Annotated in this window: 57 protein-coding genes (1 of these 57 cut by a window edge); 25 read left to right on the top strand and 32 right to left on the bottom strand. The window is 67.5% G+C overall.

Going from position 1 to position 56247, the window contains the following annotated elements:
• The first annotated feature begins 100 nt into the window (after positions 1-100).
• Entirely contained in the window at positions 101-781 is a 681-nt protein-coding gene (locus tag V1Y59_RS03460; RefSeq protein ID WP_330503438.1) for a TetR/AcrR family transcriptional regulator, read from the top strand.
• A 49-nt stretch (positions 782-830) separates the two neighbouring features.
• On the opposite strand, the gene mnhG is transcribed toward V1Y59_RS03460, so the two are convergent.
• From mnhG to V1Y59_RS03430, 6 genes are read right to left on the bottom strand one after another with little or no spacing between them, the layout of a single operon-like run.
• Positions 831-1163, bottom strand: coding sequence for a monovalent cation/H(+) antiporter subunit G (gene mnhG, locus V1Y59_RS03455; RefSeq protein WP_330503437.1), 333 nt, complete (start codon positions 1161-1163; stop codon positions 831-833).
• Positions 1160-1423 carry a monovalent cation/H+ antiporter complex subunit F gene (locus tag V1Y59_RS03450; protein ID WP_330503436.1) on the bottom strand — a complete coding sequence of 88 codons (264 nt, stop codon included), beginning with the start codon at positions 1421-1423 and terminating at the stop codon, positions 1160-1162. Before V1Y59_RS03450 ends, mnhG begins: the two co-directional genes overlap by 4 nt.
• Positions 1420-2208, bottom strand: coding sequence for a Na+/H+ antiporter subunit E (locus V1Y59_RS03445; RefSeq protein WP_330503435.1), 789 nt, complete (start codon positions 2206-2208; stop codon positions 1420-1422). The genes V1Y59_RS03450 and V1Y59_RS03445 overlap by 4 nt, the downstream gene beginning before the upstream one ends.
• Positions 2205-3812, bottom strand: a complete 1608-nt coding sequence (locus tag V1Y59_RS03440; RefSeq protein WP_330503434.1) for a Na+/H+ antiporter subunit D — start codon at positions 3810-3812, stop codon at positions 2205-2207. Before V1Y59_RS03440 ends, V1Y59_RS03445 begins: the two co-directional genes overlap by 4 nt.
• Positions 3809-4408 carry a Na(+)/H(+) antiporter subunit C gene (locus V1Y59_RS03435; RefSeq protein ID WP_330503433.1) on the bottom strand — a complete coding sequence of 200 codons (600 nt, stop codon included), beginning with the start codon at positions 4406-4408 and terminating at the stop codon, positions 3809-3811. Before V1Y59_RS03435 ends, V1Y59_RS03440 begins: the two co-directional genes overlap by 4 nt.
• Positions 4405-7317 carry a Na+/H+ antiporter subunit A gene (locus V1Y59_RS03430; protein ID WP_330503432.1) on the bottom strand — a complete coding sequence of 971 codons (2913 nt, stop codon included), beginning with the start codon at positions 7315-7317 and terminating at the stop codon, positions 4405-4407. The genes V1Y59_RS03435 and V1Y59_RS03430 overlap by 4 nt, the downstream gene beginning before the upstream one ends.
• Before the next feature lie 76 nt (positions 7318-7393).
• Between V1Y59_RS03430 and V1Y59_RS03425 the strand changes: the two genes are divergently transcribed.
• The 3 genes from V1Y59_RS03425 to V1Y59_RS03415 all read left to right on the top strand — a co-directional run bounded on the left by V1Y59_RS03425 (position 7394) and on the right by V1Y59_RS03415 (position 9553).
• Complete coding sequence (locus V1Y59_RS03425; protein WP_330503431.1) at positions 7394-7813, top strand: hypothetical protein; 420 nt, start codon at positions 7394-7396, stop codon at positions 7811-7813.
• Between the two features lie 353 nt (positions 7814-8166).
• Positions 8167-8712 (top strand): hypothetical protein, encoded by a 546-nt coding sequence (locus tag V1Y59_RS03420; RefSeq protein WP_330503430.1) that lies wholly within the window; start codon positions 8167-8169, stop codon positions 8710-8712.
• 58 nt (positions 8713-8770) lie between these two features.
• A complete protein-coding gene (locus tag V1Y59_RS03415; protein WP_330503429.1) occupies positions 8771-9553 on the top strand; it encodes a phytanoyl-CoA dioxygenase family protein in 783 nt (260 codons plus the stop codon).
• A gap of 5 nt (positions 9554-9558) precedes the next feature.
• On the opposite strand, the gene V1Y59_RS03410 is transcribed toward V1Y59_RS03415, so the two are convergent.
• The 5 genes from V1Y59_RS03410 to moeA all read right to left on the bottom strand — a co-directional run bounded on the left by V1Y59_RS03410 (position 9559) and on the right by moeA (position 15462).
• Positions 9559-9990, bottom strand: a complete 432-nt coding sequence (locus V1Y59_RS03410; protein WP_330503428.1) for a hypothetical protein — start codon at positions 9988-9990, stop codon at positions 9559-9561.
• A 75-nt stretch (positions 9991-10065) separates the two neighbouring features.
• A complete protein-coding gene (locus V1Y59_RS03405) occupies positions 10066-12372 on the bottom strand; it encodes an AAA family ATPase (RefSeq protein ID WP_330503427.1) in 2307 nt (768 codons plus the stop codon).
• Positions 12369-13403 carry a CDP-alcohol phosphatidyltransferase family protein gene (locus V1Y59_RS03400; protein ID WP_330503426.1) on the bottom strand — a complete coding sequence of 345 codons (1035 nt, stop codon included), beginning with the start codon at positions 13401-13403 and terminating at the stop codon, positions 12369-12371. Before V1Y59_RS03400 ends, V1Y59_RS03405 begins: the two co-directional genes overlap by 4 nt.
• Positions 13404-13406: 3 nt before the next feature.
• On the bottom strand, positions 13407-14126 hold the full coding sequence (locus V1Y59_RS03395; protein ID WP_330503571.1) for a phosphatidylserine decarboxylase: 720 nt from the start codon (positions 14124-14126) through the stop codon (positions 13407-13409).
• Positions 14127-14247: 121 nt separating this feature from the next.
• Positions 14248-15462, bottom strand: a complete 1215-nt coding sequence (moeA, locus tag V1Y59_RS03390) for a molybdopterin molybdotransferase MoeA (protein ID WP_330503425.1) — start codon at positions 15460-15462, stop codon at positions 14248-14250.
• Between the two features lie 66 nt (positions 15463-15528).
• On the opposite strand from moeA, the gene V1Y59_RS03385 reads away from it, so the two are divergent.
• A complete protein-coding gene (locus V1Y59_RS03385) occupies positions 15529-16329 on the top strand; it encodes an HAD-IIA family hydrolase (RefSeq protein ID WP_330503424.1) in 801 nt (266 codons plus the stop codon).
• Between the two features lie 249 nt (positions 16330-16578).
• On the opposite strand, the gene V1Y59_RS03380 is transcribed toward V1Y59_RS03385, so the two are convergent.
• The 4 genes from V1Y59_RS03380 to V1Y59_RS03365 all read right to left on the bottom strand — a co-directional run bounded on the left by V1Y59_RS03380 (position 16579) and on the right by V1Y59_RS03365 (position 20182).
• Entirely contained in the window at positions 16579-17052 is a 474-nt protein-coding gene (locus V1Y59_RS03380) for an SRPBCC family protein (protein ID WP_330503423.1), read from the bottom strand.
• Positions 17053-17268: 216 nt separating this feature from the next.
• Positions 17269-17697, bottom strand: coding sequence for a DUF350 domain-containing protein (locus V1Y59_RS03375; RefSeq protein ID WP_330431489.1), 429 nt, complete (start codon positions 17695-17697; stop codon positions 17269-17271).
• A gap of 123 nt (positions 17698-17820) precedes the next feature.
• On the bottom strand, positions 17821-18933 hold the full coding sequence (locus tag V1Y59_RS03370) for an acyl-CoA dehydrogenase family protein (protein WP_330503422.1): 1113 nt from the start codon (positions 18931-18933) through the stop codon (positions 17821-17823).
• A gap of 52 nt (positions 18934-18985) precedes the next feature.
• Entirely contained in the window at positions 18986-20182 is a 1197-nt protein-coding gene (locus V1Y59_RS03365; protein WP_330503421.1) for an acyl-CoA dehydrogenase family protein, read from the bottom strand.
• Between the two features lie 177 nt (positions 20183-20359).
• Here V1Y59_RS03365 and V1Y59_RS03360 point away from each other — a divergent pair, with 177 nt between their 5' ends.
• Complete coding sequence (locus tag V1Y59_RS03360) at positions 20360-20977, top strand: TetR/AcrR family transcriptional regulator (RefSeq protein WP_330503420.1); 618 nt, start codon at positions 20360-20362, stop codon at positions 20975-20977.
• Here V1Y59_RS03360 and V1Y59_RS03355 read toward each other — a convergent pair.
• On the bottom strand, positions 20963-22219 hold the full coding sequence (locus V1Y59_RS03355) for an MFS transporter (RefSeq protein WP_488803372.1): 1257 nt from the start codon (positions 22217-22219) through the stop codon (positions 20963-20965). The two genes, V1Y59_RS03360 and V1Y59_RS03355, sit on opposite strands and share 15 nt — an antisense overlap.
• 88 nt (positions 22220-22307) lie before the next feature.
• On the opposite strand from V1Y59_RS03355, the gene V1Y59_RS03350 reads away from it, so the two are divergent.
• Positions 22308-22922: a TetR/AcrR family transcriptional regulator gene (locus tag V1Y59_RS03350; RefSeq protein WP_330431484.1), complete on the top strand. Its 615-nt coding sequence runs from the start codon at positions 22308-22310 to the stop codon at positions 22920-22922.
• 29 nt (positions 22923-22951) lie between these two features.
• Positions 22952-24364, top strand: coding sequence for an amidase (locus V1Y59_RS03345; protein WP_330503419.1), 1413 nt, complete (start codon positions 22952-22954; stop codon positions 24362-24364).
• A gap of 24 nt (positions 24365-24388) precedes the next feature.
• On the opposite strand, the gene V1Y59_RS03340 is transcribed toward V1Y59_RS03345, so the two are convergent.
• Positions 24389-26155: a PQQ-binding-like beta-propeller repeat protein gene (locus V1Y59_RS03340; RefSeq protein ID WP_330503418.1), complete on the bottom strand. Its 1767-nt coding sequence runs from the start codon at positions 26153-26155 to the stop codon at positions 24389-24391.
• Positions 26156-27280: 1125 nt separating this feature from the next.
• Here V1Y59_RS03340 and V1Y59_RS23730 point away from each other — a divergent pair.
• Positions 27281-28147 carry a hypothetical protein gene (locus tag V1Y59_RS23730; RefSeq protein ID WP_488803371.1) on the top strand — a complete coding sequence of 289 codons (867 nt, stop codon included), beginning with the start codon at positions 27281-27283 and terminating at the stop codon, positions 28145-28147.
• A 298-nt stretch (positions 28148-28445) separates the two neighbouring features.
• On the top strand, positions 28446-29705 hold the full coding sequence (locus tag V1Y59_RS03330; RefSeq protein WP_330503416.1) for a hypothetical protein: 1260 nt from the start codon (positions 28446-28448) through the stop codon (positions 29703-29705).
• A gap of 96 nt (positions 29706-29801) precedes the next feature.
• On the opposite strand, the gene V1Y59_RS03325 is transcribed toward V1Y59_RS03330, so the two are convergent.
• The 7 genes from V1Y59_RS03325 to V1Y59_RS03295 all read right to left on the bottom strand — a co-directional run bounded on the left by V1Y59_RS03325 (position 29802) and on the right by V1Y59_RS03295 (position 36927).
• The gene (locus V1Y59_RS03325) at positions 29802-31442 is read right to left on the bottom strand and encodes a solute symporter family protein (protein WP_330503415.1); all 1641 of its coding nucleotides are present in this window, start codon (positions 31440-31442) and stop codon (positions 29802-29804) included.
• A complete protein-coding gene (locus V1Y59_RS03320; protein WP_330503414.1) occupies positions 31439-31798 on the bottom strand; it encodes a DUF485 domain-containing protein in 360 nt (119 codons plus the stop codon). Before V1Y59_RS03320 ends, V1Y59_RS03325 begins: the two co-directional genes overlap by 4 nt.
• Positions 31799-32124: 326 nt before the next feature.
• A complete protein-coding gene (locus V1Y59_RS03315) occupies positions 32125-33867 on the bottom strand; it encodes a sodium/solute symporter (protein ID WP_330503413.1) in 1743 nt (580 codons plus the stop codon).
• A 4-nt stretch (positions 33868-33871) separates the two neighbouring features.
• Positions 33872-34243, bottom strand: a complete 372-nt coding sequence (locus V1Y59_RS03310) for a hypothetical protein (protein WP_330503412.1) — start codon at positions 34241-34243, stop codon at positions 33872-33874.
• Between the two features lie 28 nt (positions 34244-34271).
• Complete coding sequence (locus V1Y59_RS03305; protein WP_330503411.1) at positions 34272-35060, bottom strand: LytR/AlgR family response regulator transcription factor; 789 nt, start codon at positions 35058-35060, stop codon at positions 34272-34274.
• Positions 35061-35090: 30 nt separating this feature from the next.
• Positions 35091-36308, bottom strand: coding sequence for a sensor histidine kinase (locus V1Y59_RS03300; protein ID WP_330503569.1), 1218 nt, complete (start codon positions 36306-36308; stop codon positions 35091-35093).
• A 34-nt stretch (positions 36309-36342) separates the two neighbouring features.
• Entirely contained in the window at positions 36343-36927 is a 585-nt protein-coding gene (locus V1Y59_RS03295; protein ID WP_330503410.1) for a TetR/AcrR family transcriptional regulator, read from the bottom strand.
• 76 nt (positions 36928-37003) lie between these two features.
• On the opposite strand from V1Y59_RS03295, the gene V1Y59_RS03290 reads away from it, so the two are divergent.
• Entirely contained in the window at positions 37004-37933 is a 930-nt protein-coding gene (locus tag V1Y59_RS03290) for an SDR family NAD(P)-dependent oxidoreductase (protein WP_330503409.1), read from the top strand.
• Here V1Y59_RS03290 and V1Y59_RS03285 read toward each other — a convergent pair.
• From V1Y59_RS03285 to V1Y59_RS03260, 6 genes are all read right to left on the bottom strand, one after another.
• Entirely contained in the window at positions 37927-39492 is a 1566-nt protein-coding gene (locus V1Y59_RS03285) for a polyamine aminopropyltransferase (RefSeq protein WP_330503568.1), read from the bottom strand. The two genes, V1Y59_RS03290 and V1Y59_RS03285, sit on opposite strands and share 7 nt — an antisense overlap.
• 51 nt (positions 39493-39543) lie before the next feature.
• Positions 39544-39969, bottom strand: a complete 426-nt coding sequence (locus V1Y59_RS03280) for a DUF350 domain-containing protein (protein ID WP_330503408.1) — start codon at positions 39967-39969, stop codon at positions 39544-39546.
• An 82-nt stretch (positions 39970-40051) separates the two neighbouring features.
• Entirely contained in the window at positions 40052-40699 is a 648-nt protein-coding gene (locus V1Y59_RS03275) for a DUF4247 domain-containing protein (protein ID WP_330503407.1), read from the bottom strand.
• Positions 40696-41235, bottom strand: a complete 540-nt coding sequence (locus V1Y59_RS03270; RefSeq protein WP_330503406.1) for a DUF2617 family protein — start codon at positions 41233-41235, stop codon at positions 40696-40698. Before V1Y59_RS03270 ends, V1Y59_RS03275 begins: the two co-directional genes overlap by 4 nt.
• Positions 41232-41864 (bottom strand): DUF4178 domain-containing protein, encoded by a 633-nt coding sequence (locus V1Y59_RS03265; RefSeq protein ID WP_330503405.1) that lies wholly within the window; start codon positions 41862-41864, stop codon positions 41232-41234. Before V1Y59_RS03265 ends, V1Y59_RS03270 begins: the two co-directional genes overlap by 4 nt.
• A gap of 108 nt (positions 41865-41972) precedes the next feature.
• The gene (locus V1Y59_RS03260) at positions 41973-43154 is read right to left on the bottom strand and encodes a nitrate ABC transporter substrate-binding protein (protein ID WP_330503404.1); all 1182 of its coding nucleotides are present in this window, start codon (positions 43152-43154) and stop codon (positions 41973-41975) included.
• A 295-nt stretch (positions 43155-43449) separates the two neighbouring features.
• On the opposite strand from V1Y59_RS03260, the gene V1Y59_RS03255 reads away from it, so the two are divergent.
• Together V1Y59_RS03255 and V1Y59_RS03250 are read left to right on the top strand one after the other, a co-directional pair.
• Positions 43450-44229, top strand: a complete 780-nt coding sequence (locus V1Y59_RS03255; protein WP_330503403.1) for an ABC transporter ATP-binding protein — start codon at positions 43450-43452, stop codon at positions 44227-44229.
• Between the two features lie 23 nt (positions 44230-44252).
• Positions 44253-45104 (top strand): ABC transporter permease, encoded by an 852-nt coding sequence (locus tag V1Y59_RS03250; RefSeq protein ID WP_330503402.1) that lies wholly within the window; start codon positions 44253-44255, stop codon positions 45102-45104.
• A gap of 34 nt (positions 45105-45138) precedes the next feature.
• Here the strand turns inward: V1Y59_RS03250 and V1Y59_RS03245 are convergent, their stop codons facing one another.
• Positions 45139-45264 carry a hypothetical protein gene (locus V1Y59_RS03245; protein WP_330503401.1) on the bottom strand — a complete coding sequence of 42 codons (126 nt, stop codon included), beginning with the start codon at positions 45262-45264 and terminating at the stop codon, positions 45139-45141.
• A gap of 10 nt (positions 45265-45274) precedes the next feature.
• Here V1Y59_RS03245 and V1Y59_RS03240 point away from each other — a divergent pair, with 10 nt between their 5' ends.
• The 6 genes from V1Y59_RS03240 to V1Y59_RS03215 all read left to right on the top strand — a co-directional run bounded on the left by V1Y59_RS03240 (position 45275) and on the right by V1Y59_RS03215 (position 51684).
• Positions 45275-46306 carry an isopenicillin N synthase family dioxygenase gene (locus V1Y59_RS03240; RefSeq protein WP_330503400.1) on the top strand — a complete coding sequence of 344 codons (1032 nt, stop codon included), beginning with the start codon at positions 45275-45277 and terminating at the stop codon, positions 46304-46306.
• A gap of 28 nt (positions 46307-46334) precedes the next feature.
• A complete protein-coding gene (locus tag V1Y59_RS03235) occupies positions 46335-47012 on the top strand; it encodes a GntR family transcriptional regulator (protein WP_330503399.1) in 678 nt (225 codons plus the stop codon).
• A gap of 175 nt (positions 47013-47187) precedes the next feature.
• The gene (gene groL, locus V1Y59_RS03230) at positions 47188-48813 is read left to right on the top strand and encodes a chaperonin GroEL (RefSeq protein ID WP_330503398.1); all 1626 of its coding nucleotides are present in this window, start codon (positions 47188-47190) and stop codon (positions 48811-48813) included.
• Between the two features lie 348 nt (positions 48814-49161).
• The gene (locus V1Y59_RS03225; protein ID WP_330503397.1) at positions 49162-49869 is read left to right on the top strand and encodes a glycoside hydrolase family 16 protein; all 708 of its coding nucleotides are present in this window, start codon (positions 49162-49164) and stop codon (positions 49867-49869) included.
• A gap of 54 nt (positions 49870-49923) precedes the next feature.
• Positions 49924-50733, top strand: coding sequence for a tyrosine-protein phosphatase (locus V1Y59_RS03220; RefSeq protein ID WP_330503396.1), 810 nt, complete (start codon positions 49924-49926; stop codon positions 50731-50733).
• Positions 50734-50811: 78 nt separating this feature from the next.
• Positions 50812-51684: a DUF3159 domain-containing protein gene (locus tag V1Y59_RS03215; RefSeq protein WP_330503395.1), complete on the top strand. Its 873-nt coding sequence runs from the start codon at positions 50812-50814 to the stop codon at positions 51682-51684.
• 11 nt (positions 51685-51695) lie between these two features.
• On the opposite strand, the gene V1Y59_RS03210 is transcribed toward V1Y59_RS03215, so the two are convergent.
• Positions 51696-52211, bottom strand: coding sequence for a PaaI family thioesterase (locus V1Y59_RS03210; RefSeq protein ID WP_330503394.1), 516 nt, complete (start codon positions 52209-52211; stop codon positions 51696-51698).
• Between the two features lie 79 nt (positions 52212-52290).
• On the opposite strand from V1Y59_RS03210, the gene V1Y59_RS03205 reads away from it, so the two are divergent.
• The 6 genes from V1Y59_RS03205 to V1Y59_RS03180 all read left to right on the top strand — a co-directional run.
• Entirely contained in the window at positions 52291-52911 is a 621-nt protein-coding gene (locus V1Y59_RS03205) for a TetR/AcrR family transcriptional regulator (protein ID WP_330503393.1), read from the top strand.
• 96 nt (positions 52912-53007) lie between these two features.
• Positions 53008-53682, top strand: coding sequence for a DUF4166 domain-containing protein (locus V1Y59_RS03200; protein ID WP_330503392.1), 675 nt, complete (start codon positions 53008-53010; stop codon positions 53680-53682).
• Positions 53683-53743: 61 nt separating this feature from the next.
• Positions 53744-54184: an SRPBCC family protein gene (locus V1Y59_RS03195; protein ID WP_330503391.1), complete on the top strand. Its 441-nt coding sequence runs from the start codon at positions 53744-53746 to the stop codon at positions 54182-54184.
• Positions 54185-54308: 124 nt separating this feature from the next.
• Positions 54309-54824: a DUF6764 family protein gene (locus tag V1Y59_RS03190; RefSeq protein ID WP_330503390.1), complete on the top strand. Its 516-nt coding sequence runs from the start codon at positions 54309-54311 to the stop codon at positions 54822-54824.
• Positions 54825-54915: 91 nt separating this feature from the next.
• Positions 54916-55878 (top strand): polyphosphate kinase 2, encoded by a 963-nt coding sequence (gene ppk2 / locus V1Y59_RS03185; RefSeq protein ID WP_330503389.1) that lies wholly within the window; start codon positions 54916-54918, stop codon positions 55876-55878.
• A gap of 40 nt (positions 55879-55918) precedes the next feature.
• Positions 55919-56247, top strand: the start of a protein-coding gene (locus V1Y59_RS03180; RefSeq protein WP_330503388.1) for a hypothetical protein. It continues 490 nt past the right edge of the window; only the first 329 of its 819 coding nucleotides appear in the window; its start codon is at positions 55919-55921; its stop codon lies off the right edge, out of view.

Raw genomic sequence — 56247 nt, 5'->3', positions numbered from 1 at the left:
GATACACGATCGTGTCGGAAATAACTGGTACAAGAATGTGCCAGAATCACCCTACCCCTGTCAACGGTCGGTCGACGGGTGGCGATGGGAGGATGGCGAGGTGAGCACGACGGGCCCGGAGCGTAGCTATGGGGGTGAGGCCGCTTCTGATCGTGTAGCGCGTCGTCGAGCCGCGCTGATCGATGCGGCGCTGACCGCGATGTCGGAGAGTCGCTGGCGTTCGACCACCGTCGCCGGGTTGTGCAGCGACGCACAACTCAACAAGCGCTACTTCTACGAGAGCTTCGCCGATCTCGACGCGGTGGCGGTGGCGGCGATAGACGACCTCTCAGCCCAGGTTGCAGACGCTGCGGTGGCTGCCTACCTCGACACGCTGGGCCGTCCGCTCGACGTGCAGGCGCGCTCGGCGGTCGACGCGATCATCGGGGTGTTGGGTACTGATCGCCGAAAGGCGAGGGTGTTGCTGGGCGGAGCCGCCGGGACGCCCGTTGTCGACTCCCGCCGCACCGACGCGATTGTCGGGCTGACCGCGGTTCTGATCGAGCACGCCCGCACTATTCACGACGTCCGACTCGAGGCGGACTCGCTCGCCCAGACTGCGCCGCCGTTCGTGGTCGGCGGTACAGCGCAAGCGATCCTGGCCTGGGCCGACGGGTCTCTCGCGGTGACACGCGGTCAACTGGCTGACGACCTGACATCCTTGTGGCTCTCATTGGGGGCGTCGGCGGCGGAGACCGCCCGCGCACGAATGGATAGCGCAAGCGTGGAAGGAGGGGACTGACGAAACGCGGACGCAGTTTCGCGTCCATGACGGCAGACGGGTGGTCTGGCTAATCCTCCGCCGGATTCTCCATCTCGTCCCGCGAGATCAGCCCGTCTCGGGCCCGCTGCTCCTGGTAGACGAGCCGGCCGATGCGGTGGGCGATGACGGGTGCGGTCATCAGCGCGAACAAACCGGCCAGCACCAGCATGCCGAAGTCGACGTGACCGCCGAGACGGATCATTGCGCCGATCAACATCATCAACAGCCCGAAGGTCTGCGGCTTGGTCGACGCGTGCATGCGGCTCAACGTGTCCTTGAACCGCAGCATGCCGATCGAGGTGGTCAGGGCCAGCAGCGCACCGAGCACCAGGAAGACCGAGGAGATGATGTCGCCGATCATGTCTCGTCGTCCCTCACCCGGTAGCGCGCGATGGCCACGGAACCGACGAAACTCAGCAGCGACAACGCGACGATCGCCGGGACCACGGTCGAGTCGCGGCTGTAGGCGGCCCAGGCGGCGAGCCCGCACATGCTCAGCGCGATCATGGTGTCCAGCGCGACGAGACGATCCAGCGACGACGGTCCGCGCAGGACCCGCACGGTGGTGAGTACGGCGGCGACCATCAGCATCGCACTCACGGTGATCCAGACGTAACTCACCGGCCGCTCCCATCGCCCGGGTCTCCGGACTGCCTGTTGGTGTAGACAACGGGAACTGCCGTCTCCGTCTCGGCCCGACCGATCTCGTGCACCCGGTGGTAGTAGTCGTCGTCGATGCCGTGATACGGGCTGGGATGCCATTCGCTGTCGCGCTCGAAGGCCCGGATGAACGACCGCTCGACAAACGCGACCTGATCGTAGAAGGCCTGTACCTTCTTCTCGGTCCGGACGTCGAACACATGGATGTAGAGGATGCGGCGTCGGTGGTCGATGTCGAGCACCATGGTGCCGGGGACGAGGTTGAGGTAGTCGACCGCCAGTGTCAGCACCATGTCGGATTTGATCGCCACCCGTACGCGGATGACCGCACCGAGCGGGGGCTTTCCCGGCCGGACGGCCGCCCACGCCACTTGCGCGCTGGAGACGAAGAAGTCGACGATCAGACGCCCGAGGATCACCGCCACCGCGATCGGATGGATGCGTCCCTCGACCGGCACGCGGGGCAGCGGCAGCAGCGTCACGATGGCGATCGCCAGCACCAGGCCGCCGATGATGTTGGCCCAGGAGATGGTGCCCCACAACAACACCCAGACGAACGTCAACCACGCGAGGGTCCACAGGCGGACCGCGACCTCGCGTGAGTCGCTGCCCAGCCAGCGTGGGATGCGCACCCGCTCGCGAATCCACACCAGCACCTTCACCGTGTGCCAGAACAGGAACAGCAACGACACCCGCCACACGGTGATGACGCGGGACCGCACGGTGACCGGCTCTCGGTTGTTCATCGGTCACTCCCCAGGACCGCCTCGATGTAGATGCCACGGTCGGTGATGTCGGTGGCCGCGCGGTCGGTGAAACCGAAGATCGGACCGGCGAACAGGGTGAGGACGAGTCCGGCGACCACCATCACCACGGTCGGCGCCACCATCCCGGCAGGCATGCGGCCGACATCGTCGCGGTCGTCGAAAGCGACGTCGGTGCTCTCGTCGAGCAACGCGGACGGGGCCTTGTCGGACAGGTCGCCCTCCGGCGCATCGGCACGTGGGCGCCAGAACCCCTTGGTCCAGACGCGTGCCACCACGTAGAGGGTGAGCAGGCTGGTCACCACCGACCCGGCGACCAGGATCCAGGCGAGGACCGAGCCGTCCTGCACGCCCGCCTCGAGCAGCGCGACCTTGCCGACGAAGCCGGAGAACGGCGGAATCCCACCCAGGTTGAGCGCGGGTATCAGGAACAGCGCCGCGAGCACGGGGCTGGCCATCAGCCCACCGAGCCGGCGCAGCGACGACGACCCGGCCTGTCTCTCGATCAGTCCGACGACCAGGAACAGGGTGGTCTGGACCAGGATGTGGTGGGCGACGTAGTAGATCGCCGCCGACAATCCGAACCGCGACGACAGCGCGATCCCGAAGACCATGTATCCGATGTGGCTGACCAGGGTGAACGACAGGAGCCGCTTGATGTCGGACTGGGCGATCGCGCCGAAGATGCCGATCAGCATCGTCGCGAGTCCGGCGATCAGCAACATCGTGTCCAAGGAACCGCCGGGGAACAGCAGCGTGTGGGCACGGACGATCGCGTACACACCGACCTTGGTGAGGAGGCCGGCGAACACCGCGGTCACCGGGGCGGGCGCGGTCGGGTAGGAGTCGGGCAACCAGCTCGACAGCGGGAACACCGCCGCCTTGATCCCGAAGGCGACGAGCAACACCGCGTACAGCGCGTTGCGGGTGCCGTCGGGGACGTCGTCGAGACGGGCGGCCATCTCCGCGAGGTTGAGCGTGCCGGTGGTCGCGTAGGCGAAGGCGATCCCCGACAGGAAGATCAGCGACGACACCATCGACACCATCACGTACGACGCACCCGCGCGGACGCGTTCGGCGCTGGCGCCCAGGGTCAGCAGTACGAAGCTCGACGCCAGCAGCACCTCGAACGAGACGAACAGGTTGAACAGGTCGCCGGCGAGGAATGCGTTGCAGACGCCTGCGGTGAGGATCAGGTAGGTCGGCAGGAAGATCGACACCGGCTGATGTGTCGTGCCGTCCCGGATGCCCTGGCCGATGGCGTAGACGACGACACACAGCAGCACGATGGTCGACACCACCAGCATCAACGCCGCCAGCTGGTCGACGACAAGGGTGATGCCGAGCGGGCCGTTGGGGAATCCGCGGTCGCCCCACCCGCCGATATTGACCGCGAACGTCCCGTATTCGTTGGTCAGCCAGAGCAGGACGCACGACGCGATGAACGCGGTGAGGATGGCGCCGACGGTGACCGGTCGTTGGATTCGTGGGCTGCGGCCCAGCAGCAGGGTGAGGGCGGCCGCGACGATCGGTACGAGCGTCGGCAGCACGATGAGCACGGGAACCCATGACGGTTGCGGGGTCATCGGCTACCCCCGTCGGTCGGGCCGGGTGACGAGGAGTCGCGGCCGTCGGGGCCGACCTCGTCGATGACGTCCGCGTCCTCGGGCATCAGGTCGGTCTCGATCACCTCGCGGTGTCGTTTCGCGAATTCCTCGGCGGTCAGCGGGTTGCCCTCGTCGTCGAAGAGGTCGCCCGCGGAGGTGTCGGCGAGGGTCTCGGGGTCGTCGCTGCGGTCACGGTCCGGCGCGGAGCGCAGTGATCCGGTGGCCACCTTGCGGTCCTCGGGGTCGTCGTCGACGTCCACGTCGTCGCGGTTGATGACGAACAGCCGATATACGAGCGAGAGGACGAACGCCGCGATGCCCATCGTGATGACGATGGCCGTGAGGATCATCGCCTGGGCCAGTGGGTCGGCGTCGGCGACGCGGTTCTCCGACGCACGACCCATGATGGGCGGATTTCCCATGCCGCCGGACACCACCAGGATCAGCAGGTTGACGGCGTTGCTGCACAGCAGCAGACCCAGCAGCATCCGGATGAGGCTGCGTTCCATCAGCAGGTAGGCGCCGCTGGCGGCGAGGATGCCGATGACGATGAGGAATCCGAGGTTGATGCTCATCCCGGCACCTCCGACGCTGTCGCCGGGATCGGGGCTGGCTGCCGTTCGGCGGATGTGCGCTCGATGTCGAGGCGGGCGCCGAGGCTGCGCAGTACGTCGAGCACGAGCCCGACGACGATCAGGTAGATCCCGAGGTCGAAGAAGAGCGCGGTCACCAGTTTGATGTCGCCCAGGACGGGCAGGGTCACCTCGAAGACCGCCGACGACAGTGCCGGCGCCCCGAGGAACAACGACGTCACCGCGGTGCCCGCGGAGATCGCCAGGCCGGCTCCCAGAATGCGGCCGGGTTCCACCGGTAGTGCCTCACCGAGTTCGTAGCGACCGCCGGCCAGATACCGCAGGACGAGCGCGAGACCCATGGTCAGGCCGCCGGCGAATCCGCCGCCGGGTGCGTTGTGGCCGGCGTAGAAGAAGTAGACCGACAGCACCACCATCGTCGGGAAGATCAGGCGCGTGGTCGCCTCGAGGACCATCGACCGGTGTCGGGGGTCGCGGAAGTCGCTGCCCAGCAGCCAGCGGGTGCGGTCGGGCGGTACCGGGTCGTCGACGTCCTCGCCGTTGATCCCGGCCTGCATCCGGGCCGCGTCGGCGACGCGCGGCACCGCGCCGAAGCGGCGGTTGCGGAAGACCATCGAGGCCACCCCGGTCGCCGCGACGATGAGCACACACACCTCGCCGAGGGTGTCCCATGCACGGATGTCGACCAGTAGCACGTTGACCGCGTTGGCGCCCTGCCCGAACTCGTAGGCGGCAGCGGGGATGTCGACCTGCACCGGTTGTTCGGAGCGGGCGGCCGCGGCGAAGAGGCCGATCACCACGAGGCTCGCGCCGAAGGCCACCCCGATCAGCGCCCGCAGCGGCTTGAACCCGGTGGCGTGACGTGGTTCGGGTTCGGCGGGCAGCTTACGCAGCACCAGCACGAAGATGACCAGGGTCAGCGTCTCCACCAGGAACTGGGTGAGCGCCAGGTCGGGGGCGCCGTAGAGCGCGAACAGCATCCCGGCGCCGTAGCCGGTCAGTCCGACGACGAGTACGGCGGCGAGTCGGTTGCGCAGGATCACCGCGGCCACCCCGCACACCGCGATGACGCCTCCGATGACCGCCTGCGACGCCGAGTCGAAACCGCGCCAGTCCAACTGGTTTCGGCCACCCCACGCGAGGACGACCGTCGGCAGGATGATCGCTGTCGACAGGATCACGCCCTGGGTGATCGGCAACGATCCGCGCTGGGTGTTGCGGGTCAGCATCAGCGACAGCGTGTCCGCACCGCGCAGCGCGGCGTCGTAGATGCGGTCGGCGTTGACCAGTGGCCGATAACGGAAGATCTTCCCGCGAAGTTGCCGGACCAGCAGGAACAGCAGCGCACCGCCGACCACGACGATGATCGAGAAGACCACGGGCAGTCCGAAGCCGTGCCACATGGCCAGATGCTCCAGCTTGTGGCCGTATGCGGGCAGCGTCTCGGCATACGGTTCGAACAGCGAGCCGATCTGCGGGCTGAGGAACCCGGCGGCCACACCCGCGACCGCCAGGAGGACGGGTGCCAGGTAGAACATCGCGCCCGGCGGGTGCATCTTGGCGACGGCCGGGCTCGGCGTCGAGCGGACCTTGCGGCCGAAAGCGCCCCACAGGAACCGGCACGTGTAGGCGAAGGTGATCACCGATCCGATGACCAGGACGATGTCGATGGTCTCCGACTGCCACGGCAGGTATGCGCCGGTGTCCCACACGGAGGCGAACGCGGTTTCCTTGCCGACGAATCCGATGGTGAACGGCAGGCCGGCCATGCTGGCGCCGGCCACCGCCGCGGTCAACGCCAGGACGGGCAGTCGTTGGCCGAGACGGGCCAGCTTGCGGATGTCGCGGGTACCGGTGGAGTGGTCGATGATCCCGACGACCATGAACAGCGCCGCCTTGAACAGCGCGTGCGCGACCAGCATCGCGAGCCCGGCCATCGCGACGTTCGCGTCGCCGATGCCGACCAGCACCGCGAGGAATCCCAGCTGCGACACCGTGCCGAACGCCAGCACCAGCTTGAGGTCGAGTTCGCGTAGTGATCGCCAACCGCCGAGGATCATCGTGATCATGCCCAGGACGACGACGGCGACATGCCAGCTCGGGGTTTCGGCGAACGCGGGTGCGAGGCGGGCGATCAGGTAGATGCCGGCCTTCACCATCGCCGCGGCGTGGAGGTAGGCGCTGACGGGTGTCGGTGCGGCCATCGCGCCCGGCAGCCAGAAGTGGAACGGCACGATCGCCGATTTGCTGAGTGCGCCGATCAGCAGCAGCACGACGGCGACGCTGGCGTAGACGCCGTCGGCAGGGGGATCGGCGAGCAGGTCGGACAGCAGATAGCTGCCGGTCCGCTCGCCGAGCATGATGATGCCGACGAGCATCGCGAGACCGCCGGCCGTGGTGACCAGCAGCGCCTGCGTCGCGGCGCGGCGTGCGGTGGCGCGGATGCCGTAGAAACCGACCAGCATGAACGACAACACGGTGGTGAGTTCCCAGAACACGTACAGCACCAGCATGTTGTCGCTGACGACCAGTCCGAACATGGCGGCCGCGAAGGCGATCATCTCGCCGCCGAAGACCGCGACCCGCGGGCGGGCATCGTCGAAGTAGTGGGCGCAGTAGCAGAGCACCAGTGCCCCGACACCGAGGATCAATACCGACAGGATCGCGCTGAGCGTGTCGAACCGGGTGACGATCTCCATGTCGAGGACCGGGACCCACTCGATCGTCTGGACGGCCGGCGATTCGCCCGCTCTCGGCCAATTGGCGATGACCCACACCAGCGCACCCGCGGGCGCCAGGGCGAGAACGTAGAAGCCCCGCGTACCCAACCAGCGGATGATCGGGGGTGCACACAGCGCGCTGAGCGCTAGCGCAACCAGCACACCGATCAAGTGGGCACACCGTCTTTCACGTGTAGGGCGGGGTGTCACGGGCATGGCCCGCGCCGACTACTTTACCGTTGCGAAGGTGAAGCGCTTCGACAGGTTGGCGGCCCTGCTGGTCGTCCTGGTGGCGGCAATCGTGGTTCTCGCCGGCTGCGGCGAGGCGGAGGAGGCCCCTCCCGCGGGCGCCGCCCTACCTCAGGATTTCCCTGCTGAGCAGGTGCCTCTGGTGGACGGCACGGTCTTGAGTGCCGACGGTTCGCGCGCCGATGGCTGGTCGGTGACCGTGCAGGCGGCACCGGGCGAGGGCAACACGCTCGACGCGGCGGTGACGACCCTCACCGACAGCGGCTTCACCGAATCCCAACGCACCACCGAGGGGGCGCAGCGGGTCGTCGTGTTGTCGGCGACCAAGGAGGGAGCCGACTACTGGGTGCAGGTCGGCAGCACCTCGGGCGCAGCGGGGGGACCGGGTTCGGTGTTCTATCAGGTGAGCGTGGAGTGAGCTGCCGTCACGCCGGTCCCTGAGGAGCGAGCTTGCGAGCGTATCGAAGGGTATCGAAGGGTCGCCCCAACCGCTGGTCGAGTAGCCGAGGAGCTTGCGACGAGGCGTATCGAGACCTCGGAACTCGATCTCGATACGCACGCTCGCCTGGCGGCTCGCGGGCTACTCGATCATCGGGTGGAGCGAGCGTGCGAGCGCGCCGCCCTGAGTGGCGAGCTTGCGAGCGTATCGAAGGGTCACGAAGGGCCCGGTTCGTCGAATCGCACAGCCACCTGACAGCTTCGTGACAGTCGGCGGACAGGACGCGTCCGCACCGTGGATGGCACTTTTCCCACGACGAAAGTGAGACATCGATGTCCACACCACACGGCGGAGCCGACGAACAGCGGCCCGACTCGCAGCCTGCAGAACCCCAAGCGGGTGTGACACCCGATCAGCCGGTCGACAACGCTCCGACGGAGCCGATCACCCCCGCTGGTTCAGCGCCGCCGAACGGTCCGTACGCGCCGCATGCCCCCCAGCAGCCGATGCCGCCGCAGCAGCCCAACGGCGTCACCGACAAGGTGCGCAACGCGGTGATCGCCGGCGGCATCGGGATCGCCGCCGTGTTCGGCCTCGTCGGCTTCGGCGCCGGTTACGTGGTCGCCGACTCGACGTCGGACCAGGGGCCGGGCATGAATATGCAGCGCGGTGGCATGGGCGGACCCGGAGGTGCGGGCGGCTACGGGCAGATGCCGCCGGGCGGCTCCGGCGGCTTCGGTCAGATGCCGGGCCAGCAGGGTCAGATGCCGGGACAGATGCCGGGGCAGCAGCCCGGACAGATTCCGGACCAGCAGAGCCAGGTGCCCGGCGACACCACACAGGAGCAGTCCGACGACGACGCCACCACGGGCGCCTGATCGGCGCGAGTCGAAAATCGGTTGAGCACACCCGCTCGGAGACGGGACCATCGGCGTCATGGGAGTCCTGGACGACGCAACCGTGAATCGGTTCATCACCGACGGGTTCGTGAAGATCGACGGCGCGTTCGACCGCGCGGATGGTGAGCGCTGTGCGGCTCAGCTGTGGGATCAGATCACCCCGAGCGCCGACGACCCGTCGTCCTGGACCGAGTCGCTGATCTGGGTGACCGGCATGAGCTCACCGCCGTTCACCGAGGTCGCCAACACCGAGGTGTTGACCTCCGCCTACGACGCACTGGTTGGCCCCGGACGCTGGCGACCGCGGCTGGGTCTGGGCACCTTTCCACTGCGGTTCCCCAGCACCGAACCCGCGGAGGCCGCCGGGTGGCACATCGAGGCCTCGTTCGCCGACGACGCCGGCGGTCCGCGCGTCAGCCTGCGTTCCCGCGGGCGTGCGTTGCTGATGCTGTATCTGTTCTCGGACGTGGGCGACGACGACGCGCCGACCCTGATACGCGTGGGCTCGCATCTGGCGGTACCGCCGTTTCTCGCCGACGCGGGACCCGACGGTCGCCCGTGGATGGATGCCTGTACCGACGTCGTCCCGGCCACCGAGGACTGTGACGTCGTGGCCGCGACCGGACAGATCGGCGACGTCTTCCTGTGCCACCCATTCCTGGTGCATTCCGCTCAAGCGCATCGCGGTCGGGTGCCGCGGTTCATGGCCCAGCCGCCGCTGGAACCGGTGGGTGAACTCGATCTCGAGACCGACGATCCGACGCCGGTTGCCGAGGCCGTCGTCCGCGGCTTGCGAAGGGGTGGCCGGTCACCGGCGTGAACGTCTCACATCCGGTCGAACCGCATCGACATCCACGGCGTCCACTCAGAGTCGACGATGCGTTCCCACTCGGTGGTCATCAGGTCGCGCCCGGCCCGGAACGAGAACCAGCTGCGGATTCCGTCACCGCTGAGCAGCAGCATGTCCGGCGAGTGTCGGGTCAGGCGCATCACGCCGGGGGCCGGCGACTCGTCGAAGGCGTACATCCACCAACCGCCCTCCGGGTGAACGCCACCGATGAGTTCATGGGCCACCGCGCGGTCCGCGCCCATCCGGACATCGACCTCGTGTGCGATCCAGGTCCCGCCCGGCAGCAGCGAGTACGCATCGGTGCCGTCGATCTCGGCGACGACCGAGCCCTGCTCGTCGCGGACCGTACCGGTGCTGTGCCATCGACCCAGGATGGGTGACAGCTCATCGATCGACGAATCGGTCATCGAATCTCCTCTGATCACAGTTCCGTCAGGACTGACTACGCTAGATCCTCCGACTCATCGTTATCCCGAGCCCGGTTATTGAACCCGCCGCTCCGCGAATGCCTTCAGGTTCGCCACCTGCGCGGCATCCAGCGACGGCCGCACCCGTCGGCGTGCGTCGTCGACGTCCTCGGGGCAAACGGTGGCGGTGTCGATGTCACGCCGCATCGCCGACAACGCCGCCTCACGCAGCAACGCCGAACAGTCGGCCGCCGAGTAGCCGTCCAGGTCGTCGGCCAGCGAACGCAGATCGACCCCGTCGGCCAGCGGCACGTTGCGTCCGGCCGTACGCAGGATCTCGGTGCGGGCGTCGGCGTCGGGCGGCGGGACGAACACCAGCCGTTCGAGTCGCCCGGGCCGCAGCAGCGCCGGGTCGATGAGGTCGGGCCGGTTCGTCGCGCCGAGCACCACGACATCCTGCAACGGTTCGACGCCGTCGAGTTCGGTCAGCAGCGCAGCCACCACCCGGTCGCCGACCCCTGAATCACTGGACTGTCCGCGGCGCGGCGCCAGCGCGTCGATCTCGTCGAGGAAGATCAGCGACGGTGCGGACTCGCGGGCGCGGGCGAACAGGTCGCGCACTGCCTTCTCCGACGACCCGACCCACTTGTCCATCAGTTCGGCGCCCTTGACCGTGTGCACCGACAACCGGCCGGATGCGGCGAGTGCTCGGACCACGAAAGTCTTGCCGCAGCCGGGTGGGCCGAACAGCAGGACACCTCGTGGAGGTGCGACGCCCAGGCGGGTGAAGGTGTCCGGGTGCTGCAACGGCCACAGCACCGCCTCGGTGAGCGACTGTTTGGTCTCGACCATGTCGCCGACCTCGTCGAGGGTGATCGACCCGACGGCCACCTCGGGTGAATCCATCCGGGACACCGGTCGGATCACCTCGAGGGCACCGAGCAGGTCATCGGTCCGCAAGCTGGGCGCCGGACGATCGTCGGCGGCACCCGTCACGCGGGCCGCCGCCCGCAGCGCCGCCTCGCGGGCCAGTGCGGCGAGGTCGCCCGCGACGAAACCCGGTGTGCGGGAAGCGATCATGTCGAGGTCGAGGTGGCCGTCGGTGGGCACGTCGCTGAGGATGACACCCATCAGGCGGGCCCTGGTCGCGGAGTCGGGGAGCCCGACGATCAGCTCGCGATCGCACAGCGACGGATCCCGCAGCCGGCTGTCGAGCCGAACGGCCTCGGCCGTGGTCGCGATGAGTGCGACGTGGCCGCCGTCGATCGCGGCACGCAGTTCGTCGAGGATCAGCGTGGACACGGGGTCGGCGTCCGCGGACTCACGCGGTGCCGGCAGCAATGCGTCGACGTCGGTGATGAGCAGCACCCCACCGGTGTCGCGCAGGTCGGCGATCGCCGACCGAACCGCGGCCAGGCGGGCGCTGCTCTCCAGCGCGCCGACGGTGGGCCCGTCGACGGCGGTCAGCGGCCGGTCCGCGCATACCGAGCGCACGAGGGTGGCCTTTCCCGCGCCGGCCGGCCCGGTGAGCAGCACACCCAACCGCGGCGCGGCCCCGAGCGTGCGCAAGACCTCGGGCTCGTCCAGCGTGATCGCCAACCATTCGGTCAGCCGGTTCACCTGTGCGTCGACACCGACCAGGGTGGACACCGGACGAACCGGCGGACCGGCCTGGGCTCGGTGCGACCGCACCCCTGTCGAACTCGACGATCGCGAGGGGGTCGACTCGGCCGACGACGCCGCGAACCCCAGTGCCGTGGATGCCGGCGGCGTCGGCCCCAGCGGCGTCGACACCGACCGGTGCGACGAGTCGTCACCCTCCAGACCCGCCCACAGGACCGCGGTGTTGGTCTGCACGCTCACCGGGCCGCCCGGCTCGGTGGCGGTGACGGTCAGCAGTTCGTTCGTCCAGGTGATCCCGACGGACACCGCGAGCGCCCGGGTCGCCGGCGCGGCGGTGAACTCCGGCCCGAGGTCGCGGGGGAGCAGGGAGACCGCATCACCGACCGAGACGACCTTGCCCAACAGGGCGCGGCGAAGGGTCGGCTCGTCGACCGTGCCCGCGGCCAACGCCGACCCGGACACGGTTACCCGTCCCGCGCCGTGCACGTCAACCGGGGCGATGACGACGGACGCGTTCTCCCGCATCCCGGCGTTGGCGAAGGTGATGTCGTCGAGCAGGGCGATGCCGGGCGGGTTGTCCGGACCGGCCGCGGCGAGCACCGCCGCGGTCACCCGAGCCCCGGTGATGGACGCCGCGTCCCACTCCCGCAGACCGAGGGCGGCGAGGACTTCCGGGTGAACGCGCACGATGCCGCGCCGGGCATCCGTCGCCGACGTGTTGACGCGCGCGGTCAGGGTCAGCTGTCCGGGGCTGGTCATCGACGTGACTCCTCGGTCGTCGGTGCGGGACCCGGCCGGTCGGTACCACCCGTCTCGCCGCCGGTGGGCCGCCGCAACCCCAGACGGGCCTGTGAGCGCGAAGCCGGGCGACGCGGTCGGCGAGGTTGTGCGCGCGCATCGGCCCGGCGTTCGGCGCGACGCTCCGACGGATGGGCCTCCCAGTGCTCGGGCCGCGACGCAACCCATCGCTGGTTGCGCCAGGCGAACGGGATGTGCAGCAGGTAGGCCGCGATGGCGATCATCATCAGCGTGTACGGAAAGGTCAGCAGCAGGGCCGCACCGATCGCGACCAGGATCAGCAGACCGGCGAGTGCCCGTGGCGGGATGGACGTCGTCTTGAGCGACGCGGTCGGGATGCGACTCACGGCCAGGAATGCGACGAACACGAGCCAACCGCCGACGACCGGCAGCGAGGTCCACCAGCCGGAACCGAACTGTTGCGACAGCCCGATGGGCAGCAGCGCGATGATCGCCGCGGCCGGCGCCGGAACGCCGACGAAGAAGTCGCGGGTGTATCCGGGTGCCTCGTCGTCGTCGATGATCGTGTTGAAACGCGCGAGTCGCAAGACGATCGCGCAGCAATAGATCAAGGCGAACGCCCAGCCGATGTCCTTGTCGGGCGTGAGCGTCAGATAGACGATCAGCGCCGGGACGACGCCGAAGTTGATCGCGTCGGCGAGGGAGTCGATCTCGGCGCCGATCCGCGTGGTGGCCCCCATCATCCGGGCGACCCGGCCGTCGATGCCGTCGAGCAGCGCCGCCGCCACGACCAGAGCCATCGCCAGGTCGATCTGACCGCCGTCGGCCACCCGTACCGCGGTCAGGCCGGCACAGATCGCCAGGATCGTCAGGGCCGACGGGACGAACAGGCGACCGGCCGCCGCCGGCCCGCGCAAACGGTTCCGCTCGGGTTGTGCCGCCGTCGTGACTGTCGTGCGGGTGCCGCGGGTCGGGTGCGCGGTCGGCGTGCGATGCGACGTGGGGCGCTCGGGCCGTCGGGTCGTGGCCATGGCTCAGCCGAGGGTCGCGAACAGGGTCTCGCCGCCGACGGCGCGCTGTCCGACCCGGACCTGCGGTGTCGTTCCCGCGGGTAGGTAGACGTCGACGCGCGAGCCGAAGCGGATGAGGCCGTAGGTGTCGGCGATCTGCAGGTCGTCGCCGACCGTGGGCTCACACACGATCCGGCGGGCGACGAGACCGGCGATCTGCACGACCGCCACGTCGCGTTCGGCCTCGGGGCACACCGGACACCGCAGCGTCATCGTGGTGCGCTCGTTGATCGAGCTGGCCTCGGCCAGGTCGGCGGAGACGAATGCGCCCGGGGTGTGGGTCACCGAGGTGACCCGGCCGGCGACCGGAACACGCTGGACGTGGACGTCGAAGATGGAGAGGAATGTGGAGATCCGGGGCAGCGGGTCGTCGCCGAGGCCGGCCTCCGGCGGCGGTACCGCCGTGTCGACCAGCGAGATCGTGCCGTCGGCGGGGGCGACGACCGCGCCCACGTGTGTCGGCGGGACCCTCCGCGGGTGACGGAAGAACAACGCGCAGGCGGCTGCGGTCATCGCCGCCGGGCGGGCGATCCACCGGTGTCGGCGGCCCGCGATGGCCACCGCTGCGGGAACTGCGACGAACGGCAGGCCCGACTTGTGGACGGGCGGGATGGTCTCACGTGCCAGGTCGACGAGATGACCTGCTCCGCCGCGCGTTCCGTTCGGCCGCGGACGCCTGGCCACCATCTACCTCCTGCACGATCGACCGGGCACATGCATCGTCATGGCCCACAGGCACCAGCTTAGAGTGTGCGATCGCGCCGACCCCGTGTCGGACGCCCCTCGGGACCGCCGCAGAGGAGGCTCACAACACGATCACCTGGACCGATGAGCCTGCGGCAACGGCATCGGTGTCGGCGGGAATGTCGATCAGCGCGTCGGCGCGGGCGAGATAGCGCAGATGATGCGATGCGGGCGGACCGATCGGGTCGACGGCCGGCCCGGAGTCGTCGGCCGACAGCACACCCCGGAGGAACTGCCGCTTACCGGCAGGCGAGCGGACGTCGGCGCTGAGTCGGGCGGTGAGCCGGCGGCGATCATCGGGTAGACCCATCGCGGCGCGCAACGACGGCCGGATGAACACCTCGAATGACACCAGCGAGCTCACCGGATTGCCGGGCAACGTGATGATCGGCACCCGACGACCGTTCGGACCGGGGTAGTGGCCGCAGCCCTGGGGCATGCCCGGCTGCATCGCGACCTTGACGAACTCGATGTCGTCGGCGCCGGTCAACGCGTCTTTCACGACTTCGAAGGCCCCGGCACTGACACCGCCGGAGGTGACGATCAGGTCGGCCCAACTGCTGATCTCGTCGAGTCTCGCGCGAAACGCGGTGACATCGTCGGTCACGTAGTGCAGATGGGTCGCGTCGGCTCCCGCCTCAGTGGCTGCCGCGGTCAGCATCGGTCCGTTGGATTCGTAGATCTGGCCGTGGCTCAACGGCTCGCCCGGTGTGACGAGCTCGGAACCAGTGGACAGCACGACGACCCGCAGCCGTCGCATGACGGCCACCTCGGTGATGCCGAGCGCGGCCAGCAGCCCGACCTGCGGGGCACCGAGCCTGGTGCCGGCGGGGATGGCAGGCTCCCCGGCGGTGATGTCGGAGCCGGCGAGGCGGATGTGCTTGCCCTCGGGTACCGCGGTGCGGATGCGCACCTCCTCGACGCCGCCATCGGTCATCTCGACCGGGACCACGGCGTCGGCGCCCACCGGCATCGGTGCGCCGGTCATGATGCGCGCGGCCGTTCCCGGCGCCAGCGTCAGGTGATCGGTCCGACCTGCCGGTATGTCGTGGGCCACCGGCAGCGCGATCGGCGATTCCTGTGTGGCCGAGTGTGTTTCGGCGGAGCGCACCGCATAGCCGTCCATCGCGGAATTGTCGAAACCGGGCAGCCCGAGCGGTGCGACGACGTCGGACGCCATGACGGATCCGAGGGCCTCGACGACCGGGACGGTCCGGGGCGTGGGATCGCCGAACAGGGCGGCGACGACGGTCTGGTGTTCGGACACCGATCGCATGCGCACAGCATGCCATCCCGGCCCGTCGGCCGTGCAGGGTGCCGCCGACGGGACTAACTTTGGACTATGGCGCTCGGTTTGCTGCTCGACATCGACGGGGTGATGGTCACCTCGTGGAAAGCGCTGCCGGGAGCGGTCGACGCGGTCACCGAGCTGTACGAGCGGGGTTATCCGCGCATGTTCCTGACCAACACGACCTCGCGGTCACAGAGCGACATCGCCAATGCGCTCAACGATTGCGGTTTCGACGTCGAGGCCGAGGAGATCCTCACCGCGGCGAAGCTCACCGCCGAGTATCTGACCGCCAACCATCCCGGCAAGCGGGTGTGGGTGCTCAACGAGGGGCCGATCGCCGACGACATGAGGGGCGTCGACCTCACCGATGAGCCCTCCGATGCGGAGGTGGTGGTCCTCGGCGGCGCCGGACCCGCCTTCGGCCATCGGTCGCTCTCGCAGGTGCTCGAGCTGATGGTGTCCGGGGTGCCGGTCGTCGCGATGCACCGGTCGATGACATGGTCGACGGCCGACGGCCTGTCCATCGACACCGGCGTCTACCTGGAGGGACTCGAGAAGGCAGGCGGACGCAAGATCAAGGCGATCGGCAAGCCGTCACCACTCGGTTTCCGCGCCGCGGTCGACATCATGCAGCTCGAGCCGACCCAGGTCGTGATGGTCGGCGACGACATGCACAACGACGTGCTCGGCGCGCAGGCGGCCGCGCTGATCGGTGTTCTGGTCCGCACCGGGAAATTCCGCGAGGAGGCGCTGCGGGCGCTGCAGCGTGACGAGTTCGGACCGGTTCCCGACCACGTCATCGATTCGGTCGCCGACCTGCCCGACCTGATGCAGAAGCTGTCGGAGCAGTAGGGCTTTCTACCCGTTGGTCGAGTAGCGCCCATTTTCCGCTGGTCGAGTCGTCCTTCTTCCGATGGTCGAGTAGCGGGCGAGCCGCCCCCTCCTCCGCTGGTCGAGTAGCGGGCGAGCCGCTAGGCGAGAACGCGTATCGAGACCTCCTGTGCGGCAAGAGGTCTCGATACGCCCCTCGCCTAGCGGCTCGGAACTACTCGACCAGCGGGGGAGGAGCGGCTCGGGACTACTCCACCAGCGGGGACCGGCTCAAGCAGCCCGCGACGCCGACGCCTCGGCCGCGCGCTTGATCTTGCCGAGAGTCTCGGCCATGCCCAGCTTCAGCTCGGCCTCGAAGTTGGTGGTGCCGCCCATGACCTTGTCGACCAGGAACGCCGACACCGCGGTGGTGCCGTCGCCGACCTCCCGCTTCTCGGTCACCTTCACGCCCGACTCCGACGGCTCGATGGTGTAGCTCCACACGGTACGGTTCTCGGCGACCCGGAACGCCAGCTCCTTGTTCGGGGCGAAGCGGACAACCTTCGAGGTGGTCGGCCACACGAGCGGGCCACGCCGGTTGACATTGATGGTCTTGGTGCCCAGGCCCACGCTGCCACCACGGACGATCATCTTCTTGCACTGCGGGCTCCACTCGCCCATGCGCTTGAGGTCGGAGATCACCGCCCAGACGTCCTCCGCGGAGGCGTTGATGACGATGGATTCCTCGATCAGGGGCGCGGCCATGCTGTTCTCCTCGGTGAGTGGCTTTGCGATTGCCACGAGACTAAGAGCTTGTTGTCTGGTGGTCAATAGCTAATTGTCCGCGAGTCAATAGCGTCCGACGGCGACTGCGCGCTGCGAAACGTCCGCGAGCATCACGCCTCGCAGCCGTCGACTGGATAATCCATCCGACGATGCGCAGCGGTGATCCAGCCGGACACCGAAGATCAGATTCGGCGGCTACAGCCCGATGGCGGCGCCGATGACCGCGCCGATCCCGATGAACACCGCGCCGCAGATCCAGCCCGCCGGATGTCCGTCGTCTTCAAGGAGCAGGGTGCCGAGCTTGCCGGGCGTCAACCAGTCCACGAGAACGAACGACCACATCATCACCGCGATCGCGAGCACCACATAGATGGCGGTGTAGAGAACGCCCCGCCACAGTTCGAGGGCCACCGAATCGCGTGCGCCGGCGACGAGCACGAGCGAGAGACCGATGACCTGGGCGGTCGCCAACATCACCGCGTTGCGGTTGTGGTCTAGCCAGATCAGGTTGCGCAACCGGCCCGGTGTCACGAGGTCCAGTGCCACGAATCCGAGGACCAGCAACACGATTCCCATGAGGCTGTAGGCGGCCGCGTCGCCCAGGTTGTCGCGCAGTTGATCCATGGGAGAAACAGTAGCGATCCGGGGCGGTGCAGGGCGCCCGAAAACGCCCAGGCCCCCGCCACCCCGTGGGGATCACTCCCTTCAAGGGCGGCAGGGGCCTGGACGGTCAGTTGTGAATCGACCTCAGCCGACCATCACCATCTCGTGGTCGCCGACCGTGCGTGCCAGGACCGACACGTGGTCGGCGGCATCGCCGAGAGTGTGCGAGATCGCGGTGAGCCGGCTCAGGTAGTGGCCGACCGGGTACTCGGCGGTCATGCCGATACCGCCGTGCATCTGCACCGCTTCCTGGCCGATGGCCCGGCCGGAGCGGCAGATCTGCAGCTTGGCGCGCGAGGCGATGGTCGGGTCGCAGATGCCGTCCGACAGCGCGGTCGTCGCGTACAGGCTCATGCTGCGGGCCAGTTCCAGCTGGGTGTACATGTCGGCGGCGCGCTGGGTGAGCGTCTGGAAGTGCGACAACGTGACGCCGAACTGCTTGCGGGTCTTCAGGTATTCGACCGTGAGGTCGAGGGCGCGCTCCATGGCGCCGACGGCCTCGGCGCACAGCGCGGTCTGAATGCCGACCTCGGCGTCGGCGATGACCTGCGCTGCGTCGCCGCTGCCCAGACGGACTGCGGCGGCATCGGCGAACTCGATCTGTGCGCCACGACGACGGTCGTGCGTCCGGTATGGGGTGCGCGTGACACCGTCGGCGTTCGCATCGACCAGAAACAGGCCGACGCCGTCGTCGGTGCGTGCCGACACGACCAGCTTGTCCGCGCAGTCGCCATGTCCCACAAGCACCTTGGTGCCGGTGAGCTTGCCGTCGGTGGCGGTGGTAGCGACCTTCGCGCCCGGCCAGCGGTCGCCGGCCTCGAGGTGGGCGAACGCCATCAGCAGTTCACCGGAGGCCAGCCCGCCGAGCAGCTCGGCGCGGGTGTCGTGGTCGGCGGTCGCGGCAACCAGCGACCCCGGAACGAGGACGGCGTCGAGGTAGGGCTCAGGTGCCAGGGCGCGACCGATCTCGGTCATCACGCTGGTGAACTCCACCGGCCCGGCGCCCATGCCACCGTCGTCTTCGGGGAAGGTCAGGCCGAGGATGCCGATGTCGGCCAACGACTTCCACACCCCCTTGTCCCAGCCGAGTTCGGTGTCGGTGACCTTACGCAGCGTCTCGACGTCGTACTTGCGGGTCAGCACTTCGCGCACGGTGTCGCGCAGCATCGTCTGTTCGTCGGAAAGTTCGAAATCCATGAAAGGTTCCCAGGTTCTCGTGAGTCGTGAAAAGTGTTGAGGCGGTGGGCCGTCAGAGGCCCAGCACGGCCTTGTCGATGATCTGGCGCTGAACCTCGGACGATCCGCCGTAGATGCTGACCTTGCGGTAGTTGAGGTAGGTCGGGACGGACAACTGCGCCCATTCGGGCGCCGCGATCTCGGCGGTGCCGTTGTCGGCGGACGCATCCAGGCCGGCGACCGGCAGCGAGTCTGCGCCGGCGATGTCGGCGAGCAGTTCCATGGCGTCCTGCTGCAACTGGCTGCCCCGCAGCTTCAGCAGCGACGACGCCGGGTTCGGCTTGCCATCCGCCGACGACGCGGCCACCCGCAGCTGGGTCATCTCGAGGGCGAGGAGGTCGTTCTCGAGTTCCGCGAGACGGGCCGCGAACAGCGGGTCCTCCAGGAGCGTGCCACCGGACGCCGTCGTGATCTCGCGGGCGAGTTCCTTCGCCTTGGCGAGCTTGGTCTTGGTGTAACCGATGCGGGCGATGCCGCTGCGCTCGTTGCCGAGCAGGAACTTGGCCTGCGTCCAGCCCTCGTTCTCCTTGCCGACGAGGTTCTCGACCGGCACTCGGACGTCGTTGAAGAAGACCTCGTTGACCTCGAAGCCGCCGTCGATCAGTTGAATCGGTCGCAGCTCCACGCCCGGGGTGTCCATCGGGAACAGCAGCATGCTGATACCCGCCTGCTTCTTGACCTCCGGGTCGGTGCGGACGAGGCAGAAGATCCAGTCGGCGAACTGGCCGAGCGTGGTCCAGGTCTTCTGGCCGTTGACGATGTAGTGGTCACCGTCGCGTACCGCGCGGGTCTTGAGCGACGCGAGGTCCGAACCGGCCTCGGGCTCGGAGAAGCCCTGGCACCACCAGATGTCGAGGTTCGCGGTCTTGGGCAGGAATCGTTCCTTCATCTCCTGCGACGCGAACTGCGCGATGACCGGCCCGATCATGCTGGCGTTGAACGCCAGCGGCTCCGGGACGTGCATCAGGCTCATCTCCTCGCGGTAGATGTGGCTCTGAATGGGGGTCCAGTCGCGGCCACCCCACTCCTTCGGCCAGCCCGGAACCGCGACGCCGTGCTCGTTCAGAACCCGGGTGGTGGTGACCAGGTCCTCGGGGAAGTTCATCTGGCCCGCCTCGGAGCGACGGCGGATCTCCTCGGGGACCTTCGCGAAGATGGCCCGCAACTCATCGCGGAATGCCTCTTCCTCGGGACTGAATTTCAGCTGCATGAGTTCTGTCTTACTCCTGGTCAGGGGATGTGGGGCGCAGACGCGAAACTCGATCGTGCCGGTGGCCCGGCGTCTGCTGACTAAGCGCTTGCTTAGTGATACCGTGCACTATGCCGCGACCAGCGGCCTCTGTCAATGTCAACGCAAAGTCAATGTCAACGGAACGGAGCCGGTCCGGTGTCAGTCGTGGAACAGCCGTCCCGCAGCGCGGCGGCTCGCTCTCGGCTGTTGAGAGCCGCGGTCGAGGCGTTCGCTGCCAAGGGGTTCGCCGCGACGACCACCCGGGACATCGCGACCGGGGCTCAGATGAGCCCGGCGGCGGTCTACGTACACTTCCGCTCCAAAGAGGAAGTGCTCTACGAGCTCTCTGGCGCCGGGCACCGCGCGTTCCTGAAGCTGATCGATGATGCCGATGACCCCACCCAGCCGCCCGCCGCGCGGCTGCGGGCCGTGGTCGGTGCGCTGGCAGCCCATCACGCCCGCGATCACGTGTGGTCGAGGGTCGTCAACTACGAGCTGGACTCGCTCTCGACGGAGCATCTCGATGCCATCGGGGTGATGCGCAAAGAGGTGGCCCGGCGGCTCGGCGCGATCGTCGACGCGGGGATCGCGAGCGGTGTCTTCGACGTCACCGACCCGAAGGCGACCACGACGTTGCTGCTGTCGATGGGCGTCGACGTCGCGCGTTGGTACCGGGAGTCCGGCGCGATGACGCCCGAGCAGATCGGTGAGTTCCAGGCGGACATGGCCGCGCGGATCGTCGGTGCTCGGGCCGACGGGTCAGCGCCGCGCTGAGAGAGTGCGGTCGGACTCCGCTGGGGCTGCCGTGTCCGACCCGTTCCTCCTCGTCGACCGTCGGCGGACACCTGCGGTCACGAGCGCACCGACCACCGCCAGCGTCAGCACGTAGGCCACGTACCCAACGACGGTCTCCTGCAGCCCGATGTGCGACACAGCCAGTCCGGCCACCACCGCGGGCAGGCTGAACGCGAGATAGCTGGCCACGAAGACCGATGAGAAAACCTGTCCGCGTTGCTGTGTCGGTGTTGCGGCGATGATGCTGTCGAGTGCGCCGAGGAACGTGGCGGCGAATCCGGAGCCCGCCACGATCGAGCCGACGATGTAGAGCGGCAGTGTCTCGGTGAGCACACCGGCCAGTGAGATGATCGCGCCGCCGGCGAGCGCCGGGTAGCCGTAGGCGAGTTTGGTGCTCGCCTCGCGCCCGGTGATCAGCAGCGAGGTGACGGCCGCGGAGGCGAAGAAGACGAACAGCAGTACTCCGGCCTCGGCGTGGTTGTCGACCCCGAAGACCCGGGCCACCACCGACGAGCCGAGGGACAGATACAGTCCGCCGAGCGACCAGGTGGCCACCAGGGCGGGCACCGCGGCGAAGAAGGCTCCACGCACCGCGGCGGGCAGGCGTACCTGCGGGGCCAGGGTCGTGACCAGGTGTCGTCGGGAGGTGAAGCCCACGCGCTCGGACGTCTCGGGCACCACGAGCAGGGCGATGAGGAGGGCCGCGAACAGGCCGAGGATCACCTCGTAGATCAGGAAGCGCGGGGCCGGGGCGTACTCGACGAGCAGCCCGGCGACCGCGACGCCGCCGGCGAGACCGATCGCCGGTGCGGCTCCGGTGATCGCCGACCCGAGACGCGGTGTCGGCTGAAGGTCGACGACGGTTGCGGTCAGGGTTCCCATGGCTGCGCCGGTGGCGAGGCCCTGCAGTGCGCGGGCGGCCATCAGAACGCCGACGTCGTCGGCGACGACGAACAGGATCATGCTCGCGATCAACAGCGCGAGTGCGACCGCGAGCACGGGTCGTCGGCCGATGTGGTCGGACAGAGATCCCACGGTGAGCAGACTGACCAGCATCGTGACCACATAGATCGCGAAGACCGCGGTCAAGGTGAACGCCGAGAATCCCCAGAGTTCCTGGTAGACGGGATACAGCGGCGACGGCGCGGCCGAAGAGAAGAGGACCATCACGAACGTGGCTGCGATCACCCAGAACGCGCGGTGTGGGTGTAGCCGAGTCATGAGATCTCCTAAAGCAAAGCCATTTGCGTTAGATTCAACGTAGCCAGATGACTTCGCTAAAGCAACTCGATTTGCAATAATGGCGTGTATGAGTGGTTCCAGCGCCGCCTCCCCGCGTCCCTCCGCTTCCGCGGACAGGGCGCGGCGACCGGGCGGACGCAGTGCGCGTGTGCAGTCGGCGGTCTTCTCCGCGGTCGGACAACTCGTGGGTTCCGGGCAGCGCGACACCATGACCATCCCGGAGGTCGCCGAGGTCGCCGGCGTGAACCCGACCAGCATCTACCGGCGCTGGGGTTCCATCGAGACTCTGCTCGGCGAGGTGGCCGTCGCCGCGTTGACCCAGGGTGAGCCGTTGCCCGACACCGGCGTGCTCGACGACGACCTCGCGGAGTGGTCGCGGATCATCGCCGCCGACATCGGCAGACCGAAGCGACGCGCGTACCTGCGCGCGATGGTGTTCGCCCGCAACGATGTGGTCGAAGAATGCCCGTGCTGGGAGATCCGCCGCGAGCAGGCGGAGGAGATGGTGGGCCGCGCCGCGCAGCGCGGCGAGGCCACGCCGTCGGTGCGTCAGATCCTCGACCATGTGATCGCGCCCCTCTACCACCATGCGGTGTTCGGCCTCGCGCTCGACGACACCTACGCGGAGACACTGACCGCCGATGTCATGCGCATGACCGAATCGGGCAGCGCATCGCGCTAGGGGGCGGTGCCGGGCGTTAGGCTCGGCTGATGCGCTGCGTTCATGCCTTCGGCGATGATGCACTCGGGGACCTGGACGGGGTGGGGGTGGCCGCCGCGATCCGGTCCGGGGAGATCTCGGCCGACGACGCGCTCGAGGCCGCGCTGGGCCGGATCGACAAGGTCGAACCCCATCTGAACGCGATCGCCGTCGACGACCGCGAACGCGCCCGCGACCGTGCCCTCGACCGTCGTTTCCCCACTGGATCGTTCGCCGGTGTGCCGTCGATCATCAAGAACAACACCGTGTTCGAAGGCCTGCCGGTGGGCAACGGCTCGGCGGCGATGCCCGATCTACCGGCGAAGGGCAACGAACCGTTCACCGAGCAGTTCCTGTCGACCGGCGTCAACATCGTCGGTGCCTCCACGCTGCCGGCCTACGGGCTCACGGCCACGACGGAGTTCGTTGACCGGCCGCCAACGCGAAACCCTTGGGACACCGACTATTCCGCCGGCGCATCATCGGGAGGATCGGCCGCGCTGGTTGCGGCGGGCGCGCTGCCGATCGCGCACGGCAACGACGGCGGCGGATCGATCCGTATCCCGGCGGCAGCGTGCGGACTGGTCGGGCTCAAACCGAGTCGAGGACGGGTGGCGCCGTCCGAGACGGGCCGCATTCTCCCGGTCGACATCATCTCCAACGGCATTCTCAGCAGAACCGTCCGCGACACAGCACATTTCATCGCCGACGCCGAACACTTCCGGCGGCCGGACGCGATGCCGATCGTCGGGCTCGTGGAGGGTCCGGGCACGCGGCGACTGCGAATCGGGATGATCACCGACACGGTCACCGGCCGTCCGATCGACGACGACACGTCGGCGGCGATCGCCGACGTCGCGGACCTGCTCACTTCGCTGGGACATCTCGTCGAGCCGACACCGGTCCCGCTCGACGAGACATTCGTGCGGCAGTTCACCGATTACTGGTCGATGCTCGCGTTCTCGATGGAGCGGGCCGGAAAGCTGTTGGTCGGCAAAGGCTTCGATCCGGATGCCCTCGATCCCTTCACCCGAGGGCTGTCGCGGAGGTTTGCGCGTGGATTCTGGCGTACGCCGTCAACCATCATCGGACTCAAGCGGGCCACCGCACGGTTCCGGACCGTCTACGACCGATACGACCTATTGCTGTCGCCGACACTGGCACACACCACACCGAGGATCGGATACCTGGACCCGGCAGGCGACTTCGACGAGATCTTCGACCGACTGGTGCACTACGTCGCCTATACCCCCGCGAACAACACCTCCGGTACACCTGCGATGAGTCTGCCCCTGGGCCGGACGTCGGACGGACTGCCGTTGGGCATCCACTTCGCCGCGGACTTCGGGCGGGAGCGCCTGCTCTTGGAGCTGGCATTCGAACTCGAAGCGGCACGGCCGTTCGCGCGGATTCAGGAGAGCTGAAGGCTGCTCACGTGTGACGGACGTTCAATTCATCGCGATGCGCTGCGTCGTGCAGTCGACCACAAGTGCTCCCGGCATTGTCCTGAGATCGAAGCGGTCTGAGGTGCACGGATCGGGCACCTGTTCTCGATCTCCGGTTCGGGAAATCGTCCACAGGTCGTAGTCTCTCGATGCCGATTCGCTCTCTGTGGTGCTCTCATCGAAGGGAACAAGGGACCCGGCCCCGACCCAGCTCTCGGCTAGCCCCTTCCACGGCAGCGGCACGCGCAGTGAGTCCTCGGCGTACAGGCCGGTCGGAATCGATGCCCTCGAGGCGATATCGAAGAGGGACAGCGAGTCCGAACCGGGTCGATCGGGTCTCCGGACCACCAGGGCGTCGCCGTCGATGAAGGTCGCGCGATCGCCGGTCGGGAAGCGGTGGGCCTCGCGGCCGGTGACGACGTTGATGAGTACGGCGGTCTCAGCGACTGTGTCGCGGGTTGGCGCGGATATCGTGGCGATTGCGTATTTCCCCTGGGTTCCATCGATCGAGACAGCGGTGTCGCCGCCGACATCGACACCGAGATCCGACCGGCGGATACGACGTTCTTCCCGACCCGTGGCTGCGTCGAGCACTGTGGCGATCACGTCCGAATCGTCACTGCAGGTCGTCAGTACAATCGATCGATCGGCCGTTCGCGGAGACGCGGGGCAGTACCCTTCCGTCATGGTCCGCGTCCACATGGGGTCACCGGTCCGTGGCGAGAGCGCCGTCCACTGCCAGCGCGGCGCGGCGTCCGCTTGCACATCGGTTTCCGGTAGCCGTTCGCGTTGCAGCAGAACCGAATCGCTGATCACATCGAATGGGCCATCCGAGTCGCCCGCGCTGTCCAGCCATTTGGTCCAGAGGTGTTCCCCGGTCGTCGCATCGAGGGCGATGTAGGGGTTACCTGAAGGGCCGTCCGAACCATACGCGAAGACCCTCGCCACAACGACACTCGACGCGCCAACTCCCGTGGACCATATCGAAGTAACTGTTGTACCGCGAGCGGTGAACCACCACAGGCGTTCTCCGGTGGCGCCGTTGTATCCCTCGATCGTGTCCTGCCCGTCCGGCACGTCGTCCGAGGCCTCGTTGACCACGGCGTAGCCTGCGCCCGCAACGACGAGACTCTGCTGAGAGTCGACGGCGTAGCGAACTTGGCCTGGGCGGTCAGGAATCGAAGGTACTGACACGTCGGAAGCAGTCTGCCCGTCGTACCACGGTGAATCATAAGTCGCGATGCCCACGGCGATCCCGCCCGCGAGAAGGACCGCCATCGCCGCCGCAACAGCGCGAATGGCCGGCTTTCGAGGTGACTCGGGCTCCGAAGTGAAATCGTAGTACGGCCGGTAGGCGCGGAATGCGACGAGAGCAAGCGCGATCACGGCAAAGCACGCGGTCCACCACGCTATGGCTGCGGCGGCATGGGCGTTGCCCGAGCCCGGAAGCCGCTGTTCGTAAGCGGCGCCACCGAATTCCTCCCGGGTATCGGGGCGATACCACGCGATGAGCCCAATGGCTCCGATGACCGCGAGCGTCGGCGCGGTCAGTGCGAGCAGATGTCGCCGTGACGTTTCCTCACTTCGTGAGACACCGGCGGCGAGATAGATCGAGACCAGAGTTCCGGCGACCCCAACCACCACGAAGGACTGACGAAGAAGAGCCATCGTGTCGTCGAGATCGTCGTGCACCACCGGCGGTGTGCGGTGGAACCACGCCCAGCACATTGCGGCGACCGAGACACAGACCAGACCGATGACCAGACCCAACCACAAACCGGGTTGGGGCATCATCCATCTCTCCTGGGACTCGGTGTCCTGGTCATCAGGTAGGTTCAGCTCGTCCTGCGTCTCAACCGGCACCGCGTGAGCGTATCGGCCGCTTCGCGACGGTCATTTGCTCGGATGACAGGTGACCGGCCGTGGCGAGGGAAAGGGCACGCTCGTATCAAGATCTCGCGACGTGGTGGGGACGAGAACGGCTGCTGGATCAGATCCACGAGTGTGGTTCTGGCGGGCACACGGATGTATCGGGGGCGTGAATTGCGGCGGCAGATCAGTGTCGGGGTCGCGGTGGGCAGCGGAATCGGCGCCACCGTGCTTGCGATCCTCGCGATGGTGTTCCGCAGACCGAGTGGGTGGGTCGGGGGCGATTTCGAAGCTGCGACGGTATACTTGGCGATCTCACTCGCTATCGGAACCGCGGTTGCTCTTCTTGTCATCGCACTCGCTGTTCTGCTGCCTCGACAGCTTCCGGTCGTAGAGCTCGCGTCGGCTCTGCTGGCCGGGACGACGGCCGCGACGGCGTTCGCCTTTCTGGCCCAACCTGTCCACGAGGCCGCGGCATCGATCTCGGGACCGGGTGCCTACACGGTGCTTGAACTCTCCCGGCTGTCCTGGGTGCTTTACACGATCGCAGCATTCGCGCTCCTGGCGGCGGCGGTCGATCCCGAACCTATTGGAAGCAGGGGCGGGGGTTGGAGGACCGTTGGGGTTGTCGGACTTGTCATCGGGATGACAGTGATCTTGGCCGGCGGTGCGATGATCGGGTCCTCGCGTACTGCACTCGTCCGGGCGGAGCCGATCGCAGTGGCTGCGACGCCTACCTCGATTGCAGATACTGAGGCGTATCGACTCCGGAGCGCGACACCTGGGCTCGTCGTGCCGGCGGGCCCCGGATTCGTCACCTTTGATTCGAGCGGTGTGCGCGCGTACGACGGGGCCTCGGGTGAGAGTCGGTGGCACTATCCGCGTGACCGCTTCCCCGAAGGGTGCACTGGTGACGGAGTGTGGTCGACAGGCACCAGCGTCGACAGCGTGGTGATGGTGCAGTGCTCTCGCGAAAACGAGGCGGACGACGACACACCCCACCCCGTGGTCTCAGGTTTCGACGCAATGACAGGCCGGCATCTGTGGACCAACGCCGAAGGGTGGGTCGTGCGTGCGCGTTCGGTGTCGGACGGTGACGGTGCTGTGGGTGTGTCGCGCTCCGACGGCGACGCTGAGCGAGTGGGTGCGCTCGACGTCCGGACCGGACGTCTGAGGTGGCAGCAAGCGGCGACCGAGTGCACGGATGTCGAGAGTGCCACGACCACCACAAGTTCGGTGGTTGTCGTCGAGTTGTGTCAGGGGGACAAGCGCACCGCTGCCATCTCCTACGATCTGGACTCCGGGTCATCGCAACGGATGCCGATCGAACTTCCGCGCTGGAGCGGCGCCGACGCCGCCATCCACTTCGACGTTGTCGCTGCGAGTGGGCCGCAGATGGCCATTCGTTACACGCTGGACCGCAGCGGTCATGAGGAAGCTCTGGCGATTGTCGACACCTCATCCGCGACGGTGAGAATTGATTGGGGACAATTTGATTGGTTCGTGACCGCTCCGGAGGCCGGGCTGATATCTGGGAACGTAACCCAGATCCGGTCGCACACCGGAGACGACGCCACTTACGTGCTGTCGATGCCCTCGGATGAACACCGCCGGATCGACAGACTCGACATCTTCACCGCGTGGCAAGGTGCGTCCCTTAACGCTTGGCGGTGGGCCGCGATCGGTGATCAACTGGTGACGGCGACCGACCGCGACGATGACGGATTCCGATTGGTGGTTGTGAACGACGACGGCTCATTCGAACGTCGAGCGTCGCCCTGTGGTGCAGATCCCGGAGGGGTCATCCCGGTCCCCGGCGCGGTTCTCGTCGTCTGCCCTCGTGAGCGCTACGAGAACAAGTCCCTGGGCTACGAGATCATCGCGTTGCGCTGAGTAGGCGCCGGCGGCTGCTACACGCGGAGGGTGCCGTGAGGCCACGGCCAGCGATCGTCGTTCACGCGATTCGTTCCCGTTTCCTCGATCGAAACAGCGGGAATGAAAACGGGGTGCGAAATTCCGTGACGGAACTCGGCGGCGGAGAACTGGCGCACAATCGGTTACAACGTGATAAACCTGAGCGTGACGGCCTGGTTGACTGCAACGCTCCCGTCGCAATCGGGCTGTCGAGTCGTCCGACCGTCTCGAGGAGTCCGAAGTGCGTCGTGCCCTGAATTCGATTCTCATGTCCGGCATGGCAATTGCCACTGCCGGCGCCGTGTATGCCGGCACTGCCGTCAGTCCGATCGCCAACAATCCGCCCCCCGTCCCACAACCGATAACCGCAACGGAAGTGGTGTCCACCCACGTTGTTCCGACCGCATTCGTGAACCCGTTCGTCACCTGGGGCGAGTTCATCGGGGATACCGCCGGAAACATCGGCAACATCGGCCGGCTCGCCCTCTCCGAGCCGCCACCGATCATCATCAAGGTCGTCGGAAATCAGATAGCGAACGTCAGGTATCTGATTCGTGCCGGCGCGGGCAATATCGCCGCGCTGGGGCCGGTGATCGCCAGTATCCCCGGCGCGGTGCGTGACGGCTTCTCATATCTCATCAACGGTGAGTTGTTGAGGGCGGGCGCCGCCGTCCTTGCCCCGGCCGGAGAAGCGGCTCGCATTCTGCTTCTGGGCACGGCGGGCGCATTCGCGACCGTCGGCGCGCACATCGTCGGCAATGCCGTGCGCGCCGGAGCGCTGGCCCTGCTTCTGGTGGCTCCGGCGGCGCTGGGCACCGTCGCATCCGTCGGGATCGTCGCGGGCGCGATCAGCGTGCGATTTCTCGGTGCACTGGTACTGGGCAACTGGCCCACCGTGATCAGCGAGGTCCTCAATGCGCCGCCGCGTCTCCTCGACGCCGCTCTGAACGGGGTCGAGGGCAATCTCGGCTTCAGCTTCTCCCTACCGATCATCGGATCCGTCGGTGTCCAGGCCACCTTGGGGCTGCCCGGTCTGCTGGGTGGCAATCCCACCGGAGTGACCGTCGATGCCCCGTTCTTCCGGCCTATCGACATCATGGTCGGTGGCAACGGAGGTGTCGTTCCCACGCTGCTCCGCATCCGCAGCATCATCGCCGACGCGCTCCGGCCCATCGATCCGGAACTGGTCCCCGGCGGAGGGGGTGGCTTCGGGAGCAGCGACCTCGGCAGCAGCGCCGCCAACGTGACACAGATGCCCGCGCCACAGCTTCCCGCAGCACCGATGCCGATTCCCTCACCGCTCCCGGCGATCGAGCAGGGCATCACGGATATCGAGCGCGGGGTGGCCGACATCCAGCACAAGGCCGCAGACGTGACCACGGTGGTCAACGACACGATCGATCAGGTGACGGCCGGACTGGCTCCTGCACCGGCGACAGCGGCGCCGCGGCCGGCGCCGACCCCCGCAGACGTTGTGGGAGACATCCAGAAGGCCTCGCAGGACATCATGTCGATCGTCACCCGACCGGCAGCATGAGGTGACTGCCTCGAGGTGAGCAAGCCGAAAGTCGGGGTGGCTCAGCGAAATCCGCTGAGCCCCCCCGACTCATTTTCTGGTGGTGAGAACCGAAACCTAGTGCACCACTGCCTTCTCCGCACCCACACCGGTCAGCGAGCGAACTTCCATCTCGGCGTTGCGTTCCGGCGTGCCGGCGTCCTTCGGCGTCGTCAGCGTGCCGACGATACCGAGGATGAAGCCAACCGGGATGGACACGATGCCCGGGTTGGACAGCGGGAACCACGCGAAGTCGGCACCGGGGATCATCGCCGACTCCGAACCGGACACGGCCGGCGAGAAGACGATCAGCACGATCGTCGAGCTCAGGCCACCGTAGATGCTCCACAGAGCGCCGCGGGTGTTGAACCGCTTCCAGTACAGCGAGTACACGATCGTCGGCAGGTTGGCCGCGGCGGCGATGGCGAACGCCAGAGCCACCAGGAAGGCGATGTTCTGCCCGTTGGCCAGGATGCCCAGGATGATCGCCATGATGCCGAGCACCACGACGGTGTACCGCGACACCTTCACCTGATCGTCCTCGCTGGCCTGGCCGCGCTTGATCACGCTGCCGTAGATGTCGTGCGCGAACGATGCCGACGCGGTGATCGCCAGGCCGGCGACGACGGCGAGGATGGTCGCGAACGCCACCGCGGAGATGATGCCGAGGAGCACCACACCACCGAGTTCGAACGCCAGCAATGGCGCCGCGGAGTTCTGTCCGCCGGCCGCGTTGCGGATCTCGTCCGGCCCGACCAGCGCGGCCGCACCATAGCCGAGAACCAGCGTGAACAGGTAGAACGCGCCGATCAGGGCGATGGCCCACACCACCGACTTACGGGCTTCCTTCGCCGTGGGCACCGTGTAGAAGCGCATCAGCACATGCGGCAGACCCGCGGTGCCGAGCACCAGCGCGACGGCCAGCGAGATGAAGTTGATCTGCGACTCCAGCGACCCGCCGTACTGCGCGCCCGGTGCGAGCACGTCACGCGCGGCGACCTGCTCATCCGACGATCCGCTGATCGCATCCTGCGCGGACCCGAGGATGCTGGACAGGTTCATGCCGAACTTCGCCAGCACGATGACGGTCATGATCGCGGCACCCGCGATGAGCAGCACCGCCTTGATGATCTGCACCCAGGTGGTGCCCTTCATGCCGCCGATGAGCACGTAGACGATCATCAGCGCGCCGACGATCGCGATCACGATCGACTGGCCGACGCGGCTCTCGATGTCGAGCAGCAGCGCGACAAGGCCACCGGCGCCGGCCATCTGAGCGAGCAGATAGAACAGCGACACCATCAGTGTCGAGATGGCCGCCGCCAGGCGCACCGGCCGCTGCCGCAACCGGAAGCTGAGCACGTCGGCCATGGTGAACTTGCCTGTGTTGCGCAGCAATTCGGCGACGAGCAGCAGCGCGACGAGCCACGCCACCAAGAAGCCGATGGAGTAGAGGAACCCGTCGTAGCCGTACACGGCGATCGCGCCCGCGATACCGAGGAAGCTCGCCGCGGACAGGTAGTCACCGGCGATCGCGACGCCGTTCTGCGGCCCGGAGAAGCCGCGACCACCGGTGAAGAAGTCGGCCGCGGACTTGTTGTTCTTGCTCGCCCGGATCACCACGTACATGGTGACCGCGACGAACGCGAGGAAGATCGAGATGTTGGCGACGGGACTGCCAACGGTCGCGGCGAGGTCGTAGGTCTGTACGGAGCTCATACCGTGAGCTCTCCTTCCATCTTCTCGCGGATCGCGGTGGCCCGGGGATCGAGCTCACGGTTGGCGAACCGCACGTAGAGACCGGTGATCACGAACGTTGACACGAACTGCAGGAGTCCGAGGATCAGCCCGATGTTGATGTCGCCCCACACCTTGGTGGCCATGAAGTCGTGGGCGAAGGCGCCGAGCAGAACGTAGAGGGCGTACCAGAGCAGGAAGAACGCCGTCAGTGGGAAGACGAACCGGCGCAGTCGATGCCGCAGATCCTGAAACTCCGGGCTGGCTTGGACCTCCAGCCATTGCTCGCCCGTCGGCGAGGTCGCCGCCGCGCCGGGCGGTTGTTCGGTCGTGGACACGCCTACCTCCTGAAAATGTCTGTGATGACTCTCGGTTGGCAAGCGTATTGAGGTGCAGGTCACAGCAGAATGCCGTGGCATGGGTCACACGCTGAAGTCGGTTGACTGTGCGACGGGCGGTCGGTGACGGCCGACGAGCGGTCGAGTGGATGAGGGTCTGGAAGGTCTCGATACGCGTCCTCGCTGCGCTCGGAGGCTACTCGACCAGCGAGCGATTTCCGCCGGGCGAGCGATTTCCGCCGGTCGAGTAGCGCCGTGCGAGCTTGCGAGCCCGACGCGTATCCGCCGGATCGAGCTCTGTCGAGATCGAGACCACGTGACCAGACCTACTCGCTCGGCAACCTCTCGATCCCCATCCCGAGCCGTTCGGGGACGTGCATGCGGGCGAAGGTGCGTGACAGATCGTCGGGCACCCTGCGTCGGGTCGCCAGACTGACGATGATCATGGTGGCGAACGCCAGCGGGACGGTGATCAGCGCGGGATACCCGATGATCTCCGCAGGCCAGCCGCCGAGGATGTCGTTGCGCACCACGCCGGCGATCGCAAGGCTGGTCGCGGCGCCCGAACTCAGTCCCCCGACCACGAGCCCCGCGACCGCTCCCGGCGCGGTCAGCCCACGCCACCATATACCCAGCACGAGAAGCGGACACAGCGTCGACGCGGCCACCGCGAAGACGAGGCCGACCGTGCGCGACAGTTCGAGGGACGCGGCCGCCAGGGAGAGCCCGATCGGGATCAGGCCGCCGATGAGCGCGGCGATCCGGAAGTCGCGGACCCGGCCGCGCAGCACATCGGTGGAGAGTGCGCCGGCGATGCTGACCAACAGGCCCGACGACGTGGCCAGGAACGCCGCGATCGCACCGGCCGCGACCATCGCCGCCAGGATCTGGCCGGGTATGCCGCCGACGGCCGCGGCCGGCAGCAGCAACACCGCGGCGTCGGAGGTGCCGGTGATGAGCAACTGTGGCACGTACAGCCGGGCCAAGACGCCCAGGATGGTGGGGAACAGGTAGAACAACGACAGCAGCCCGATCACCGCGAGCGCGGTTCGGCGCGACGACCGTCCGTCCGGGTTGGTGTAGAAGCGCACGAGCACATGCGGCAGCCCCATGGTGCCGAGGAAGGTGGCCACGATCAGCGACAACACCTCGAACAAGGGCTGACGCCCACCGAGCCCGCCGCCAGAGGTGATCCAGCCTTCGCCGGTTGTCGGCGCGCCTTCGACGACAGGTGTGGCGGCGCCCGCCTCGAGACGGATGACCGTACCGGCGCCGAGTTCGTGGGTGCCGGTCGTCGGGATCGGTGCTGCCTCGACCTGCTCGCCGTCGAGCATCCCGGTGACGGTGAGCCCGTCGGTCTCGGGCACGGTCACGGTGACCGGGGTGGTCACGTCGACCGTGGTCGCCTGATCGACCCGCGGCGGCACGGGGTCGCCGAGCGCCGACCGGTCGTTGAGGAACACCATCAGCAGCACCAGGGCGGGCACCGCGATGGCGGTGAGTTTGAGCCAGTACTGGAACGCCTGGACGAAGGTGATCGACCGCATGCCGCCGCCGACGACGTTGACGATGACGATCGCGCCGACCCCGACCGCACCCGCCCACACCGGCGCACCCAACAGGATGTTCAGCGTCAGCCCCGCCCCCTGCAACTGCGGGATCAGATACAGCACGCACACCACCACCACGACGGTCATGGCGGTGAGCCGGACGGCGCGCGAATTCAACCGGAACTCGGCGAAGTCGGGGACCGTGTAGGCGCCCGAGCGTCGCAGCGGGGCGGCGACGAACAGCAGCAGCCCCAGGTATCCGGCGGTGAATCCGATCGGGTACCAGAGCGCGTCGGCGCCGTACTTCGCGACGAGCCCGGCCACGCCGAGAAAGGAAGCCGCGGAGAGGTATTCACCGGAGATCGCTGCGGCGTTCCAGCGCGGGCCGACGCTGCGGGAGGCGACCAGGAAGTCCGACGTGGTCCGCGACAGGCGGCCACCATAGGCGCCCACCGCGACCGTCGCGATCGCGGCGAGTGCCAGCGCGACCGCGGTGAGGGCATCGACGTCGGTGTTCACGCGCTCACGTCTCGTCGTCGACGACGCGCAGGAAATCCCGCTCGGCCTGCTCGGCGAAGTGGACGTAGATGCGCCCCGCGACGTACAGCAGCGGGTAGAGGGCGAAGACGAGCACCAGCCAGTTCAGTCGGATGCCGAGGAAACTCGCGGTCGTCAGGGCAGGGAAGAGGGTGCCGGTCAGCGGGATCGCGACGATTACGACGACGACGGCCACCGCCAGGCGCAGCGCCAGGCCGAGCTGTGCTCGCATCAGGCCCCGCACGAGCGCATCGCCGACCTCGGTCTGCTCTTGGACCTCCATGCGCGTGCGCATCATGCGCGCTCCGCGGCGTTGTGCGAGTACGACGCGCTCTCGGCGCGGGGGGTGGTCGGTCATGATGCCACTCGAGATCGGTTCATCGCCTTCAGGTTTCGCTGTCGGCGCGGATCTGGCGCATCGGGTCCCGGACGAGCAGATCCTTGAGTTCACGGAGTTGGCGTCGGCTCACCGGCAATTCCACGGCCTCCGACGCTCCGTTGGCGCGTACGCACACGACCGTCGACGATCCCTTGGCCCGCAGGCCCGTGATCATCCGCACCGCCACCAGGTAGGAGCGGTGCACCCGCTGGAATCCGTGGTCCTGCCAACGGGTGGCCAACGTGGACAACGGGATTCGCACCAGGTGGGATCCGGAGTCCGAGTGGAGGCGGGCGTAGTCGCCCACGGCCTCCACCCAGGAGATGCTGTCGCGGCGGACCAGTGACGTGACCCCCGAGAGCTCCACCGGGATGACCTCGTCGGAAGTGGACGGGCGCGATGGCCCCTCGGGCGGGCGCTGCTGCGCACTGTCGCGCGCGGCAGTCAGCCTCGAGATCGCTTGTGCGAGTCGCTGTTCGCGCAACGGTTTGAGGAGGTAGTCGACGGCCCCGACGTCGAACGCGTCGACCGCCTTGTCCTCGTGGGCGGTCACGAACACCACGCCCGGTGGCTCGGCATATTTCCGGAGCACGCCGGCGAGTTCGAGGCCACTGAGACCGGGCATGTTGATGTCGAGGAACAGCGCGTCGATGCGCCGCTCGCTGAGTTCGCGAAGCGCATGGGTGGCGTCACCGGCGGTGAACACCTCGTCGACCTCGGGTTGTCTGCCGAGGAGGTAGGCGAGTTCGTCGAGCGCTGGCGGTTCGTCGTCGACCGCGAGGACGACCAGGGGCATGACCCACCTCCTTCGACTCGACCGGGATCGTCAGGCCCGGATACCGGCGCGGAATTTGGGGACCCGCATTCCGACCCGGGTACCGGCGCCGACGCCCGTGTCGACCACTAGACCGTAGTCGTTGCCGAATGCGGCGCGCAGCCGATGGTCCACATTGGTGAGCCCCACGTGTGCGCCGTCGGACTCACTCCGCTGCGCCGGGTCCCCGCCGCCGTCCAGCGCGTCGATGTCTCCCGATCGCAGCAGTTCGGGGTCCATCCCGACGCCGTCGTCCTCGATGGTGATCACGCAGTCGGTGCCCTCGTCGGCGGCGGTGATCGTGATGGTCCCGCCGCCCTTGCCGGCCAGGCCGTGCCGTACGGCGTTCTCCACCAGCGGCTGCAACGCCAGGAAGGGTACGACGACGTTGAGCACCTCCGGTGACACCTGTAGTCGGACGTCCAGGGACGGCCCGAACCTCGCCCGTTCGAGGGTGAGGTAGCGGTCGATGTTGCGCAGTTCGTCGGCGAGGACGGTGTATTCGCCTGCCGCCCGGAAGGAGTATCGGGTGAAGTCGGCGAAATCCAGGATGAGTTCGCGGGCGCGGTCGGGGTCGGTGCGGACGAACGACGCGATCGTGTTGAGGGCGTTGTAGATGAAGTGCGGGCTGATCTGGGCGCGCAACGCCAGCACCTCGGCGCGGTCGAGCCGAGCCCGGGACGCCTCGAGTTCGGCCAGTTCGATCTGGCTCGACACGTACCGCGCGACCTCGCCGACCGCGCCCATCATGCCGGGCCCCGGACGGTGATTGGTCACGACGACCAGGGTGCCGACCCCGGCGTCGTCGGCGACCAGCGGTTGCGCGATCAGCGCTCGCACACGCGATTCCGTCCCGCAGGGATCGTTGACCAGGACCCGACGCTGGTCGACCTCGGCGGTGTGCGCCGCGTGCGCGGCGGCGTCGGTGAGAGCGCCGCCCCACAGTGAGTCGTCGTCGGGTTCGCATGCCAGCAGTTCCCCGTGTGAGTCGTACAGGGCGAGCGCGTCCGCCGTGGTGAGGTCGCGCAGGTGGGGCAGCGCCTCGTGTGCGGACTCGGCGGAGAGCCCGGTGCGCAGTGAGCGCGCCGCCTGCGACGCCGTCTGCAGGGCGAAGTGCACGGCCCGTTCGGTCGGCGTGGTGACGACCCGGCGGGTCCGGATGAGCACCACGGCCGCGACCACGACGACGACCGCGATGATCGCGAGTGCTATCGCCAACTGGCCGGACATGGACTCCACGATCCCATCCTGAGGGTCGTCGTGTTCACGAAAGGTCGGGGGTACGCGCGATCATGGCGACCAACAGGTCGATGAGCTCATGTCTGTCGGCGTGCCATTTCTCCCGGGGAAGGTGCCCACTGAGATCCAGGTCGGTGAGGCCGTGGGCGGCGGCCAACAGCACACCGGCGTAGCGTCGTGCCTCGTCGGTCCCGACGAATCTGCCGACGAGAGTGAGGAAGCCGTCCTGGGCCCGGGTGGCCGCGTCGACGACCGCCGGGTGGTCGGCGGGGCCCGCGGTGAACATCAGGCGGTAGAGGTGAGGTCGGTCGCGACCGAGGTCCGAGAGGGATTCAAGCGCGACCCGAACGGCACTCTCGGGGGTGAGTGAGCCGTCGTCGAGGATGCCGTCGAGGCCGATGGCGACGGCTGCCCACGCGTCGGCGGCCAAAGCCGTGAGCAACGCGTTCTTGTCTTCGAAGTGGCGGTACGCGGCTGACCGGGACACGCCCGCGCCGGCACCGACGTCACGCAGGGTGACCGCATCGGGCCCGCCACGGTCGAGCAGGTCGCCGGCTGCACCCAGCAACGCCCGGCGGGTGCGCGCGGCGCTCTCCGCTCTGGTCGTCATCCCGCCAAGCTATCAGTTGACATCGTCAACTGAACCGCCTTGACTGGGTTGACAGCGTCAACTGAATGGAGCTGCCATGCACACCCTGGTCATGACCGGAGCGACCCGTGGCATCGGGCGCGTTGCAGCGGCCGAGATCTTGCGGCTCGATCCCGATGTCCACCTGGTTCTTCCGGCTCGGGGTGGAGGACCCGAGGGCTTCGCTCGAGACCTCGACGCGACGGGGCGGCGCGTGACCGTTGTCGACGCCGACCTCGCGAGCCTCGACAGCATCCGCGCAGCCCTCGCCGACATCACCGGACGGCTCGACGACGGGTCATTGCCGCCGCTGGGCGGATTCATCGGCAATGCCGGGCTGCAGTTCGTCGACGCGATGCACGAGACGGTCGATGGACTCGAGGCCACCTTCGCGGTCAATGTCGTCGCGAACCATCTGTTGCTCGACACGCTCCGCGATCGATTCGCTGCGCCGGCCCGGATCGTGATCACGGTGAGCGACACCCATTTCGGCGACTTTCGGCACACCTATGGCATGGTGCCTGCGCCCCGGTGGTCGCCGCCGGCGACCCTCGCGCGTACGGGTGCATTCCCCGAACCCGACACCGCGGCAGCAGGCCGATGCGCCTACTCGACGAGCAAGCTGGCCGCCATCCACCTCGTGCACGAGTGGTCCCGCAGGCTCCCCGAGGGCGTCGAGATCGTCTCCTACAACCCCGGATTCGTGCCCGGCACCGGTCTGATCAGGGCCGCGGGCCGACGCGACCAGTTCGTCGGCCGATGGGTGCTCCCGGCGCTCGCGATGGCACCGTCGATCGACCGGATTCCGACAGCCGGGCGGAAGTTGGCCGACGTCGCGGTGGGCCGGACGCCGGCGGCGTCGGGTGAATACATCGACCGCACGCGCGTGACCGCGTCCTCGGATGAGTCGTACGACCCCGAGCGGGAACGCGAGTTGTGGGAGTTTCTAGGGGAGTTGGTGTCGGCGCGGCCGCGCACCGATCAGTAGGCCGCCCACTCCGACTGCGCATAACGCAGGATGCGGGGGTCCATCAGGGTGGACGGTGGTAGGTCGAGGCGCGGCCGGTCGGCCGGGAACACCGCGGCGGCGACGAGTTCGTCGTCGGTGACGAAGCGCAGCGGCGCCGGCGCGGAGAGGCCCAACTCGGGTGGCGTGTGGCCGGTCAGGAAGTAGCCCCAGTCGCCGAACGACGGGACGTCGACGTGATACGGGGTGGTGGCGAGACCGGCGGCACGCAGCGTGGAGTCGATGCACCAGAACGACTTCGGCGCGAAGTACGGCGATCCGGCTTGCACCACCGCCCGTCCGCTGTCGGCGAGATGGGCGCCCACGAGGCTGTAGAACTCGGTGGAATACAGTTTGGCCGTTGCCGATTCGTCGGGATCGGGCATGTCGACGATGACGACGTCGAAAAGTTGTCGGTTGTCCCGCAGCCACGAGAACGCATCGGCGGTGACCACGGAGGCCCGCGGATCATTCAGCGACCCGTCGTTGAGTCGCGTGAGGCGTTCGTCCTCGCGGCCGAGACGGATCATCTCGGGGTCGAGTTCGACCAGTGTGGCCGACGCGACGTCCGGGTAGCGCAGAACCTCACGCAGCGCGAGACCATCGCCGCCGCCCAGGATGAGCACGTCGTCACGGGGTCCCGCCATCGCCGGATGCACCAGCGACTCGTGGTAGCGGTACTCATCGATCGACGAGAACTGCAGGTCGCCGTTGAGATACAGACGAGTGTCGTCGCCGAGTCGTGTCCCCCGCTCGGTGATCACGATGTCCTGATACGGCGTTCGTTCGGCCGCCACGATCGGATCACGGAACATCGCCTGCCGGGCGGTCACCTCGAACCTGTCGGCCCAGACCATCCCGGCGACCAGCGCCGCGATCACCGCCACCGCGGCGATGCCGAGAATCCCGCGCGCCACGCGGCCGAGATCCTTCCGGAACACGCCGAACACCAGGAAGCTGCCTGCGGCGGCATTGACCAGCCCGACGACCAGCGCTCCCTCGAGCTGACCGAACAGGGGGAGCAGCAGGAACGGGAAGCAGAGGCCGCCGACCAGTGCGCCGATGTAGTCGACGGCGAACATGTCGGCGACCGCGCTGCCGGCATCCTGACGCCGGATCCGTTGCAGCAGCACCATCAGCAGCGGTATCTCCGCGCCGATGAGCAGGCCGAGCACGAAGGCGACCACCACCAGTGCGGGGGTGTAGAGCGACAGATAGGCGAACGCGGCGTAGAGGCCCATCACCGATAGCCCGCCGAGCAGGGCAAGACCGAGTTCGATCGCCGCGAACGACGTGATCGGCCGGGACTGCAGGGGTTTGGCGGCCAGCGAGCCGACACCCATCGCGAACACCATCACCGAGAGCACGATCGACGCCTGCGTGGCGGTGTTGCCGATCAGGAACGAGCCGAGCGAGACGAGGGCGAGCTCGTAGACGAGACCACATGCCGCGCAGACGAAGACGACCGCCAGCAGCGCAGCACGCGACCACCGCGCCCGACCGTGCGCCGACGAGGTGCCCGGCGCGCCCGGTTCGGACACGCCGGGTTCGGGTTCGTCGAAGGTGGTCACGGTGGAACGGCGGGGTTGGCGCTACAGGATGGAGGCGGCGACGATCATCGCGATGCCGACGTGCACCACACCGTGCATCCACACCGCGGGATGACTCTCCGGGTGCACGACGAGTTCACCCAGCTTGCCCGGGGTGAACAGGTCGATGATGAAGAACGTGACCGTCATGATGACGACCCCGATGACCGTGTACACGACCGTGTAGGTGAGACCTTCGAACAGTCGGCCCTCACTGGCCACGATCGCCGCGGTGACGATGATCGCCACGGCGAAGGCATTGGAGCCGACCAGGATTCCGGCGTTGCGGTTGCGGTCCGCCCACAGCAGATGCCGCAGATTGCCCGGCGTCAGGGCATCGATGACCGCAAACGACAGCAGCATGAGCACCATGCCCGTCGCGCCGTATGCGGCGGCGGAATAGGCGTTTCGGATCAGATCTTCGAGCACGTGTCCTCCGGTTCAGGTCGTGAAGCGCGTCGGGTGAGGGATGTGGGACTCGTCGGTGTCATTGTGCGTGGTGACATGGCGGTCATTTCCCGCTCCCGGAGCCGCCACCACGGAAATCGCTGCCCGAACCCCCGAAATTCGGTGTCGGAACCCAGAATGCGCCGACGAACGGCAGGAAGTGGTTGTACCCGGACCGGTAGTCGCGACTCAACATGACCTTGGTCGTTCCGGCGGCCAAGGGGAACAGGCCGATGACGTAGTCGGGGTACTGCAGGAACTGGGTGCCCTCGGCATCGGCCGCGTTCGATGTGTCGCCCGCCCGCTGATCAACCGGCTGTTCGACGCCGCTGAGTTCGCTCGCCACCGACGCCGGGGTTCCCTGCGCGATGTAGGCGTCGACGCTGCCCTCGTCGAGCGAGGTGTCGCGCTGGTAGTTCGCGGTGATGTAACTGCGGGCACTGGCATCGTCGCCGGTGAGGCCACCGAGCGCACGAACCGAGCACGCGCCGACGATCGCGAACAATGCGATCACCACGATCACGCCGATGATGATGTTGCGGGTTCGATGCAGGCCGCGGCGGGGATCGTCGCCGAAACCCGGGGTCGGCCGGAACCCTCCGGGAGGTCCGCCGGGTGGGGGACCACCAGGAGGCGGGGGCCCACCGGGGGGCGGTCCGCTCGGTGGCGGACCTCCGGGTGGCGGACCTCCGGGTGGCGGTGGGTAGCTCATCGGCTGCTCCCCGCACCGCGTAGCTCACCGGTGGTCGTGACCACCTCGGCCGACTGCGGATACGTGTGCCAGGTCTGCCAGACGATGTCGTCGCCCCGCGCCGACGCGATCGCCGCGGTCACTGCGAGCGGTTGTCCGGGGAACTCGCCGAGCAGCGCAGGGAGGCCCGCGGAACGATGGGCGGCCGTCCGCTCGCGCAGGTCGCCGACGATCTCGGCGAGCCGTTCCGGGTCGCAGTGCTCGACCGACGACGTGAACGAGTACGGCCCGTCGGCGACCGAACCGGGCAGCGGCCGGTCGAGACCCGGCAGGCAGGCGACGGTTTCGCAGATCTGCCGGTCCCCGTCGTCGACGACGATCTGGTGGCTCGCTCCGAGCAGTCGCAGTGACACCGTCCCCGATTCGAACCGGTGGTCGCAGCGCGCCAGGGGTTCGCGGACGGCGGCGGTCAGGGAGAAGGCGAGTTGTCGAGCACTCGTGTCGGCGTAGGGAACATCCAGGCGGACGTGGCCGGCCGCCAGGCCGGGCGCCGTCACGAACCCGGCGTGGGGTTGGTGGGATAGATGCGATATTCGCTGCGTGCGATCACCTCGCCTCGGGCGCACTCCCAGCCCGAGCCGAAGTCCTCGAAGGACAACCGCTCGTCACCGGCCTCGTAGTCGTGGTAGCGCATCGATCCGCGGCCGCCCAGCCCGGTGGTGCCGGTGGAGGCGAAGTCCGCCGAACCCGCTTCGTCGGAGTGGTAGCGGCGGCCGTCGATCTCGACGGCGTCGGGACCCGGGCTCACCGTGACGCCCTTGCACTCATGCCACAGCACGACCTCGAGGTCCGGATCGTCTTCGACCGAGATCCAGGCCTTGCGGCCGGTCCCGGTGTCGAGGAAGTTCTCGGTCCATTCGAAGCCGCTCTGGGACAGCCGCAGCGTCCCGCGGACCGCGAACGTCTCACCGCGCAGCTCGACCAGATCACCGGGCTTGAGCTGTCGCGGATCTCCGCGCACGGCGTCGTCGTCGACGGTCGAGAACGGGTCGCGCGGGCCGTAGGCGCGGTCGCGCAGCGCGTCGGCCTCCGCCTTCTGCGCCTTGCGGTCGCTCAGGAATCTGAAGACGACCACAACCGCGATGATCAGCAGCAGTGCAACGATGATGATCAGCAAGATCTCCACGCCGCCGACCATACTGCCCTTGCGACGACACCGACATAGCGGACGTGAATGACAGCAACGGTGGTACCGGCGGGCAGGAGTTGCACGCCGGTACCACCGTGCGGAGCGTCAGCGCACGTCGCTGCTGATGAACTGGGTGGTGAACAGCTGATCTGCCGGGAGCTGCGTCGGCAGATCCGCGCCGCCGTCGTTCAGGATCGGCACCAGATCGGCGACGATCGACTGCGTTTTCGCCGGGTCGTAGCTACCCCACACGCCGTCGGCGCCGGTGCCGATGACGCCCTCGTCCTTCAGCATCTGTGCGGAGTACTGCGCCTCCCCCTCGGTGTACGGGCTGAAGCTGGTGTCCTGCGAAACCCAGTCAACGATGGTGGTGTTGATCGCGTCCGGGGCGGCGACATACTCCTTGCCGGTCTGCTGGATCATCGGGACCAGCTTCTGCAGGCAGGGCGTCATCTCCTCGAGGCGGTCGGCGCGCACCGAGACGTTGGATGCGTACACGTCATAGCCGGCGTCCTTGACCATCTCGTAGGCGATCGGCTTGTTCCACGACGGTGTCTCGTTCTCGTAGGTGTAGGGCTCGGAGTTGGCGAAGCCCTGCTGCGCGATGCTCGGGTCGCCGACGAAGCGGGCCGGCGCACCGTCGTAGCTCCGGTCGAGCTGGCTCTCCTTGAGCAGTCCCTTGGCGACCAGCCACTGCGGGAAGATCTGATCCTTGCTGACCACCACGGTCTCGTCCGTCTGGCCGATGTCGGCGATGGTCTGCTGATCGGGATGCGTCTCGGGATCCCACATCAGGATGGACGGGTTGTACTGCAGCAGCGGGGTCACGCCCACCACCCGCTGGTCCTTGGCGGCCGCGATGAGCTGGTCGCCATGGACGAGGCCCAGGTCGATCGAGTCGTCGGCGTACATCGCCGACGGAACGGACTGGAAACCGATCGCGGGGCCGCCGGCGCGCAGCGTGATGTCGATGCCGGTGTCCATTCCGTCGAAGGCGAGGGGGCCGGTCACCGACTTGGCGTCGCCGTCGACGCTGTATCCCGGACCGAGCAGCCCGATCACCCCGGCCATGTCCGACTGCGGTTGCCACTGCAGTTGCACCACGAGGTCTGACGGGCACACGTCGGCGAGCGCGGATTCGGCGGGAGCCGGCGGCAGGCTCGAGGCAGCGGCCGTCTCACTGTCGGAGTCGCTGCCGCACCCGGCCAGCGCGGCGGCGCAGAGTGCGGCGGTCGCGGCGGCGAGGGCGCGCGTGCTGCGCGCGGTGAACGGTGTACGTCGGGTCATGGAATCTCCTGTGGGCCGTGCCGGAAACGTCGCTTTGTGCGATCTACATGTAAAGCTAAGAGCATCCGCGGCTGTATGCCAATCTGTTGCATGTAGTCGTCGGGAGTCGCCTTCACCCGGTTCGCCGCTGAATATCCTGCTCTTTGCCCATAAACCGAACTGATCGCGGCTGCCACCCTGCATGTTCTGTCATCCAGAGTTAACACGCCGACACCGCTTCGAAATACATGTAACGAAGTATGTAGGACAGCGGATGGGTCGCCATCTACATGTACTTCCGACGACTGGATTGCTCATGAGCCTCTTCGACACCATGAACGACGCCGACGCGCGTCACCTCACCAAGGGAATCGTCATCTCGGCTTCCGGCGTGACCAAGCAGTTCGGGTCGGGCACCCGGGCGCTCGACGGCATCGACATCGACATCGCCGACGGCGACTTCGTGGCGGTCGTGGGTCCGTCGGGATGTGGCAAGTCCACGCTCCTACGGATGGCCGCCGGCCTGGAGGCACCGACCGACGGCAGTGTCGCGCTCGCCACCGACTCGGTCGGCTTCATCTTCCAGGAACCGACCCTCCTGCCGTGGCGGTCCGTGCGCGCCAATGTCGAACTCTGTGCCGAGATCGCCCGCCTGCCCAAATCCGAACGGCGCGCTCGGGCGCAGCGCGCCATCGACGCGGTGGGGTTGAGCGGATTCGAGAAGCAGCTGCCGCGCATGTTGTCGGGCGGCATGAAGATGCGCGCTTCGCTGGCCCGGACGCTCACCTCCGAACCGCAGGTGATGTTGCTCGACGAGCCGTTCGGCGCCCTCGACGAGATGACGCGTCTCGACATGCAACTCGAGCTGCAGCGGCTCTACGCCGACCGTCGCTTCACCGCCATGTTCATCACCCACTCCGTGTCGGAGGCCGTGTTCCTGGCCAATCGGGTGATCGTGATGTCCGCACGGCCCGGCCGCATCGTCGCCGACATCCGAATCGACTTCCCATATCCGCGAAACACCGACCTCCGCTACGACACCCGGTTCACCGAACACGTCGCGGAGATCTCCGAGACCCTGCGAGGCGCACGATGACCACGACCGCACCGTCGACCCCGATGAACACCACGACTGACTCGACAGCAACCGGTGGCGAGACGCCCGGCGCCCCGGTCGCCGAATCCGCGCGCGGCCGATCAGCCCTCAAAGCCGTTGTGCGCTACGGCCTGCCGCCCGCGCTCTCGCTTGCCGCCGCGATCGGCCTCTGGTATTGCGTCAGCTACCTGATCCTCAGTCCGGAGCGGCGCTTCCTCTTGCCGCCACCACATGAGGTGCTGACCAACTCGCTGCTCGATCCCGACCATGTCGGCCCGATGCTCGATGCGCTCTGGGTGACCGCGAAGGTCAGCTTCGTGGGCTTCGCGTTTGCCGCACTGATCGGTGTGACCATCGGTGTGGTGATGAGCCGGGGGTCTTTCCTCGAACGTGCCATCTACCCGTGGGCGGTTGTGCTGCAGGTGATCCCGGTGCTGGCGATCGTCCCGCTGATCGGCCTGTGGTTCGGCTACGGCATGGTCGCCCGGACGATCGTCTGCGTCATCATCGCGATCTTCCCGATCATCGCCAACACCCACTTCGGCATGGTGTCGGTCGACAAGGGTGCGCATGAGCTGTTCACGCTGACGAAGGCCTCGACCGCGCAGCGTCTCGCGAAACTCGAGTTCCCGTCGGCCCTTCCGTCGATGATGACGGGATTCCGGACCGCGTCGGGCCTCGTGGTGGTCGGCGCGATCATCGGCGACATGTTCTTCGCGAAGGGCGAGCCGGGTATCGGGACCCTGCTGGACATCTACCGCGCACGCCTGCAGTCCGACGACCTCATCGCCGCGATCGTGCTCGCATCCCTCTTCGGGATCGTCGTGTTCGGAATCTTCAGCGTGCTCAACGCTTTCGTGAACCGGCGGCGATGAGGTCTCGATACGTTTCTCGCCTAGCGGCTCGAAACTACTCGACCAGCGGAGGCGGCAATCTCCCGCTGATCGAGTAGGTGACGAGCGGCAGCGGAGCCGTATCCGCCGGGCTGAGCTTGTCGAAGTCGAGATCGCTCAGTCCACCCGCCACCATATCCAAGGAGCACACCATGTTCACCGTCCCCACCATCGACATCTCGCCGTACCTCGACCCCGATGGCTCGGCCGCCGAACGCGCTCGCGTCGCCCGTGAGATCGACGAGGCATGCAGCACTGTCGGATTCATCCAGGTGGTCGGGCACGGCGTCGATGACTCCGTCATCAACGGCCTCACGACGGCCCTCGACGAGTTCTACGCCCTGCCCCTCGACGCCAAGAAGCGCTACACCCGGCCCGGCGAGAACCGTGGTTACAGCCCACCCAAGAGCGAGTCGCTCAGCATGAGTCTCGGTGTGGCCGCGGCGAACCAGATGAACGACTTCTACGAGGCGTTCACCGTCGGCTCGGAACGGTCCTGGTTCGCCGAGCACGAGTTGCCGGAGTCGAGCTATGCGAGCAACACGTGGCCGGACGCCGCGCCGGGCTTCCGTCCTGCCGTCGAGGCCTGGTTCGACGCCGTCCGTTCGGTGTCGCGCGTGTTGCTCACCGCCTGCACCGATGCGCTCGGTCTGCCGGCCGGCTACTTCGACGAGTTGACCGACCACTCGATCGACGCCTTGAAGATGAACAACTACACGCTGCCGGAAGGGGAGATCGAGTTGGCCGGCGAGCTCACCGGCATGGGCGCGCACACCGACTTCGGCATCCTCACCGTCCTGTGGGCCGACCAGGTGCCCGGCCTGCAGGTCCTCGACGTCGACGGCGTCTGGCACGACGTGCAGCCCGCCGACGGCGCGCTGCTGGTCAATCTCGGCGACGCGATGGCTCGCTGGACCAACGACCGATGGCGCTCCACCGTCCATCGTGTCGACCCGCCCGTGGTGGACGGCCGCATCATCCGTCGCCGGTCGGCCGCCTTCTTCTTCGACGGCAACCACGACGCGGTGATCGAGACCCTGCCGGGCTGCGCGAGCGCCGAGCGCCCCGGATACCCGCCCATCACCGTCGCGGAGAACATCGACGCCAAACTCGCCGGGATGAAGGCGGGGGTGGCCCCGGAGTTCGCCGATCGCGAAGCCCAGCGCGTGAAGGCGGCACTGTGACCCGGCGACGGGTCAGAATGGGTGGATCATGAGCATCTCCGACAGCCTCCAGTCGCTGCGCGCGTCCGGTTCCGACGGTGCCCTGCTCACCGAGGCGGTCCTCCGGCAACTCCGCGACGAGATCTTCGCGGGAAAGCTGGAGTCGGGGACGTCGCTGTCGGTGCCTGGGCTTGCGGCTCGGCTGGAGGTGTCCCGCAGCCCCGTGCGGGAGGCGGTGCAGCAACTCGTGGTCGACGGGCTCGCGGTCTACACGCCGCGCGCAGGTGCGAAGGTCGCCCACCTCGACGACGAGATGCTCCGGCACGTCTTCGAGGTCCGCGAAGTCCTCGACGGGCTCGCGGCGCGTGAGGCCACCACCCGTGTCACCCTCGCCGACCTGGCGGAACTCTGGGAGCGGGTGCGTGAGCAGGAGGCGTACCTCGAGACCTCCGCCGATCATCGGCGCGACGCCGACCTCGACCTGGACTTCCACACCGCGGTGCGGGCGCATTCGGGCAACAAACCGCTGTGTGACGCGCTGTTCCGGCTCGACACGCAGTCGCACCTCTATCGGTCGGACATGTGGAGCCACGACGTCAACCGCAGGCTCGCCGTCGCCGAACACCGCCGGATCGTCGGGGCGCTGGAGGCCGGTGACGCCGACGAGGCCGAGCGTGCGGCGAAAGCCCACGCCGCCGGTGTCCTGGTGCGGTTGCTGAGGAAGTGACCACACCTTGCACTCGCCCCTGGTGAGTGCTAAAAACGACCTTGGCACTCGCAAGCTGTGAGTGCCAGGTCGGGACGGTGAGATCGGTTCCGAATGACACACCGGTCGTCCGTCGCGGGCACCGAGTCCGGCCATAGATACCTGGTGTCACCCCCTATCGGAGGATCACTTACCCATGGCCAAGCAAATCGCGTTCGACGAAGAGGCCCGCCGCGGTCTCGAGCGTGGCCTCAACAGCCTCGCCGACGCAGTCAAGGTGACGTTGGGACCCAAGGGTCGCAACGTCGTTCTGGAGAAGAAGTGGGGCGCCCCCACGATCACCAACGATGGTGTGTCCATCGCCAAGGAGATCGAGCTCGAGGACCCCTACGAGAAGATCGGCGCCGAGCTCGTCAAGGAAGTCGCCAAGAAGACCGACGACGTCGCGGGCGACGGCACCACCACCGCCACCGTTCTGGCTCAGGCACTCGTCCGTGAGGGCCTGCGCAACGTCGCTGCCGGCGCCAACCCGATGGGTCTGAAGCGCGGCATCGAGAAGGCCACCGAGGCCGTCACCGAGGCCCTCCTGAAGAGCGCCAAGGAGGTCGAGACCAAGGAGCAGATCGCTGCCACCGCGGGCATCTCGGCCGGCGACCCGTCCATCGGCGAGCTCATCGCCGAGGCCATGGACAAGGTCGGCAAGGAAGGCGTCATCACGGTCGAGGAGGCTCAGACCTTCGGCCTGCAGCTCGAGCTCACCGAGGGCATGCGCTTCGACAAGGGCTACATCTCGGGCTACTTCGTGACCGACGCCGATCGTCAGGAAGCGGTCCTCGAGGACCCGTACATCCTGCTCGTGTCGGGCAAGGTCTCGACCGTCAAGGATCTGCTGCCGCTGCTGGAGAAGGTCATCCAGGCCGGCAAGCCGCTGCTGATCATCGCCGAGGACGTCGAGGGCGAAGCCCTGTCGACCCTGGTCGTCAACAAGATCCGCGGCACCTTCAAGTCCGTCGCCGTCAAGGCCCCGGGCTTCGGTGACCGTCGCAAGGCCATGCTGGCCGACATCGCCATCCTCACCGGTGGCGAGGTCATCAGCGAAGAGGTCGGTCTCTCGCTGGAGAGCGCCGGCATCGAGCTGCTCGGTACCGCCCGCAAGGTCGTCGTGACCAAGGACGAGACCACCATCGTCGACGGGTCGGGCGATGCCGACGCGATCGCCGGTCGCGTGGCGCAGATCCGCAGCGAGATCGAGAACAGCGACTCCGACTACGACCGTGAGAAGCTGCAGGAGCGTCTGGCCAAGCTGGCCGGCGGTGTTGCGGTCATCAAGGCGGGCGCGGCCACCGAGGTCGAGCTCAAGGAGCGCAAGCACCGCATCGAGGACGCCGTCCGCAACGCGAAGGCTGCCGTCGAAGAGGGCATCGTCGCCGGCGGTGGCGTGGCCCTGCTGCAGTCCGAGTCGGCCATCGAGGGCATCTCGCTCACCGGTGACGAGGCCACCGGCGCCAACATCGTCAAGGTTGCGCTGTCGGCCCCGGCCAAGCAGATCGCGATCAACGCAGGCCTCGAGCCCGGCGTCGTCGCCGACAAGATCCTCAACTCCAAGCTGGGCACCGGCCTCAACGCCGCCACCGGCGAGTACGAGGACCTGCTCAAGGCCGGCATCAACGACCCGGTGAAGGTCACCCGCTCGGCGCTGCAGAACGCAGCCTCGATCGCGGCTCTGTTCCTCACCACCGAGGCCGTCGTCGCCGACAAGCCGGAGAAGAACCCGGCCCCGGCCATGCCGGGTGGCGACGAGATGGGCGGAATGGGCTTCTGATCCAGAAACCCAGGCTTCACTCTTCGTGAACCAACTGGACCCGGTCACCATCAGGTGGCCGGGTCCAGTGCTGTTCGGGCCTCCCGGTTCTGGCCGCACCTGCCGCTTCTGGCCGCAGTTGCGTCTCCAAGCCGGAACCCGGAAATGCGGCCAGAACTATGACGCCCCCGCGCGCCCCACGGTTCGCCATCACCAGGACCGGGTTGCGATTGATGCAATTCGGACACGCGTACCAGATTGCGCTGTTACGTTTGCCGTGTGATCAGTCCGACATCAGCGGTTCCTGTTCTCAACCCCCACAATCTGATTCGCGGCGTACTCGTCGTTCTCCTGACTTCCCTCGGAGTGGTGGCCGGCAACGATCGCGCGGCCGGTGCGCCGTCGACCGGACCGATGCCGGTGGCGGCCGGCAAGTGCGCTGCGAGCGCGGCCGATACGCACGGGTGGGGAAGTCCCGCGCGATCCGACCAGTTCACCGGTGCAGCGTCGTTGAACGACTGGCACCTCTACGACGGTCCAGGACACGACGGCAACGGCCGGCGCACGCCCGATGCGGTGTCGGTCTCGGGCGGTGACCTGGTCATCCGTTCCGACCTGCGCGGAAACTCGGGCGGTCTCACACCGCGATGGAGCGGCCAGAAATATGGACGCTGGGAGATCTGCGCGCGGTCCACGATGGCGGCGTTCGCCTGGCACCCGGTGGCCCTGCTGTGGCCGGTCGCCGAGGACTGGCCGGTCGGCGGCGAGATCGACTTCATGGAGATCTCGGACCCCTGGCGTCAGCGCGTCGAGTACAACCTGCACTACGGTGCGGCCAACCACGTCGAACAGCACGTGACCAGGGTCAACGCCACCCGCTGGCACAGCTGGGCCGTCGAGTGGACCCCGCAACGGATCGCGGTCTACCGGGACGGCGTGCAGTGGGCGGTGAGCACCGACACCGGACGTCTACCACCACGACCGATGCGCCTCGCGCTGCAACTCGATTACTTCGGCGGGCCCACGTTCCCGACGGGAGCCATGTTCGTCGACTGGGTGAACGTCTACGGTCTGTGACGTCGGCGCGTGCTCGAGTACGTCGCGTCCGACGACGTCTGCCACGATGAATCCATGACCGAACGCAGCGTCGACCGTCTCGAGCTCACCACCGTCGCGAACTTCCGTGACGTCGGCGGGGCGCTGACCGCGGACGGGCGGCGGGTGGCGATCGGCCGGGTGTTCCGGTCCGCGGCCCTGCACGACGCCTCGGACGCCGACCGCGCCTTCCTCTCGGGGCTCGATATCCGCACCGTCTTCGACCTGCGGTCGGTGGCGGAGACCGATGCCGAGCCGGACCCGACGATCGACGGAGCCGTCGGCGTACACCTCGATGTGCTCGCCGACGCCGAGACCGTGAGCGCCCCCGCCAACCTCGACAAGGTGCTGTCCGACCCGGAGACGGTGGCCGCCGCCAACGAGAAGCTCGCCGACGGCAGCGGCGTCGAGCACATGTACGGCGCGTACCGCGACCTCGTGAACCTGCCCAGCGCACAGAAGTCCTACCAGGGGCTGTTCACCCGGCTGCTCGACGGCGCCGCGCCCGCACTCTTCCACTGCACCGCCGGGAAGGACCGGACCGGTTGGGCGGCAGCGTCTTTCCTGACGATCCTGGGCGTCGACCGCGACGCCGTCTACGACGACTACCTGCTCACCAACGACATGTTCCTGCCCGCGATCCGGCACGTGTTCGACGGGTTCGAGGCCGCGGGCGGCGACCCCGACCTGCTCCGTCCGCTGCTCGGGGTGCAGGCGGCGTATCTCGACGCCGCATTCGCCGAGGTCGAGGATCAATTCGGGACGGTCGAGAACTACTTCGCCGAGGGATTGGGCATCGATGCCGACGGGCAGCGAGCCCTGCGCGACAAGTTCCTCGACGCGTAGCCGGCCTCGTCCCCGTTCAGCTCCGGCATTCTGCCCAATGACCTGCGACGATGCCGTCGCGGCCATATTATTTGGGCTGTGACATCCGCATCGGGCGGCTCCGCACATCCGGCCAGGGGCTCGTCGCTCGTGCGTGCCTTCGTCAACTCGCCGCTGTCCGGATTGGCGCCGTGGATCCTGATGGCGGTGTTGAGTGGGCCGGGCAGGTTCGAGGAATCGGTCTCGGCGGCACTCGGTCTGGCGTTGCTGGTCGTCTTCGCGAGCTGGCGCCTGGGCAACTCGATCAAACTGCTCGAGTGGTTCGACGTCGCGTTCTTCGCGGTCCTGTGTGTGATCGGGCTGTTCGCGACAGCGTCCATGATCACCTGGCTCGAACTCTGGGCCGGAGAGATCGTCAATCTCGCGCTGGTCACGTTCGCGCTCGGTTCGGTCCTGATCCGGCGGCCGTTCACCCTCGAGTACGCCAAGGAGCAGAAGCCCGAAGAGTTCTGGGAATCACCGATCTTCATCCGGACCAACTACGTGATCACGGGTGCGTGGGCCGCCGCGTTCGGCGTATCGGCCATCGCCGGACTCATCGGGGATGCGGTACTCGGCACCTCGGACAACTTCTGGCTCGGGTGGATCATCCCGATCGGTGCGACCGTGTTCGCGATCGCGTTCACCGAGTTCTACCCCGACTATGGTCCGCCCAGAGCGATGCAACAGATGGGTGTCGACACCGACCCGCCCGTGTCGATCGCACGGCTCTTCGACTGGCTGCCGGTCTTTGTGCTCATCGTCGGGATCGCCGGTCTGGTCACCGATTCCACGACCACCGTGCTCGGGTGGATTCTGATCGTGGTGGGTGCGGTCGGAATCCGGTTGATGGGCAAGCTCTTCCCGGATACGAAGAAGTCAGGGTCCGGCGACGACGGAGCGTCGGCCACAGACGTCCCCGCCAAGCCCTGACCCGCAGCCCGTCAGCGGAACACGATGCACGTGGTGGTGCCGTGCGCGACGAGCTTGCCGTCGTCGGAGAACACCTTGCCCTCGGCGGTCGCGGTGCGTCCGCCGACGTGGATGACAGTGCCGGTCGCGGTCAGGTCGCCCGCATCGGTCGCCACCGAGCGGATGTAATTGATCTTCAGCTCCAGCGTCGTGTAGCCGACCCCGGCGGGCAGGGTGGTGTGGACGGCGCAGCCCATCACCGAGTCGAGGAGCGTCGCGCAGATCCCGCCGTGCACGGTGCCGAGCGGATTGGCGAAGTCGGCCTGCGGGGTGACGGCGAACGTCACCGACCCCTCGTCGATCTCCTTCGGCGTCATGCCGAGAAGTCGGCCGATACTGGGTCGCGAGTCCCGATTCGGGTCGTCCATCCAGGCGCGCAGGAGGTCGAGTCCGGACATGGAGAGCGGATCGACGGCGGCGGGGGAATCTGCGGCTGGGGATTCGACCGAAGTCTGCGGTGAGGTCGTCATGATTATGTATGGTTGCATAGAAGCCGGTGAATATGAAGGTCTGCATAGAACTGTGGCCGCGAACACCCGGCCGGCGTGCGAACGCGAGGAGTGAGCGATGACATCGGACCCGACGTCGGTGACGTCCGGGACAGCCGCGAACCGGGGCCCGCGAGACCGGATGGTGGTGCATGCCGCCGATCTGATCGGTCGTGACGGTGTCGCGGCCACCTCGATCGGGGACGTCATCGCGGCGAGCTCCGCGCCACGCGGCTCGATCTATCACCACTTTCCGGGTGGTAAGACGCAACTGATGATCGAGGCGGTCCGCTACGGCGGGGACTTCATCTCGCACCGCATCAGCCGGGAGAGCTCGGCCACGCCGGCCGAGGCCGTCGCCGAGATCGGCGACGTGTGGCGTCGCATGCTGGTCAACACCGACTTCGAGTTCGGGTGCCCGGTGCTGGCCGGTGGGCTGGCGCGCCGATCGGAGCCCGAGATCGCCGACGAGGCGGACGGCATCTTCGCGCGATGGACCGGGCTCATCTCGACCCGGCTGGTCCACGAGGGCGTGGAGATCGACCGGGCGGATTCGCTGGCGCAGTTGATCATCGCGGCCATCGAGGGCGCCGTCGGGCTCTGCCAGACCCGGCGAAGTGTCGAACCGCTCGACCGCGTGATCGCCGAACTCGCCCGCCTCTGCGATTCCGCCGCCGCCGCGAGCCGAGGCCCGGCGTGACGGCCGCCACACCGATCGAGTAGGTTCTTTCCCCAAGCACGGGGCGTGTCGCGGTCTCACCGCGTCGACGCCGGGGTGAACGGGGGAGGTTGAGTCATGGCGCCGGTGTACCGGCAGATCCTGGGCTCGGATTTCGACCGGCTGCATCCCAACGTGGCGTGGCGGTACAGCATCGACTCGACGTCGGGCGTGGCGCAGGTCGCCACCGGGATTTACGAGTCGGTCTACGTGACGTCCGCCCTGCCGCCGCCGTTCTTCTGGCACTACGCCAAGCGCAACGCGCTGCCACCGAAGACGAGCCGGATGGTGCCTTTCACCCAGGGCCACTATTGCTACGTCGACGAGCTGGGGCGAGAGTGTCTCGCGGTGTTGCGCGCCTTCGAGTACACCAACGGCACCCGCAACCTGAACTCGCTGCTGGTGTCTGGCCGTGAGGGTCTCGTCGACTACTTCGGCGACGGCCCCGAGCTTCTCTACCCGATCGAGCCGTCGGTGACCAGGGCGGGCGAACTGTTGCTCGAGAGCGGACCGATGCGGTGGTTGCGCGGACCCAAGCTCGGCATGAAGGGCATGTTCGCCACGCAGATGAAGTACATCGAGGGCTGGGACGAGTCGCGGCAGCGGTTCCGGTGCGACGCCACCGTACGCAACCCGGTGATCGGTGAGATCCTGCACTTCCGCGGCTGGTTCACCGCCGCCGATCAGCCGTGCACCCTGCGTGACATCCCCGACGAGGCCTGGCCATTGGAGCTCGTCGACCGTGAACATTGACCGAGCCGGAAGCGTTCCGGTTCCACCCGTCAAGGAATCCGACGAAGGGTAGGTTCGTCCCATGGCTGTCTCCGCGAAAACCGAGTTCGATGTCGCCGCGCCCCCGTCCGTCGTGATGGAGGTGCTGATGGATGTGGGGTCCCTGCCGGAATGGTCGGGCCCGCACAAGGAAGCGGAGATCCTCAGCGAGCACGATGACGGCGCACCGGAGAAGGTTCGGGTGGTGGTGACGGCAGCCGGTATCTCCGATGAACAGACACTCGCCTACACGTGGACCGAGAACTCGTGCACCTGGGATCTCATCGAGGCGAATCAGCTGAGCGAACAGCATGGCGTCTATGTCGTCACGCCCACCGACGACGGCTCGCATGTGGAGTTCACCCTCGAGGTCGAGCTGAAGATCAAGATGCCCGGCCTGATCGTCAAACGAGCCCAGAAGATGGCCGTCGACACCGCGCGCAAGGGTCTGACCGCCGAGGTCGAGCGGCGCGCGGCCGGCTGAGTCCTTTCCGCGTTGCGCACGGTCGGGGAAGTCCACCCCGACCGCGGGTTACCCCGCGTGATGAGTACGCTGATCTCACGCGCCGGATCGGCGCGTTCGGGTGGCGATCGAGGAGTCGAATACTATGCGTGTCAACAAACTTGGGGCTCGGGCCGCGGTGGCTGTATTCGGCGGGGCGGCATGTGTCGCATTGGTCGGAATCGGTGGCGGCACGGCCGCGGCGAACACCTGCTCCGCCAACGACGGCCGGCAGATCGAGCGCACCATCGGCAACGGTGGCTGCGGCGCGAAGGCCGGCCCCGGTAGCTCCGCATTCGCCGAGGACTCCAGCAACGCCGGCACCGCCGTCGCCGTCGCCGACAAGGGTGGCAACGCCACCGCGCGCAATCTGCAGCCCGGTTCGAGCGCGCTTGCCGGGGCAACCACTCGCGGCACCGCTTTCTCGGTGACGACCGGCCCCCGGGCGCTGTCGGTCGCCCAGGCCCGCAACGGCGGCGTCACGGTCGCCGTCGGCGGATGGGGCGGACAGGCGATCGCCGGGGCCGACGGCGCCATCTGCCAGGGCGGCTTCGCCGCGGCGTTCGACAGCACGACCGGCAAGGCGTGCCTGCACTCGGGATCGGTCGACCTGCGCAACTGACGCCTGCGGACAGACTCCTGCGTCCGGGGCGGGGTCACCTCGTTCACCTCGTCGCCACACAACGTTCGGGGCATACGCCTATCGTTGAGACGTGACTGAGCTAGAAGACCACGTGACGTCCGCCTCGGCGCAGGTGGGCCCCGACTTCAGTGTCCTCAACGGTCGTGAGGCCCTTCAGCAGCTCGTCGACCTGCACGACACCACCCAGTTCACCGTCAACGACGATGACGACGACGATCCCGTGCTGTTGACCTTGCCCGAACGCAACGTCGTCGACACCTGGCGGCAGGACTACCCGTACGAGGAGCGGATGAGTCGCCGCGAGTACGAGGTCACCAAACGTCGGCTGCAGATCGAGTTGCTGAAGCTGCAGAAGTGGTCCAAGCAGACCGGCCAGCGACATCTGCTCGTGTTCGAGGGCCGCGATGCCGCCGGCAAGGGCGGCACCATCAAACGGTTCAACGAGCACCTCAACCCCCGTGGTGCCCGGACCATCGCCTTGGAGAAGCCGAGCGAGCGCGAGTCCACGGAGTGGTACTTCCAGCGCTACGTGCAGCATCTTCCCGCGGCCGGCGAGATGGTCTTCTTCGACCGCTCCTGGTACAACCGGGCGGGAGTCGAACGTGTCATGGGTTTCTGCACGCAGGAGCAGTACACCCAGTTCATCAAGCAGGTGCCCGCGTTCGAGCGCATGCTCGTCGACGACGGCATCAACCTGGTGAAGTTCTGGTTCTCGGTGACCCCCCTCGAGCAGCGCACCCGATTCGCCATCCGCCAGATCGACCCGGTCCGGCAATGGAAGCTCTCGCCGATGGATCTCGCGTCGCTGGACAAGTGGGACGCCTACACCGAGGCGAAAGAGGCGATGTTCGCAGCCACCGACACCGACCACGCGCCGTGGACCGTGGTGAAGAGCAACGACAAGAAGCGTGCCCGTGTCAACGCGATGCGTCACGTGCTGAGTCTGTTCGACTACGAGGGCAAGAATACCGAACTCGTCGGCGCCCCAGACCCGTTGCTCGTCGGACGCGCCCGTAACCTGGTCGGGGAATAGCCGCCGACGGATCGACGGGCATCCTGGGTAGCCTCGTGCTGTGCGGACATTCTTCAGTGGCCTCCTGACCGTCGTCGCGATGGTGGCGATCGTGCTCGCCTTCCCGTCGTTGTGGGTGAAGGAGCGTCTCGTCGATTCGGAAGGCTTCGTCACGACCATCACGCCGATGGCGCAGAACGAGGAGGTCCAGGACTACCTGGCTTCCCAGATCGCCGACGAGGCCGCCGAGCAGGTCGGCATTCCGGCGACGTCCGCGGTGGTCGAGCCCGCCGCCCGCGCGTACACGCACAGCGACCAGTTCGAAGCCGACTTCGTCGATGTGGTGTCGCAGCAGCACGCGTTCCTGTTCGACGAGCCCCCCGCCGGGGC

The organism is Gordonia prachuapensis (assembly GCF_036350515.1).
GTDB classification, from domain to species: domain Bacteria; phylum Actinomycetota; class Actinomycetes; order Mycobacteriales; family Mycobacteriaceae; genus Gordonia; species Gordonia prachuapensis.
This window is presented reverse-complemented; position numbering and strand designations above follow the sequence as displayed.

Coding starts and splice junctions, on each gene's coding strand:
- mnhG (WP_330503437.1), bottom strand. CDS start 1,163: ATGATCGGCGACATCATCTCCTCGGTCTTCCTGGTGCTCGGTGCGCTG.
- V1Y59_RS03445 (WP_330503435.1), bottom strand. CDS start 2,208: ATGAACAACCGAGAGCCGGTCACCGTGCGGTCCCGCGTCATCACCGTG.
- V1Y59_RS03440 (WP_330503434.1), bottom strand. CDS start 3,812: ATGACCCCGCAACCGTCATGGGTTCCCGTGCTCATCGTGCTGCCGACG.
- V1Y59_RS03435 (WP_330503433.1), bottom strand. CDS start 4,408: ATGAGCATCAACCTCGGATTCCTCATCGTCATCGGCATCCTCGCCGCC.
- V1Y59_RS03420 (WP_330503430.1), top strand. CDS start 8,167: ATGTCCACACCACACGGCGGAGCCGACGAACAGCGGCCCGACTCGCAG.
- V1Y59_RS03415 (WP_330503429.1), top strand. CDS start 8,771: ATGGGAGTCCTGGACGACGCAACCGTGAATCGGTTCATCACCGACGGG.
- V1Y59_RS03410 (WP_330503428.1), bottom strand. CDS start 9,990: ATGACCGATTCGTCGATCGATGAGCTGTCACCCATCCTGGGTCGATGG.
- V1Y59_RS03405 (WP_330503427.1), bottom strand. CDS start 12,372: ATGACCAGCCCCGGACAGCTGACCCTGACCGCGCGCGTCAACACGTCG.
- V1Y59_RS03400 (WP_330503426.1), bottom strand. CDS start 13,403: ATGGCCACGACCCGACGGCCCGAGCGCCCCACGTCGCATCGCACGCCG.
- moeA (WP_330503425.1), bottom strand. CDS start 15,462: ATGCGATCGGTGTCCGAACACCAGACCGTCGTCGCCGCCCTGTTCGGC.
- V1Y59_RS03385 (WP_330503424.1), top strand. CDS start 15,529: ATGGCGCTCGGTTTGCTGCTCGACATCGACGGGGTGATGGTCACCTCG.
- V1Y59_RS03380 (WP_330503423.1), bottom strand. CDS start 17,052: ATGGCCGCGCCCCTGATCGAGGAATCCATCGTCATCAACGCCTCCGCG.
- V1Y59_RS03375 (WP_330431489.1), bottom strand. CDS start 17,697: ATGGATCAACTGCGCGACAACCTGGGCGACGCGGCCGCCTACAGCCTC.
- V1Y59_RS03370 (WP_330503422.1), bottom strand. CDS start 18,933: ATGGATTTCGAACTTTCCGACGAACAGACGATGCTGCGCGACACCGTG.
- V1Y59_RS03365 (WP_330503421.1), bottom strand. CDS start 20,182: ATGCAGCTGAAATTCAGTCCCGAGGAAGAGGCATTCCGCGATGAGTTG.
- V1Y59_RS03355 (WP_488803372.1), bottom strand. CDS start 22,219: ATGACTCGGCTACACCCACACCGCGCGTTCTGGGTGATCGCAGCCACG.
- V1Y59_RS03350 (WP_330431484.1), top strand. CDS start 22,308: ATGAGTGGTTCCAGCGCCGCCTCCCCGCGTCCCTCCGCTTCCGCGGAC.
- V1Y59_RS03345 (WP_330503419.1), top strand. CDS start 22,952: ATGCGCTGCGTTCATGCCTTCGGCGATGATGCACTCGGGGACCTGGAC.
- V1Y59_RS23730 (WP_488803371.1), top strand. CDS start 27,281: ATGACAGGCCGGCATCTGTGGACCAACGCCGAAGGGTGGGTCGTGCGT.
- V1Y59_RS03330 (WP_330503416.1), top strand. CDS start 28,446: ATGGCAATTGCCACTGCCGGCGCCGTGTATGCCGGCACTGCCGTCAGT.
- V1Y59_RS03325 (WP_330503415.1), bottom strand. CDS start 31,442: ATGAGCTCCGTACAGACCTACGACCTCGCCGCGACCGTTGGCAGTCCC.
- V1Y59_RS03310 (WP_330503412.1), bottom strand. CDS start 34,243: ATGACCGACCACCCCCCGCGCCGAGAGCGCGTCGTACTCGCACAACGC.
- V1Y59_RS03305 (WP_330503411.1), bottom strand. CDS start 35,060: ATGCCCCTGGTCGTCCTCGCGGTCGACGACGAACCGCCAGCGCTCGAC.
- V1Y59_RS03300 (WP_330503569.1), bottom strand. CDS start 36,308: ATGTCCGGCCAGTTGGCGATAGCACTCGCGATCATCGCGGTCGTCGTC.
- V1Y59_RS03295 (WP_330503410.1), bottom strand. CDS start 36,927: ATGACGACCAGAGCGGAGAGCGCCGCGCGCACCCGCCGGGCGTTGCTG.
- V1Y59_RS03290 (WP_330503409.1), top strand. CDS start 37,004: ATGCACACCCTGGTCATGACCGGAGCGACCCGTGGCATCGGGCGCGTT.
- V1Y59_RS03275 (WP_330503407.1), bottom strand. CDS start 40,699: ATGAGCTACCCACCGCCACCCGGAGGTCCGCCACCCGGAGGTCCGCCA.
- V1Y59_RS03260 (WP_330503404.1), bottom strand. CDS start 43,154: ATGACCCGACGTACACCGTTCACCGCGCGCAGCACGCGCGCCCTCGCC.
- V1Y59_RS03255 (WP_330503403.1), top strand. CDS start 43,450: ATGAGCCTCTTCGACACCATGAACGACGCCGACGCGCGTCACCTCACC.
- V1Y59_RS03250 (WP_330503402.1), top strand. CDS start 44,253: ATGAACACCACGACTGACTCGACAGCAACCGGTGGCGAGACGCCCGGC.
- V1Y59_RS03240 (WP_330503400.1), top strand. CDS start 45,275: ATGTTCACCGTCCCCACCATCGACATCTCGCCGTACCTCGACCCCGAT.
- V1Y59_RS03235 (WP_330503399.1), top strand. CDS start 46,335: ATGAGCATCTCCGACAGCCTCCAGTCGCTGCGCGCGTCCGGTTCCGAC.
- groL (WP_330503398.1), top strand. CDS start 47,188: ATGGCCAAGCAAATCGCGTTCGACGAAGAGGCCCGCCGCGGTCTCGAG.
- V1Y59_RS03220 (WP_330503396.1), top strand. CDS start 49,924: ATGACCGAACGCAGCGTCGACCGTCTCGAGCTCACCACCGTCGCGAAC.
- V1Y59_RS03210 (WP_330503394.1), bottom strand. CDS start 52,211: ATGCAACCATACATAATCATGACGACCTCACCGCAGACTTCGGTCGAA.
- V1Y59_RS03205 (WP_330503393.1), top strand. CDS start 52,291: ATGACATCGGACCCGACGTCGGTGACGTCCGGGACAGCCGCGAACCGG.
- V1Y59_RS03200 (WP_330503392.1), top strand. CDS start 53,008: ATGGCGCCGGTGTACCGGCAGATCCTGGGCTCGGATTTCGACCGGCTG.
- V1Y59_RS03195 (WP_330503391.1), top strand. CDS start 53,744: ATGGCTGTCTCCGCGAAAACCGAGTTCGATGTCGCCGCGCCCCCGTCC.
- V1Y59_RS03190 (WP_330503390.1), top strand. CDS start 54,309: ATGCGTGTCAACAAACTTGGGGCTCGGGCCGCGGTGGCTGTATTCGGC.